Origin of the sequence: Paenibacillus intestini, assembly GCF_030803945.1 — a bacterium.
Classification (GTDB): domain Bacteria; phylum Bacillota; class Bacilli; order Paenibacillales; family Paenibacillaceae; genus Paenibacillus; species Paenibacillus polysaccharolyticus.
The window spans coordinates 115344-173014 of record NZ_JAURUN010000007.1 but is presented as its reverse complement, the minus strand read 5'-3'; the positions used below and the strand labels follow the sequence as shown (position 1 = coordinate 173014).

The following is a 57671-nucleotide window of genomic DNA, read 5'->3' as shown; positions in this document are numbered from 1 at the left end:
ATCTCACGCTGCAACTCTCCTGCCCCGCCCTCATAACCCGGACGAAGCCCGAGAAGCCGCTCCAGCATCTCATGCAGTGCAGGCGTAAGCTGGAGCTCTTCCTGCCAGCTGGCAGGTGCGCTACCCTTCTGAGGCTCATAGGCCGAATACAGCATGAAAAGCAGAAAATGACCGATATCCTGCAAATCCTGATCAGGTATAGCCGGTTCATCTTCAGGCTCAGGCACATCTTTCATTCGGCGTTTTAACTCTGGCAACAACGGCTCCCCCAAGCGTCTCGCCAGGCCAAAATCAATCAAATGTACTCGTCCCTCTCGTACAATGACGTTAGGGATACGCACGTCGCCATGAATGAATCCCTGCTGATGAACATGAGCTACAGGAGACAATAGCTGACAAGCGAGTTCCACGCATTCACGCTCTGTATATTGCTGACCTTCTTCGAAGATCAATTGTTCCAGCGTCTGTCCCCGGACATACTCTGTCACCATATAATTCCGTCTTCGCACGTTAAAGGTATCCAAAAGCTTAGGAATTGCTGGATGATGCAAATGCTGTAACACATCCGCTTCCCTGCTCAGCAGCCGCGCAGCAAGTCTGCCCTTACTCGGCTTCGATTCCTTCAACGCGACTTCCCTTCCCGTCTGCTGATCCACGCACAGATAGGTCAGTCCGTAACTCCCCATGCCTAGAAGCTCCCGTATCACATAACGATCCCCTATGATTATTCCTTGCCGCCCAGGACGGTCTGCAAATAATCCGATCAATCTTTGCCAGCTTCTCTCCAGCTCCACGTTGCCTCCCACGCCAGCTATCTGATGCCTGATCCGGTTTCCTGTCCTGTCATGAGAAACGGCTGATCAGCGGCTGGACTTCATGTTGTATTGGAGCTAATTATAGCAGGCTGTATATGTGAAATCACGATTATCCCTCATGTAGAATCACTTAAGCTTCTTTATGTTTCTTTGGCATCAAACCAAACAACATACGGAGTGAAGTGATTTTGGACTTTCGTTTTCGCCCCTGATAGCTGCGCAAATTGGTCACGAGTTCGCGATCTCGTTCTTCCTCCAGTTTTTCGTTCATCCATTGACGTTGCTTCTCCATCTGTTCCTGGAGCGCAAGATGAGTGTCCGCCAGATGCTGGAGTGTCAGTTCCAGTTCATCCACCCGGTGCTGTAACACCTGCACGCGATCGTCCTCTTCCGGCTTGGGCTCAACTGCACCGTAGGTAACCTCACTTACAAGCTGGCCGAGTCCTTCATAAGATCTCAATTGACCGTACTGATCCACTTCCAGCGGCGGTAATGGATTAGCTCCGGATAAGACCGTACTGGTTGCAGCACACTCCTGCTCTGTATGCTCACGTATGGCTTGGACAGACTGCTGTTCTGTTTTCCCTTCTGCCGGGGATAGCACCGTAACCACTGCATCAGCCAGCGGCAGGTTATGCTCTCTAAGCTCCGTCATCAGACGTTCAATGCACTCGATATCATCGGATTTGAACAATCTGGATTTATTCGCAGAACGTTCGAAACGATATCCCTGCTCCTCAAGTGCTGCTGCATATTTACGAAGAGTACTGGCACCTATACCCAGGCTCTTGGCCGTTTCCGTCGTTGCTCCTACTTCTTCAATCATCATGAATTCCCTCCCGGTATGAAGTCTTTTGGACTTGCAAAATAACGACTTTAGCGCTCCTGCAACGAACTGTCATCGGATCGGGTGACCTTTCTCTTTGCCAACAATGGACTGTGCACATGAAACCTTAAACGACTCCCAAACAACCTTCCTCAATGTAGCCCGCCAGTGCTTCTCTCTTGCATGTCGGTAAGTATTCGTCAATCCGCTTACAGAACCCTTTGACGGTTTAGTTCTGTTTCTGGGGATTCATAAGAACTTTTGTCAGGTATATATTCCGCATAAAAGTCCCTTCATCCGACAAGCTAGAGGAATGCTGTCGTGTCGAAAAAGGTACATGCAAATGCCGTCTAAATTTCGGAGTGCATCGAATTGATGTCAATTTTGTTAACTCCATTACTCCAATACGCTCCCGCGACAGAGGGAATCATTGCTGTATTGCTTTTTCATGTGTTATCTTATGTAACGTAGAATTGAATTCCAGCATAAAATAAAGCACTATACTTAACATAACAATAATCAAGTAATGGATAAATCCAATGTAAACGGAGGCTGAAGGCAGTGTTAGGCAAATCAGGGAAAGTGGCGGTCATCGGGGCGGGTCTTGTAGGTTCAAGTTGTGCATATTCGATGATCAATCAATCGATATGCAGGGAGATTATGATGGTCGATCGGACGTATGACCGTGCGGTAGCACAGGCACTCGATTTTTCCCATTGCATGGACTTTACACACAACCGAACGAAAGTATACGCAGGAACGTATGCCGATTGCGGCAGTATGGATGTCATCATTTTGACCGCTGGAGCCAATCCAAAGCCTGGACAGACAAGACTGGATGTTCTGGAGGAAGCAGAGTCCATTGCCAAAGATATCGTGGTTCCGATCATGAACAGTGGTTTTAACGGAATCTTCGTTGTCGCAGCCAACCCCGTGGACATTGTTACGTATATGGTATGGAAACTGTCCGGGTTGCCGCGTGAGCGTGTCATCGGGACGGGAACTTCGATCGACTCTTCACGACTCAAAACACTGCTCTCCGAGGTATTCTCCATCGACCCGCGCAGCGTACACGGCTACGCGCTCGGTGAGCACGGCGAGTCCCAATTCGTAGCCTGGTCCCATGTTACCATTGGCGGCAAGCCTATTCTGCACATTTTGGATCAACACAAGGAACGGTTCAAACATCTGGATCTGGACGATATCGCCAAAAAAACGAAAGATGCTGGGTGGGAAATTTTCACACGTAAAGGTTCAACCCAGTTTGGCATCGGGAATGCACTTGCCCATATTACTCGCTCCATCCTGAATGACGAGCATAAAATCATTGCTGTATCCGCGATTCTTGATGGCGAATATGGACAGCGGAATGTTTGTGCAGGAGTCCCTGCAATCATTGGGGAGGGCGGCATTCAAGAGATTATCGAATTAAATCTCGATCAAGCGGAGGTTGAGAAATTCGAGCGTTCCTGTGAAATTTTGTCCGGTAATATTAACCGCCTGACTATAGCCTAAGCCTTCGTAAATTCTGAGTAGGAACAGGTCTACACTGCGAGCTTGTTCCAAAATAGAACACAAAAAAACAACCTTCATTTCACCACACCGTGGACATGAAGGTTGTTCTGCTACACTATCTTTTTAATCCGTTGGGCTCAATCCAATGATCCACATATGAATCTCTACTTAACTAGGCCCAATCCGCGGCTCATCAGACGGTCCCCATTGCTGGAGGACCCGCTTCAGTTCACTTAGCATCACCGGCTTGCTGATAAAGTCCCGCATGCCGATCTCCAGACAGGCCTCTTTATCTTCCCGCCTCGAATTGCCCGTAACGGCAATAATCGGGGGAATCCGATCCTCAGGAATTAACCGATGTAACAGATTCGTGGCTTTCAGACCGTCCATTACAGGCATATGGATATCCATCAGAACAATATCATAGGCATTCTGCGAGATGGCATCAATCGCTTCTACACCATTCGTGCACACATCAGCCTCATAGCCCAATTTCTCCAAATATTCCTGTAAAATCTTCCGGTTGACCGGATGATCTTCTGCTACGAGAATACGCATAGCCACCTTGTCACTTTGACGTGTACGGTCATGCTGGAACTCACTTGCTGACTTTTCACCTGATGCTTCAACTCGCGTCGTCGGAATAGCAAACCGGAAAACGGAGCCTTCTCCTTCCGTACTCTCCACACTGATGCTTCCACCCATAATCTCAACAAGTCTCTTGGAGATCACCAGCCCAAGTCCTGTTCCGCCGTATTTGCGGTTAATTACTGGATGTAGTTGAGAGAACGACTGGAACAACTGATCCTGCTTGTCCGCAGGAATACCAATCCCCGTATCTTGCACAGCAAAATCCAGTACACTATCCTCAGGTTTGCTTCCTTTAATGATGTCCACCGTGACATCGATACTTCCCTGATCTGTGAATTTCAGCGCGTTGCCAACGAGGTTCACCAGAATCTGCCTTATTCGCATCGAATCCCCCGCCATATAATCAGGAATATTCGGGTTCAGACGAAAACGAATATCCAGATGTTTCTCGTCTGCTCGTGGCTTGAACAGCTCCGCAACCTGCTCCAGCATCTTGCGGAGCGAGAACGGCTCGTAGGCCAGGGCCATTTTACCAGACTCCAGCTTACTGAAGTCCAGAATATCATTCAGGATGTTCAGCAATGCATCGCCGCTCTCTTGAATAATCTGGGCGTACTCTCGCTGCTCCTCTGACAAGTCTGTACCCACCAATAGCTCAGTCATTCCTACAATGCCGTTCATCGGTGTCCGGATTTCGTGACTAACGCGGGAAAGGAATTCGGACTTGGCCTGTGCAGCCAGTTCGGCTGTCTCCTTGGCACGGACAATTTCACGTTCACCGGTAACGTCATTAAAGACAACGACCGCACCACGAATCTGGCCCTCGTCAATAATCGGAGTTACTTGATACTGTACGAGGAAACTACTGCCGTCTTTTCGCCAGAACACGTCCTCCGTCACTGAACGCGCATGTCCATCGAGCACCGTCATGTGAATCGGACATTCTTCTTTTGGAAAATAACTTCCGTCTGCACGCGTGTGATGGATAATCGGGTGTGAACTTTTACCAATGAATTCATGAGCTTCATAACCGAACATGGATGCCGCAGCCGGATTCATGAACATGGTAATGCCATCCGCATCGAGACCGTAGATTCCTTCGGTAACGGTATTGAGGATCAACTCATGCTGCTTGCTCAGCTCCTGAATACGCTCCGTGTACTCCTTGCGCTCCGTTATATCTGATACTATACCGTAGACACCAACTACTTCGTTATCTATAATAATCGGCACATTCGTTACCGAAACTTCGATCTTCCGGCCACTGGAATTTACAACACGAGTCTCATAGTATTGAGGCTTCCCCTGCTTCACGAGCTCAAATCCAGTTTCCCCCTTCTGCCGTTCTCGTTTATCCAGGTTCGACAGAAAGGACTGTCCGATGAGTTTGCTACGCGGAATATCAAGCATTTGCACCATATTGCTGTTCACAGCACTATAATTCCCTTCCAGATCGAGGGAGTATACCGCAGCTGGATTATATTCAAACAATGACTTGTACCGCTCACGGCTTTCGCGAAGACGTCTGTCAGCATCTTTCTGCTGGGTAATATCCCTGCTAATGCTCACAATTTGCGTTATTTTGCCATGTTCCCCGGTCACGGGCTTCGCCAATGTCTCCATCCAGATGTAATGCCCATCTTTGTGTAACACTCTCATCTTGCAGCCATGACCAATATTAGAAATGAGCAAAGGGTCCGGATAATCTCCCGGGTAACAGTAGGATTTAAATGATTTCCCTGCGACTTCCTCCGGCTCATAACCAAGCAGTGCACGAACAGATGGAGAGACATACAAGAGTTCACCATCTATAGCACAGGTTGTAATCAGATCTTGCGCATGTTCGGCCAATACCTGATATTTCTCTTGAGTCTGTTGCAGTTCCTGTTCGATGATTACTTTATCCGTCACATCCTTGGCAATACCATAGATGCCAACGACATCATCACCTTCTGTAATCGGTATATAGGTCACCTGTGCATGTTTCACAGAGCCATCTTTATGATAAAAAGCCATCGCTTCGCTGACTGAACGTCCAGCCAGAACATCTTCGATGAATTGCACTCTTCTATTTTCACTCTCAGGCGGGCTGATGCGATCCCGACTCACCCCTGCAAGCTCTTCAATCTTGTAGCCAGATAACCGTTCAAACGAAGGGTTAGCATCGATGTGATTCCCTTTAATGTCCATCACATAGATGGCATCCGGGTGATTAAAAAACAATGATCGGTAAGAGCTACCCTCAGAAATAATTCGTTTCAGGGTTTCCGTTTTATTATGATCCAAAGGCCTACCCCTCTTTTCTCAGCCAAAATCTTCTTTCTTCATCACATTACATATGCGCCATTTTCGGCTGTAACAGTCTTACCCTCGAATAACCATGTTCGCCTGACTAGAAACAGCTTTTTTTATTTTACCAGATTCTCGTCTCATTTTGCTTATCAAATAGGATGAAATTCACATCAATAGGCATGAAAAAGATGGGATTTGACCTTTATCGCATAATATAAAAAAAACTGAGACTGTCTGCATACCAACTCTTTGGATGCACAGCCTCAGGAAAGGTTCATTTGTTATTCTCATCGAACGTATACTTTATACTTCCTTCTTCGAAAAATAAATCATGCCCATCGCAATGAATAACACGGCGCTGCCACCAACTACGGATAAAAGTGTACCTAGTGGAACATTGAACGCACCAAACCCTGTTCCCTCAATGGGAAGCATCAGAATCATCGGCTGTGCCCATGGATAATACGGGCCATACGTTGCGGAGTTTGCAACCAGAATGTTAGGTATCGTTAGCGCGAAGTTCAGGGCAAGCGGCGCGGCGAAACTGCTCCAGATCAGAGACACAAACATCTGTAATGCCGCCAATGGGATACAAGCCAGAAGTCCAAGCAACATTTTACTGACAAGGAATCCCCAAGGTACCGGTGATGCCATCCCATGGATTAATCCTGTCAAAACGATACTTCCGAATAGAAGTAACTGTGTACCAGCGAGGAGCAGTAACACCATTGTGAATTTGCCTAAATACACACCTGTACGTGTAAGTGGCAGAACCAAGAGCTGTTTCCATCCACCCCCTGCATGTTCAAAACGGCAGACAAATGAGGTGAACACCCCTGTCAGCATCGGTAACAAAAGCATACCGTGAATCATCACCATGGCTGACATCAATGCAATCCAATCACCCGATGGGGAAGAGAGCAGACCGATGAGCAGTGCGATCAAGGGACTGATTAGAACCAAAAGCGAGATTGGCGATTTGGCCATTTTCAAACGTTCCGCAGATAAGATACGAAAATAGGTTGTAGCAAAATTCATATCAGGCCACATCCTTCCGGCTGAAGTGCATCATGCCTATCAGCAGAATGATGATTCCTAAACCTGCACCCATTGCTGCGTATAAGTAAGCGTTAGGCGCACTCCAAGCCATTTGTGCCCAAGCGAGTGGAAACTGTGGAGAGATGCTGAGAGAGAACATACCGGTAATCGCAAGAATAATGCCGAATGTAACCGGTAGCGCCTGATTTTTGGATACCAGCGTAAACCATAATTCAATGGACAATACAGGCAGTGCGCCAGCTAGCGGCATAAGCCCCAGCTTCAGTGCCTGTGCCCACGGTATATCTTTGGCATCGAAACCAAGCACAAGTCCCAGTCCAACAACCCCCGCGGTTAACAACAAACATGAGATCATTAGTAGCACACAAGCCAGCAGAAACTTCGCAAGATAAACGGCTGGCCTTTTAATTGGCATCGCCAGAAGTTGCTTCCACGACCCCTGCTCATGCTCTATTCCGGCGATCATCGAACTCAAAATGGTTGCGCCCAGCATTAAAGCGAGCGGAACAAAAACAACTACGTTACCGAGCAGACCTCCCCACAAATTATCGGCATACTGCTCTTTCAGATAATCCAGTCGCAATCCGAAATTCAGAGCCTGCATGGCCGTCAAGCCGATTGGGGCCAGAAACACCAGAAACCAGATGCCTTTGCCACGAATTTTAAGCCAGTCGGCTGATAATGCACGTCCTGTCATAGGGAAGCCCCCTCGCCAATGACACGCATGAAGAGATCCTCCAAAGACTGTCTCTGTTCTTCGACCCGGTATACATCATGATCCTGTTCAATCAAACGACGTACCAGCAGTGCAACTGCGCTGTTATCCATGTAGGGGAAGGTAAGCTCAGCACCCTGTCTCTGACCAAATTGCCCCTGCTCACGAGCAAGCTTCATGGCTGCCTCCGGTTCAGACACCGTGAGCCTGATTGAGCTGCCTGTCTGACTATGGAGACTCGCCATCGTGTCCTGCATCACCATTTTGCCATCTCTTATAATACCGACACGACTCGCCATCTGCTCCACTTCACTCAGCAAGTGACTGGATACAAGAACGGTGATGCCATGCTCCAGCGGCATACGTTTGATGAGTTCCCGAATCTCCTGAATCCCCGCGGGGTCAAGTCCGTTCGTTGGCTCATCCAAAATAAGCAGCTCCGGTTCACCGAGTAGTGCGCTGGCAATGCCCAAACGCTGTTTCATGCCGAGGGAATACCCTTTTACATTTCGTTTAGCATCTTTTGTCAGATCAACAATAGATAACACTTCCGCAATCCTTGACTTGGGTACATTGATAATGCGGCGCAGTACCTCAAGATTCTCTACCGCATTCAGATGACCGTAATAGGAGGGGTACTCCACCAGAGAACCTACACGCCGTAAAATGTCCATACGGTCCTTGCGAATATCTTTGTCGAAGACCCGGATGACACCTTTGGTCGGTTTAATCAATCCAAGAAGCATACGGATCGTTGTTGTTTTGCCGGCACCGTTAGGACCAAGGAAGCCGTAGATATCTCCTTTTTTAATATGAAGGTCAAGTTCACGAACCGCTGCACGGTCCTTATATGTTTTCCATAAATTCGCTGTTTGAATAATATTTTCGCTCATTCATTATCACCTCGGAACTATCGTAACCCTCCAAGGTTAAAGCCAGCGTACATCCAAGTTTAAGTTTAGTTTAAAAAGAAACCTCTTCTATCTGCGTTCAAACTTCCCGATCAATCCCTTAGCCGCTGTATAGATAGGTACGGACACCCGCATCTGAGCTATCTACCCGCTTCCGCAAGCCCATCTCACGAATCAGCAGATCGACAATGGATAAGCCAAGTCCTGTGCCCTTCGTACCCGAATCCGGCTGAATTCCCGGTCCGCGATCCTCGATCACTACGGCAGTTCGACCCTGAATCTGCTCCGTGGAAATGCGAATATATTTTCCGCTTGCCGCATGACGAACTACATTTTGAAACAAATTATCCAGCACACGCCGCAGCCCTTGCGCATCTACATCCCAGATTAACGGAGTTTCAGGCAGGTCAATATCGATCTCAAACTCTTCCTTCTCCCACACCGGATACCAGGAAGCAGCAGCTTCCCTTATCATACGCAGTGCATCTTTCTGCTCCAGTTTTAAAGTATATCTTCCACTAGTCAGCAGATTATACGTGAGCAAATTGTCGATCAGTTCACCAAGATCCTGTATCTTGCCTTCCATCCGACTCAGTGCGCGCACGCCTTGATCACTTAGGTTCTCTTTATTCAATGCATGCATATGCCCGCGAATTACCGTAAGCGGTGTTCTCAGGTCATGGGATAACCCTGCCACAAGCCGTTTGCGAAGTTGCTCCTCTTCCCGCTCACGCTGAAGGCTATCCGTTAACTGATGTACCATCTGGTTAAAGGATTCCTCCAAATGTCCAATCTCATCCGATCTCTTAATGTCCACTGGAAGTGGTATACCCTCCTTGCCCGGGGTAACCATAGCAGATTGCAAGTGAATCAGTCGTTTGCGAATTTTGGCGAAGAACAGAACGGACATCACAATAAAGATCACAAACACAATCAGCATCACTGCCCCGAAATAGATGAATTCTAATACCCCGTTATTGGTGATGTTTTGAATGAGCTCACGAGGGACTTCAATCACCATAAACCCTTGTCCCTTATTCACATTTACTCCGCCAATAAAAGAAACCACGGTTAGAGGATCGCGATACAAGGCTTCCTTCATGAACTGAACCGTATCATTTGGTGTCCATCTTGCCGGGATTCGGGTCTCTGCTTTTTCTCCAGTTGCGAGCGACCACTTCAGAATGACGTCTGTATTTAAAGACGCCGGCTCCCCTTCCGAGGTGACTGAAGGATGCAATGATTTAGACTTCAGTACATCCGCCTCTTCACCGCCAAGCACTAACTTCGTTCGGCCTGCCGCATCTACACGATACATAGCCGATTTAGGGTATTTCTCCTGCAGTTCTTTTATCCGTTTATCTATGATTTGGTCAGAAGCCCCGCCCAGCTTTTTGGATTCCATAGCCCACAGTTCGGTAATTTGGTCAGCGTTTCCGTAAGGTGCTTCTTCACCAGAGCTTACGTTATTGATGACTACAATAAAAACCGTTGCTACCATCGGTACCACAACAGGTACAAACAGAAAAGCTGCCAGAATCAGTAGCATGTATCTGGACATCAGTGATCGCCCAACCTTTATTTTGGGACGGATAGACTGTCCTGTTTCACTGCCTCTGTTCTGTTCAGACTTCCTTGCCTTCCGTTCTCTATACCATCTGATCATGGCTTCTTCACACGATAGCCAACACCGCGTACTGTCTGAATAATGACAGGATTGGCCGGATCAATCTCCAGCTTCTCGCGCAGATGCCGGATGTGCACCATCAACGTTTTGTCCCCATCCAGATAAGACTCGTTCCACACCGCTTCATAGATCTGCTCTTTGGTGCGAATCATGCCCATATGCCGAAGCAAATAAGCGAAGATGTGGAACTGTTTACCGGATAAAATAATCTCTTCCCCCGTCTGCTCATTCACGATCCGGTTATCCTGCTCATAAATCGACAGATGATCCAGCTTAAGTACCGCTTCACTTGAAGCTACTTTGCCTGCTTTCCGCAGTTGAACCTCAATCCGCGCTGCAAGCTCGTCCGGATGAAAAGGTTTGGTCACATAATCATCGGCAAAATCAAGTCCATGCAACTTGTCATCAATGGATGTTCTGGCCGAGAGCATAACGATGGGCACAGCAGGATATTCTTTTTTTAATCGCTGACCTACCGTGAATCCGTCGAGCCCTGGCAGCATGACATCCAGAATGACTAGGGAGCAGTCTGCCACAGCCTCGGTGGCCCCTTCACCGCTCCCAAGCCAGACGACCTCATATCCACGCTCCTCCAGATCTTCTCTCACCCATGTTGCAATTTCCGTATCATCCTCAATGTATAACAGTTTGTTTTTCATCTATGTACTCGTTTCCTTTCCGTTCCCTTTGGGTTAATGATATATCTGGGCGGCAATGCTTATCTTTATGACTTTTGGCTTTAAATTTTGAATGGGGCGAACCTCCCCGCGAGTTTAAATGCAAGCCTGGTTGCACAAGCTACAATGTCCGTTGCCTAGGCCTCAGTACATTCCATGTCGCTCGTTTAGAGCCTGCCCTATCTTTTCATACCCTCATTATAACGCAATCTGCAGTCACGTAATATGAAGCTATATCTTTCAGCAATAATGTCTACATATCACCTGTATTACTGTACTACTAGCATATTTAATCGAATTTAAATGAATTGGTCTCTGCTTACTTCATTCATATCTGACAGGAGGAATTACATATGCTGCTTGAAGCCATCTTTCACCAACCAAAACGAAACTGGGCCTATGCCTATGATCAGGATACGATTCGTCTACGTCTGCGTGCCAAAAAGAATGATCTCACCGAGGTGTATGCCCTGACTGGAGATAAATACGCGTGGGAGGAAACAAAAGATATGGTTCCTCTGACCAAATTGACGTCAGACTCTATGTTTGACTACTACGAGGGGGAAGTGAGACCTCCGTATCATCGATTGAAGTATGCTTTTTTGCTCAAAAGTGGAGATGAACACATCTGGATGACCGAGACGGATTTCCAAGAGGAGGAGCCCGATGACCCAGGCCGCATGTTTCAGTTCCCATATCTTCATGCCGGAGCTGTGTTTACACCCCCAGCATGGGTGAAAGATGCTGTGTTTTATCAGATTTTTCCCGAGCGCTTTGCCAATGGCAACCCGGATATCAATCCCAAAGAGGTTGAACCTTGGGGCGGTGAACCTACACCCTTTAATTTCTTTGGCGGTGACCTGCAGGGCGTAATCGACCACCTTGATTACCTCAGTGAACTGGGTATTAATGCGATTTATTTCACTCCGATTTTCGAAGCTACAACCAATCATAAATATGATACCGAAGACTATCTGCGCGTCGACCGCCATTTCGGTGATGCTGACACAGTGAAGCATCTGGTTAAGCTATGTCATGAACGCGGTATTCGTGTGCTGCTGGATGCCGTGTTTAATCATTCAGGCAAAACATTTGCTCCTTTTGTCGATGTACAAAAGCTTGGTGCCAAGTCCAAATACAAGGACTGGTTTCACGTACATGAATTCCCGCTCGACGTAAAGGATGGCATTCCAACCTATGAGACATTTGGCTTTGAGGCTCACATGCCCAAGCTGAATACAGAGAATCCCGATGTGAAGGCCTACTTGCTCGAAGTAGCGGAATATTGGATCAAGGAAGTTGGCACGGACGGCTGGCGTCTTGATGTAGCTGATGAAGTGGACGATGCTTTCTGGAGAGATTTCAGGCGGGTTGTTAAGGAAGCCAACCCGGATGCCTACATTCTGGGTGAGATATGGAACGAATCTTCTTCCTGGCTACAAGGGGACCAGTTCGATGCTGCCATGAACTATCCGTTCACCGCCGCCGTAAATCATTTCTTTGTGGAAGATAAGATGCACGCTGAACAATTCGCGAGTGCCCTTGGCAGGCAGCTATCTCGCTACCCACTTCAAGCGAGCGAGGTGGCATTCAACTTACTCGACAGTCATGATACTCCGCGCCTGCTTACCTTGTGCGAGGGCGATCAACGCAAGATGAAGCTGGCTGCCTTGTTCCAGTTCAGTTATATGGGAGCCCCATGTATCTATTATGGTGACGAGATCGGGCTCGACGGAGAACATGATCCAGGTTGCCGCAAATGCATGGAGTGGGACGAAGCGAAGCAGGATCGGGAGCTACTTCACTTTTATCAAAAGCTGATTGCTCTGCGTCATGCTCATCCTGCACTGCGTGCAGCAGGAACCATTCGTTTCCTGCAAGCTCAGGAAGGCGGTAGCCAGCTTGTGATGGAGCGGCAAAGTGACGAGGAACGCATCCTCATTCTGTTCAACCGTTCTGAGGAAACCGCCATCGTTGAACTGGATGCAGGTGAGCAACCTTGGACGGAGCTGTTTGAGGGTAACCATCGCACCGCTCTGGAAGACGGTGTGCTTGCCATTGAACTGCCTGCTTACGGATATGCCGTGATGCGCACAGAAGTAAAGTAGATGCCTTTTTGAAACAACAATAAATGACTGCCTTCTCCAATTCTGATTGGTTGACTGCTATCTTGGCGGTTTAGGCAAACTGGACAAACAAGCGTCTCGCATAACCTGAGAAAACCAGGTTCGCGGACGCTTGTTTGTTATGAAGTAATAACGACTAACATGCTCTAATTACTACTTGCTACTTGCTAAATCGGAACCTGGTTTTGTACTCCTAAGCTATCTGACCCTGTTCCTGTATATGATCCACTTGCTATTCTGCCTCTGAGCCTGTTGTTGATGTTTCGGATGACTCATCCGGCAACCGCTTGGCCTTTGGTTTCGCCAGCTTCTCCATCATCTTGCGGCCTGTAGGTGTCTGAGCGAGCCCACCTTGCGCTGTCTCGCGGTGACGGCTTGGCATCGCACTGCCTACCTCCAACATCACGTCAATGACTTCGTCAGACGGAATGGCACTGCGTACACCAGCGAGTGCCATATCTGCGGCAGCCAGTGCAGTAACGGCACCGAGTCCGTTGCGCACGATGCATGGAATCTCTACAAGGCCAGCAACCGGATCGCAGATGAGGCCCAGTGTATTTTTCAAAGCCAATCCTACAGCATGCACTACCTGCTCTGGCGTCCCTCCACGAAGCTCCACCATCGCACCGGCAGCCATGCCAATCGCTGAACCTACTTCTGCCTGACAACCGCCCTCGGCCCCTGAAATAAATGAATTGTTGGCGATCACGTATCCAATAGCACCGGCGCAGAACAATCCATTCACCAGATGTTCATCCGTCCAGCCAAAACGTTCCTGCGAGCTTATAAATACGCCAGGAATGATGCCACAAGAGCCCGCTGTTGGCGTAGCCACGATCCGTCCCATGGAGGCATTCACTTCCGATACGCAAAGCGCATAGGCCATGGCAAGGGCAGAAGCATCACCAGAGCATGTTTCGCCTTGGCGAATATATTCGGCCATCTTTTTCCCGTCCCCACCCGTCAGTCCGCTACGTGAGGTTGTATCTTCTGTAAGTCCTTTACGAACCGCTTCTTTCATCACTTGGTAGTACTCCGACATCTGCTTTACGACGTCTGTTTCGGGTGTGTTAGTCTCCTGCACCTGCTCTTCAATCATCAACTGTGCAATTGTTTTGGACTCCGCAGTGCAGATGGTGTTTAATTCATGTAGATGTTTAAACCGCATCCGGATCACCCCCTCTCTTCAGATCAATCACACGAATATCCAGCATATGATCCAATGAACGCAGTTTGTTCAACGCGTCTTCACTCGGCGGTGCATCCATCTCCATTGCTGTAAGTGCCTCACCATCACGAGCCTTTCGATCCACTTGCATATAGCCGATATTCACTCCGGACGAGCTAATGGTTGAGGTCACGGATGCCAGAACTCCCGCTTTATCGGCATGACGCAAAACAAGTGTCGGAAACTCTCCACTGATCTGTACGCGAAAATCATTTAATGCATGCACAGATACACTGCCGCCACCGATGGAAGCACCTATTAAAGAGCATGCCCGTTCGCCGTGCCACAATTCAATCTTGACCGTGTTCGGATGAGGAGCCGGTAGACCGCTGGTGTAAAATTCAACCTCCATGCCTGCTTCATCTGCATATTGCTCTGCATCCGGTATACGCGGATCATCTGTAACGTAACCCAGCAAACCACCGATTAGTGCCAGATCTGTTCCATGTCCCTGATAGGTATCCGCAAATGAGCCATATAACGTAAGCCTTGCACGTTCCGGTGTACATCCCAGCCACTGACGCGCAATTCGTCCCAATCTTGCAGCACCGGCTGTATGTGAACTGGATGGTCCCGTCATCGACGGGCCAATAATTGAAAAAACATCTTTAAATCGCACCTGTTAACCCTCCAATTGGTTTTGTCATCGATATCTGGACAAGACCCACCACAATGTTCCTGATTTACTGATTGATGACATCAAAAAAGGACAGAAGAAGGCCGTTAGCCCTCTCTCTGTCCTTGATACCTGAGAGTTTCATGATTTTAAGCCAGGAAGAACAAGGCCGAGTACACGCAAGCACTCATCTGTTCAGCAATCTGACAATCATATACCCCTTGGGTGGCGCTTCTTCCGCGCACTCTCCAGAGTTGCGTCCAACGACGGTACATTTACCTGAGAGATTAACGGTTATGCCGGGTGCATAACTGCTTGCTCCTTCGGTGCCCAAGCCATCTGTACAGTACAGTTCTACATCTTAAATTGCATTAATCATGCCTACTTGTACTGTATTGCATCATCCTGCTAGGTCTCTCCCGCTCGTTATCATTCGCTATATTCTGTTATTTCCTTAATGAAAGTTCACCATTCTGCCATGCATTCAATCATATACAGCGTAATATGCCATACGCTATATGTCAATAAAAGTGACGTAATCTCGAAGCACATCATTTCTATATACGATATGCTCCTTTCGTTCATATGGTTCAAAGCTTGTTCATTTTTCTCTATCCGCAATATTATTTCGCTTGCTTCGTTATTTGCAACTCATCTACCCACATCTGTAGTTGTTCTTCTGTCCAAAAATCATTTTCGCCCATGACCGAATAACGAAGACCATCCTCGCTCCACGACAAGTTCCGAATGATAGACATATATGAACCTTCTGTATCACGAATGTTAACTTTCTTTTCCTCTGGAAGCAGTTTTTCATTACCGTTTTCCCCTGGTGCTTTAAATACGGTCATGCTGATCTCTGGTTTGTTATCCTTCACATAATACAGTGTCACTTCATCCCGGCCTTGTTCACCCATAGATGAAATGAGCTCAATTCTCGATAATTTCATATCCGCTCCGATATACTGTAGGAAGGGCTGACCAACGGCCTGCACTGCCTCTTCTCGTGTGATTTCTCGGTTATTCATCACGTCATTCATTTTTTTCACTTCAACATCTGCAGGAATATCCAGCGTGAACGTCTGGTCTGTGAACTCAGGATTGTAATTGATCTGGTCATATAGAAACTCTGACTTGGTATCCCCATACGTACTCGTGGCTTTCACAACCATCCATTCTTTCGGGTTTATCCAATACTCCGAAGACATGGAGAGTGAATCCTTATCCTTCGGAGTTAGTTCAATATGAATGACCTCCTGGTCCTGAAGCTTTTCCTGACCCAGCATCTTCACATTATGGTTATCACGCATACGTTCCAGTTGATCCACCAGCATCTGCTTCTGGGTTTGGTTGGGTTCCTGCTGGAGCGCTGATGAATCCATCGCAATAGCGGTCTTCGCCTCTTCTTCATAGAGCAGAATCTCTGAACCGTTATGAACCGCATAACTCACGTTTCCGTTTTCATCGGTCTCGATCCGCTTTTTCCCTGTTTTTCCGTCGACCCATTCCTTCACGTGTATCGTGCTCGTAATCTCACTATCTGTCCACATCTTCATCGTACCTTCGGCATAGTATGACCCTGGCCCAGACTCGGATGCAATTACTTTCTCAATCATATCCGCTCCTGACATCCCAAGCATATCTTTCTCTGCGCATCCAGCAAACAATGAACCTGCAATCAAGGCCGCTCCCATCAGCTTCCATCCCATTTTTATCATCATTCTCACCTTTCCTTAAGTTATATCCTGTGTTTCATCCGGGTTCCTTCGTTCCGGCAATCGACAAACAGCTACAGTCCCATATCGTTCAGAGGACCACATGCGTATATCTCCTCCATGCTTTAATGCGATTCTCTTTGATATGCTTAATCCTAATCCAGAGCCTCCTGCATAACCGCCTAGTTGCTCTTTGTGATATTGAACGTACGGCTCAAAAATCCGCTCCAGCTGTTCTGCCGGAATAGGAGGGCCTTCATTTTGAACGATAAGCAATGTCGCACCATTTCTGTACGCATCCAGTTCTGCCCCCAGTGATGGATCGATCCATTCCGCCAGTTCTGATGCTGAATCCATTACAGCGAGCCCGATTCTACCTTGGGGAGGAGTGTAGCGAAGCGCGTTATGCACTAGATTATCGGTCAGACGCATCAGGGATTCAGGATGAATTCGATAGCAATGATTGGTCCGAACAGACATCTTCATGTCATACTCATCACGTTCCGCAAGACCTCCGTAACTGCCAAGCAGCATCTCAAAAAACTCTTCCCCTTCTACCTCAACCATAGCAAGCTCTGAATCTCTGGAACCCAATGCTGTGTACATCTCCAGCTCACCGATCATCTGTTTCATACGCTCCACATTTCTAGCGATGACATCTCTATACTCTTGTCTCTCTAATTGTCTAGAATCTCTCTCCATACTAAGTGCTTCCGCATAAGCACTGATGGACATGAGAGGTGTCTTTAGGTCGTGTGACAGAGAAGCTACAATCATCTCTTTTTCTTTTTGTTGCCTCTCCACTTCCTTCTGGGTCTGCCTGATGGTTTGTTGCATCGCATCAAACTGCTTTAACAACATACCCATCTCATCACTGTGACCGTTGACCCGGATCTCATCTGGTTCTTCTCCATGGGCAAATCCATGCATCCTGTTTATCAAAACTTTCATAGGGAAGAAAAGCTTGCGGGATAACAACCACAACACTGTTCCGTACAAGAGAACAAAAAATACCACTGATCCACCGATAACCCATGTCGTTCGAAGCGATATTCCTTCAAGCCGATCCTCACGCAACATCGTTATTTCATAAATCCCTACCAGCTCCCCTTGATCCCAAACTGGTTTTTTCAATGAAAATGTGCGGTGTCGAATCTGAAGATGATACAGATTTCGATATAATTCAGAGCTTCTTACCGTATATCCACCTGTTGACCAGGTAATATCCCCGCCAGATGTGTACACCCGAATCCCAGAAGGTAGATAAAGATTGAAACTTAGCTGTTCGCTGGCAAGCGCAGGGAGGGTTTGATCACGCTCAGGCGAATTCAGCTGATACAGCGTTGGATCATTTAAGACCTTTTCTATCGGTGCAATGCGTCCTGTCATTTCAACATACTCCGCTACTGCACGGTGATTTTCATAATAGCTATATAAGGAAAATAAAGCCCACCCTGCCGCCACAGGCAAAAACATCACGATCAGGAACGCAATCATCAGCCAATATTTCAGTTTCATTTAACCCGTTCTCCAATAAAGCGGTATCCACTGCCCCATATGGTTTGAATCCAGCGCGGCTGGTGCGGCTCATCTCCCAGCTTGGCCCGCAAACTTTTCACGTGCACAGTAACTGTAGCGGCGGAGCTTCCTTCTGCCGATTGACCCCACACATGTTCGTAAATCTCTGTTTTCGTAAAGGCTCGGTTGGGGTGCGAAGTCAGCAGCATTAGCAATGCTCCTTCTTTAGCTGTGCACTGCACCTCTATACCATTCAGTCTCACCTGCTGATTCAGTGGGTGAATCGTTAACCCATCGTTGTATTGCTGAAGCGATGCATTGGACTGACCACCTTGATATCTACGATATCTGTTCAGGTGGGCTTTAATTCGAGCCGTAAGCTCCGCCAAACTAAAAGGTTTGGTGATATAATCATCTGCGCCTAAGCCAAGTCCTTCTAGTTTGCTTTCTTCCTGGGTCCGGGCACTCATGATCAATACCGGAACATCGCTGATCAACCTGACATGTTTGCATACTGTAAATCCGTCCATCTCCGGCAACATTAGATCAAGTAGTACAAGATGATATAATCCGTTCTTGAAATCTTCCCAGCTCTCCAGTCCACTTGATGCCCAGGTCACTGCATACCCTTCACGACGAAGATGGTCCATTAAGATCCGGGCAATTTCTGGATCGTCCTCTACTAACAGTATGTTATTCTTGTCTGTCATTGCGCTTTCATCCTCCCTGGATTAAAGTGTAGCGAAAAATACTCGTGATGCTGCAAAGTTTATAGTTTCTTTAGAATTACAAATCGTCTATATCCCAGATCTCTAAACCGCACTCTACAACAAAAAGAGCACCCTGAACTTCAGGACGCTCCGTCTCATAATGAAATTTCAAATAAGTTGCCGCTTAACTCATGTAATGATTTCTCGATATTTATTTATCCTAGCATGGTGCATCCTATCCGGCAAACATTTAGATAGAGCAAAACAAGGCTCCCGGATAGACTAATCCAGAAGCCTTGTTTTTGTTTTCAATTAACCAAAACGCCCCATAATATATTCCTGAGTCAAGCGGTTGTCCGGGTTAGTAAAAATGTGCTCCGTCTCCCCGTGCTCAACCATACTGCCCAGATAAAAATAAGCGGTATAATCCGAGATGCGAGCCGCCTGCTGCATGTTATGGGTAACAATAACGATGCGTAGCTCCTGCTTCAACTCCGAGATCAATTCCTCCACTTTACCCGTAGATACAGGGTCAAGCGCAGATGCAGGCTCGTCAAGTAATAGGATCTGCGGGTCTACAGACAGTGCGCGCGCGATACAGAGACGCTGTTGCTGTCCACCTGAAAGTGCCAAGGCTGACTCATGTAGCCTGTCTTTCACTTCATCCCAGAGAGCAGCACGGCGCAAGCTTTTTTCCACGATTTCATCCAGTGCCTTCTTACTTTTTGTACCGCGGTAGCGGGGGCCAAATGCGATATTGTTGTAAATAGACTTGTGAAAAGGGTTTGGCTTCTGCCACACCATGCCGATTTTCTGACGAAGCTTGATTACATCCGTCCCCGGTTCGTTAAGGTCATTGCCGTCCATCCAGATATGTCCTTCCGTGCGGGACCCGGCAATCTCATCATTCATCCGATTTAACGAACGAAGGAATGTGGATTTCCCGCAACCGGACGGCCCGATCAGGGCCGTTACACTCGCTTCGGGGAAAGTCAGGCTGATCTGCTTCACGGCCTGAAAATGTCCATAATATATGCTTAACTGTTCCGTACCAAAAGGTATGGCCATGTGGATTTCCTCCTTATTTCGAAGCTGTCATACGGCGGTACACAACCCGGCCGATCCAGCGCGCGCTCAGATTGAATGCCAGTACCAGAATGACCAGCACGGCAGAAGCCCCTGCTGCAACTTCTTTTGAATCTGGTCCGATGCCTTCACTGTTGACTTTCCAGATGTGTACAGCTAGTGTTTCCGCAGGACGAAGTGGATTAATTGGTGATCTCGGACTTGTTGGATTCCAGTCCGTAAAGTCCAGCGGTGGACTACTCATACCCGCAGTGAACATCAGGGCCGCTGCTTCACCGAAGATCCTACCGGATGCCAGAATCGTACCAGTGATCAAGCTTGGCAGTGCCACAGGCAACAGGATGGACGTAATGATCTTCCATTTGGACAAACCAAGAGCAAGTCCTGCTTCCTTCTGCTCTTTGGGAACGGCTCGGAAAGCTTGCTCTGTCGTCCGTACCATAAGTGGCAAGTTGAAAATTGCCAGTGCCATCGCACCCGATAAGAGTGAGAAGCCCAGGCCAAACGTATTTACGATCAGCAAAAGTCCGAACAAACCGATCACGATCGATGGGAAAGATGACAATACTTCGACAACCAGTCGAATGAAACTTGTAATCCGACCCGGTTTGGCATATTCCGCCATATAAATACCTCCGCCCCAGCCGAGCGGGATGGTAATAATCAGCGTTAGTACAAGCAAAAAGATAGAGTTAAAGAGTTGCGGACCAATACCACCGCCACCTTTGAGCAATTGCGGCGCACTCGTCAGGAAGTGCCAGTTGATCTGACCGATCCCCCGGAACAGAATAAATCCGAGTAAACCGAGCAAAAGTACAACAATGAATAAAGCCAGAATCACGATGACTACTGTTGCAATTTTATCCGCTGTTTTTGGCTTCATTCTCATACCCGGTTCCTCCTTTCAAGCAGGCGAACCAGAATGACGAAGACAAAGGTCATTACCAGCAGGACAAGCGCCATGCTCCACAATGCATTGTTATGAACAGAACCCATCGTGGTGTTACCCATACTCAGGGTGATTACACTTGTTAATGTTGAAGCGGATTCGAGCAGGGATGTCGGTACATGCGGCGCATTACCGATGACCATCTGTACAGCCAATGCTTCACCAAATGCACGAGCCATACCAAGGACAATACCTGTCAGCAATGCAGGTAGCACCGTCGGAATGATTACCCGATAAATCGTCTGCCAGCGTGTTGCGCCAAGCGCATAAGAAGATTCACGCAAGCCCTTAGGCAAAGCAGACAACGCATCTGCCATGATACTCGTAACTGTAGGCAGAATCATGACGGACAACACCAGACATCCGGCTGCAATCCCAATGCCGGGTCCTCCGAAGATACTGCGTAACATCGGAACAATTACGCTTAGACCGATAAATCCGTATACAACGGATGGAATACCGGAAAGCAATTCAATCGCGGGCTGCAAAATCTTTTTACCTTTACCCGGTACAATCTCGGTCATAAAGAGTGCTGCACATAGACTAAGCGGACTTGCGATCAATGCTGCAAGCAAGGTGGTTGTAAAGGAACCCGTGATAAACGGTAATGCACCATAAACGCCAGGCTCACCTGTAGGATTCCACGTTTTTCCGAAAATGAACTCACGCAGGCTGACGCCATCCTGGAAAAAGGTTGATAACCCTTTGGATGCGACAAAATATACGATGGAAAACATGACAACGATCAGGAAAACGACACATATCGACGTGTAGATCCGTCCCGTCCACTCTTCCCAGTAATGTTTCTCTCTCAAGGGCCGGCGTGGTTTCAGTTTATTGTTCATCACCGTTCCCCCTTCGGTCTGTTCCATAACAACCATCCTTCTATAGTAGAATTAGTGCAAAATATGGGATAATTTCTGAGCAAACCGCGCAAAGAGGCAGGACCTGGGTCCGCCTCTTTCGCTGTATGCGCAAGTTCAAAGAATGTTACTGAGTCACATTACCTGCTGCATCGCGTTTTACTTTCATGCCGGATACCGGAATGTAGCCCAGTTCCTTAACGTCATTTTGTTGAATTTCATCGCTGAGCATGTAGTCGAGGAATGCTTTTGTTGCTGCATCCGGCTCACCTTTTGTATACATGTGCTGGTAAGCCCATACTGGATACGTTCCTGCTTCTACGTTCTCAACTGTAGCTTCAACACCGCCGTATTTCAGAACTTGCAATTTGTCATCCAGGTAAGACAGAGCCAGGTAACCAATTGCTCCTGGAGTCTCAGATACCAGTTTCTTAACTGTACCGGAAGAATCTTCTTGGATTGAACCTTGAATATCTTCTACTTTCGTTCCCAGCGCGAAGTTTTCGAAAGTTGCACGTGTACCGGAGCTACTTGGACGGTTAACGATAACGATCGCTTGATCTTTACCACCAACATCTTTCCAGTTCGTGATTTTACCGGAGAAAATATCTACCAGTTGTTCTTTTGTCAGATCCGTTACACCTGCATCTTTATTGCTTACTGGTGCAATTGCTACAACTGCTACCTGGTGGTCAACCAGTTCTTTAGCTTTTGCTTCGTCTTTCAACTTCTCTTCAGCAAATACGTCAGAGTTACCGATCGTAGCTTGTCCGTCAGATACTTGAGTCAGACCTGTACCACTACCGCCGCCTTGCACTTGTACCGTCACGTTCTTATATTGATCAACTGCCATAAATTTTTGTCCAGCTTGCTCTACCAGAGGCTGCAGTGCTGTTGATCCAACAGCGAGAATGTTACCGCTGAGTTCAGCAGCAGTATTATCTCCTGATCCATTACTTGCGGCACCATTTGTAGTACCTGCGTCGTTTTTCGATCCGCATGCTGCAAGCACCAGTACGAACGTTAAGGTCATCAAAATAAACGGCAACTTTTTAAACATTTTTTGTTTTCCTCCCCCAATGTAGTGATGGCGTTTTGTGAATTTGTGTGATCACCATCAACTCTTTAATCATTGTAGTTTCGTTATGTCATCTGAAAATCAATGTTTTGTAAACGCAATGTTAAAAATATGAGCTAGGGATTAAATAGTTGGAACGTACTTAGGTGCGCTGGGAGCCGCTTCGAGAACGGACGTTGTTTCAATCGCTGTTACCCCTGGATATATTTGATTGTATTTGTAAGAGGAATATATCCGGAGATAAAGGCGAACGCTCCGCTTTTCCACAATCGTTCCGTTCCCTCCGCTGCGTCAGCGCTCATCTGTTTCTAAAACATTTATATTCCTAGCTAAGGCTGAGGGCAGTAAAAGAACCACTCCGTGCTGGGCGTTCCGGTTACGGATCATTCTTCCGATCGCTGTTGTCTCCAAATCGTTATGGATTTCATTTTTCATATGTAAACATTCGGAGACAAAGGCGAGCGCTTCGCTTCTACAGAATCGATTCCGTCTCCTGCACTTGATCACTTCGTTGGAATTCCAAAAGCTTTGATTCCAGCTATGGGTGGTAGCAATGAAAGGCCTGCCTCAGACAAGGCTGGCCTCAAGAATACATGAAGATAAGAATGTTTTTTCTTTCTAACTATAAGAAACGTAGAAGTTGATCAAAAAAGGCGCCTCATATGATATGTATTACACATATCATATGAGGCGCCTTTTCATTTCTATCTCTATTTGTAAGCTCGATGCTTATTGTTATCCCAAGATCCACAGCCATAATGCTAAACCGGCCAATGTAATCAACAACGTTGGAATGGTTAGAATAATGCCTGCCTTGAAATAATATCCCCATGTAATCTTAACGCCCTTGCGAGACAATACATGTAGCCATAACAAGGTTGCAAGCGACCCAATCGGCGTCATCTTTGGACCTAGATCCGAGCCAATGACATTGGCATAGATCATAGCTTCCTTAATGATACCCTCGGTGTGTGCACCTTGAATGGCGAGCAGATTAATTAATACCGTTGGTAAATTGTTCATCACGGATGATAATACCGCAGCGGTCAGGCCCATACCTAGCGATGCTGCGAACAGACCATAATCCGCTATAGCATCAAGCCAGCTGCTCAGATGATCCGTTAATCCAGCATTACGCAAACCATAAACAACAATGTACATCCCTACCGAGAAGACAACAATAGACCAAGGTGCTTCCTTAACCACCCTTTTCAAATCCACCGCTTCGCTCTTGCGTGCAAGCATACCGAAAAGCAGGGCCACCGCACCTACAATAACGGAGACGGGAATCGGCAGAAATTCACTGGAAGCGTAAGCTACGAGCAATAGTCCCAGCATAAACCATGCAATCTTGAACACCCGTGGATCACGGATGGCTTCCTTGGGGTCACGAGCGGCCGTGACATCATACGTCTGCGGGATGCTTTTACGATAAAACAAAAACAACATCGCCGTACTCGCTGCAATAGAGAACAGATTAGGCACAAACATACGTATCGCATACTCTACAAATGTAATGCCAAAGAAATCGGCAGAAACAATATTCACCAGATTGCTGACCACGAGTGGCAATGAGGTCGTATCCGCGATGAAACCACTTGCCATGACAAATGCCAGCACCATGCGCTCATCAAACTTTAAAGCACGAACCATTGCCAGAACAATCGGTGTCAGAATCAACGCAGCGCCATCATTGGCAAACAAGGCAGACACCGCAGCCCCCAGTAAAATAGAATAAAGGAATAATTTACGTCCGTTACCTCCGGCCAGCCGGGCCATATGAAGGGCAGCCCATTCGAAGAATCCAGTCTCGTCCAAAATCAATGAAATCATAATAATGCCAACAAAGGCCAGCGTAGCATTCCACACAATCGAGGCCACATCCGAAGCATCATTGAAACTAACTACTCCTGCTGCCAAGGCAAGGATTGCCCCTCCCGAAGCGCTCCAGCCAATGCCGATGCCACGAGGCTGCCAGATCACCATCGTAATGGTCAAAACAAATATTAATATTGCTACATATACCATAGTTCCTCCTGCTGTCCTGTACAATTGCCCATAAGAACCAGACGATATATTTATACAGGGACGCAAGAGGAATGTCTATATTTATTTTTTTCTATTATTTTGATAATGGTTGGTTGACCCTTTATGGTCAGGATTTGCTATTATCTTTTGCGGGATCATCCATCATTTTGAACATGCCCAGCAATCCTTGTAACTGTTCAGCCATACTATTCAAATGTGCAGAAGACGAAGCAATTTCCTCAACAGAAGCCAGTTGTTCTTGCGATGAAGCCGATACAGATTCGGTACTCGCCGCAGATTCCTGAGTGACGTTCGAGATATCCGTCATCGTCTGAGCCACATGAGAGGCACCATTCTCCAATTGTTTCGTCGTTTCGGATAGTTCATCCAGCGTATGAACAGCATCCTCCACCGCTTCACGAATTTGGGCGAAGGATTTTCCAGAAGTATTTACAGCCTGTATCCCCTCACCAACACGGCTTTGGGCAGCATTCATCGCTGTTAGGGCAGAGTCCATGTCCTGACGAATATTATGCACAAGTTCACCAATCTGAGCCGCGGAACTACCCGATTCTTCAGCCAGCTTGCGTACCTCTCCAGCTACGACTGCAAATCCACGTCCTGCATCCCCTGCTCTTGCTGCTTCAATAGATGCATTCAGTGCGAGAAGGTTGGTCTGTTTGGAGATAGATGCAATGACATCAACCATACTACCAATCTCAACTGAACGGGCATTAAGAGACTGCACAACATCTCCTAACTGTTCCACCGTTTCCTGGATGATATTCATCTGTTCAACAGCTTCTCCCGCTGCTTCATTCCCTGAAGATGCTGCCCCGGATGTATTTCGCATGGCTGTAGTTATGGATTGTACACGCTCTGACATCTGACGGACGTCTTCTGCCATACGGCTCATCTGTCCAGAACCGTCCTTCACACTATTCACTTGTTGCTCTGCACCCTCGGCCAGTTCTTGGATCGCCATCGTTGAATGTTCAATGGCTTTGGTTGTTTGGTCTGCACTCGCAGACAACTCTTGTGAAGAAGCGGATACTTGTTCTGCCGTTTCCTGCACACCCAGAATCATCATGCGTAAGTTATCCACCATGCGTTCAAAGTACTTCGCGAGTTCGCCCATTTCATCTTTACGTTTACTATCCATCTTCACGGTGAGGTCGCCTTTACTTACAGCTCTTGCATTTTCCTGCAACCGTTTAATCGGGCTCACTAACGAACGAGTGAACCAGATAATAAAGATAAGGGCTAGGAATACAGAAGCCAGAAGAACGATAAGCGTAGCAAGTCTTATTTCCTTACTTGCGTCGGTGACTTCACTCTTGAACATCGTACCTGCAATTTTCCAACCCGTTGCTTCATTCGTAGAGAAAATCATGGTTTTGGAACGGCCTTCGTAATCATAGTCAAATTGACCTTCCTTGCCATCATACATTTGATCCAACACGCCGCTCTTTTCCTGTGTACCTACTTCTTGTACAGGAGAAACAACAACATGTTTATCTTTATCCAGAATAATAACGTACCCTTCTTGACCAACCTTAATCGCAGCCTGATCCCGTAGATCGGTCAAATCAAGTGACAAGCCAATTACAGCGGATTGATCCTTAAGCGTTTTGGAGATAAAAACAACCGCTACGCCATCTGTATTTTTGGTGACAGGTGAAATAGCAACCGTACCCGGCTTATCCATCGCGAGCTTATACCACTCACGCTCTCTTGGATCATAAGCTTCTCCTCGCTGGCTACTCTCTGTTGGCTTGCCGCGAACCATGACTCCTTCTGTCGACCCTACAAAAATATTTAAAACATCCGGATGCAGTCCCAGATACTGAGCAAGCTTGGTTTGAAGCTCCGTGCTATCATTTTCTCCTTTGATCAAGGACGGTTCGAGTGAATCCGAGAAGAAATTAATGTCAAAAATTTTGTTATTAACCTGACTTTCGACAATCTTATTAGCCGTACTTACGCTCTGAAGGGCACTGTCGTTCAGTTGTGCTTGTACTGTATCTTCCGCGATATACAAAGACACCAAGCCAATTGCCAAACTTGGTACCAAAAGAACAACCAAAAAAGAAACGAGCATTTTATTGCGGATATTCCAGACAAAAGCTTTCTTTTTACTTTTCTTTTTGTTCTTAGTCTCTTTCAATCGGTTCTCCCCCTTGTATTATGTCACCATGCTCCCAGCTATGTATGAACTTCTATTGGTCTATACTATATATCGGCTAATGACAGAGTTTTTTTGAATAAAAACAAAGTTCACGACAAACAAGTCACTTCAAGGGGAAAGTGACTTGTGCTGTAATGTTAATGTTCAATGTTAATGTTTAATCCAAAGGTGAACGACAGTTATCTCGCTTCTCTGTACGATGGATCTGAATATGGACCATCGGGAGGTCGTGCTGCGGGTTTACCAAAATAATATCCTTGTGCAAGTTCAATTCCAACCGATCGGCAGAAATCAAACTCCTCCATTCGTTCGATCCCCTCGGCAAGCACTTTGCCTCCAAATCGATTGGATAACTGAACAATATTTCTGATCTTCTGTTGCTTCACTTCATCCTGATCACAATAGTCGATCAGGCTGCGATCAATTTTCACAAAATCCGGCTCTAAGCGGTTCATTAGTTCGATCGTCGAAAATCCAGCGCCTACATCATCCAATGCTACGGACATACCGCGAGATCGATAAACTTCAAAAATATGCTGCAATGTAGACAGTTGCTGGATCTGTTCAGTTTCAACGACTTCAAAAACGAAATCTTTCGGATCGAGCGAGAGACGTTCTATCGCCTCAAATGTATGTGTCAGGCAATATTCGGGGTTATAAATAGAGGAAGGCAGGAAATTAACAAAACGTTTCACACCGCGAGGCAGATATTTGGCGCTTGTCTCAATGGCCTTAATACGGGCAGTACGATCCAGAAACGAATGCAGTCCCGTTTCGCGAGCTACTTCAAACAATTCATAGGAACTAAATGCTCTCCCATGTTCAGCCGGACGAAGCAAAAACTCATATCCGATAATGCACTTTGAGGCATCTACAATCGGTTGCATATAACTGGTAAACTGGCGTTCTAAAATAGTAGAAACGATATCAGCATATTTGATTCTGGCATGTTGCATGGATAGACTAATCCACTCACTCTTAAAATCATCGGTGAATGGTTCCGTTACAGACTTTAACAGAACGGCCAGCGAAATCGACAATATCTTCTCCATATCTATAATCTCTTCCATCCGATTCTGTAACTCCTGTACGTCTGAAAAATGGAACCAAAACATCTCTTCTGAATAATCAACATACCTTCCCTTGGTTTGCAGCGCTTCCAGCAAAGCAGGGGAGACGGGACGCAGGTACAAGGTACCTTGGCTCTCTATCGGATAGATCGGACTGCAGCCACTGCAATTCATGTAGAACCCCCTTGCCAGTTTATCAAGCTACATCATTAATGTTACCAAGTTTTATACCCAAAGTTTGTAAATAGTATATCATGGGTCTAGAAATTAATCTCTAATGTTTTAATGACTTCCTATATGATGTATACAGAAACATTTGTATTCTTTCTTGCCACAAAAAAGACCAGCAGTCTGATGACTGCCAGTCTTTTGACTATACCCTTTATTAGAATCTATGAAACAGGAATGACAATTTTTTGTCCAACTTTCAGGTTATACACATTAGTGATTTTGTTTGTTTTGACAAGTACACGCCAGTCCACACCATGTTTTAAACCGATGCGATACAGGTTGTCCCCTTTTTGCACCACATATACGACTTTATGGTTCGTAGCTGGTTTCTCCGGCTGTGGTTTTGGTGTTGGTGTAGGTTTTGGCGTCGGCGCTGGTGTTGGTTCGGGTTTCGGTGTCGGAGCCGGGCTTGGTTCAGGTTTTGGTGTTGCTGCTGCCTCACCTGTCAGTTTCAATCCGTACTCTGCGAACCCATCTTTATTGGTACCAATAAAGGACATAGCCGGATTCGCCTCTACCAGATCCTTCGCATCTGGCGAAGAAGCAAATACCACCTCAAGGTCATTCAGCGCTGCCGCAGTTACACCAGCAGAAGGTTTAATTGGTGCTAGCGACCAGTTGCCATCCGCTGTCGGGTTAATCGTTTTGTTCTCACGGATATAGTCGATAATCACTTGACGGTTCTCATCCGGTGCAGCCAGAACGATACGTTTACCGTCCGGGTTAGCCAATTTGGATGAAGACGCACGATAGTTATTCGTTGCTACGATGAATTTTTGTGCTGGATCTACCGGCTTGCCTTCGAAGCTCAAGTTTTTGATCCGGCTGGCCGATGCATTAACCACTGTCGCTTTACTATCGTACTTAGCTGGTTGTGTAACATCAATCTGGTAGGTTACACCATCGATAACATCAAAGTTATACGTTGGGAAATCCATATTAATTAATTGTTGCTGACCGCCTTTAGCCGGATCAATCTGGTTAAATTGGCCTGCTGACCATTCTAACCACTCTTTCAATTCGGCACCATTCACCATTACAGCGTGTACCGTGTTTGGATATACATAAAGGTCTGCCACGTTTTTGATGGCAATCGTACCTTTAGGAATGTTGGTGTAATACGAAGCACCAGAACGTCCACCTGCTTTGAAAGGTGCACCCGCAGACAGGACTGGGACATTCTCATAGTCAGTGCCTTGCAGTTTCTTTTCCACGTACCACTTCTGTGCATTCGTTACGATCTGAATGGATGGGTCATCCTGCACCAGAGCGAAGAAGCTGTTGATCGGTGCTGTCGTTTCGCCAACCGGACCACGTACATATTCCAGTGTGCCTTCGTGCTCGTCATGGACAGCATCAACGATTGCCTGATCCGCATCTACCAGCGGTTTTTTGTTCGCGGTATCGTAGATTGGACGTGCTTCTGTTTTGGAATCAACCACTTTCCATTTGCCGTCCACTTGCTCCAGGTCCAGATCAATGATTCCGAGGTGATCACCCCAGAAACCAGGCTCTACAGCAGGAACACCATTGATTGTACCCTTTTCCAGATCGACTCCTTTTTTACCTTTAAAGTCTGCACTAGGGAATACTTTGTGGGCATGTCCAAACAGAATGGCATTAATGCCTTCCACCTGGCTCAGGTACAGCACGGAGTTCTCCATCAGGTCGGTTTGCGGAATATCCTCGAATCCCGAGTGAGGGATCGCTACGATAATGTCCGCACCTTCGGCTTTCATCTTTGGAACAAACTTTTTCGCAGTAGCGATGATATCCTTGGCAATCACCTTACCTTCAAGGTTAGCACTGTCCCATTGCATGATTTGCGGCGGCACAAATCCGATCACGCCCACTTTAATGGTATGCTCCTTGCCGTTCTCATCCGTTACTTTTTTGTCCAAAATTTTATAAGGAGTGAAGTAGTTTTTGTCATTTGTTTCATCTTTGTCACCATCGTCTACATAAACATTGGCATTGATGTAAGGGAAGTTTGCTCCCTCCAGCGTCATGTCAAGGAAATCGAGACCATAGTTGAATTCATGGTTACCGATGTTACCTGCATCATAATCGAGCAGATTCATCGCTTTATATACAGGGTGAGTTTCACCCTTTTTCAGAGGATCAATCTTCGCAACATAGTCTCCCATCGGGTTACCCTGGATCAAGTCACCGTTGTCGAACAACAAGCTGTTCTTCGCTTCCTCACGGGCTTTCTTGATCAGCGTAGCCGTTTTGGCCAGTCCATATTGATCCGTCGCTTTGTCTGAATAATAGTCATAGTTGATCAGGTTGTCATGAATGTCCGTTGTTTCCATGATCCGCAATTTGACTTTGGCCGCATCGGCAGCCGATACAGGTACTGGAAATACCGCAAGCACGTTAAATGCAACGAAAGCGGCAGTCAGGCTTGATAACAACTTCTTACTTTTCTTCAAAAATAACCCCTCCCGGTTTATGTACATTAAATCATGCAATACCGCAAATACAGGCACAGAAAATAATAGATTTCATGGGTTGTGCGTACTGATGATCCAATGAGCACTCATCGGCGTCTTCAGGTAAGTTTATCTCACATGAACATCTATTCATATCTGTGCGTGTATTTACATATCAAATCATAACGTAATGTTAAAACAATGAAAAGCATTAATTTTTACGTTATCCGCACATAACTAGTCCATTTTACGTTTTCATGCGTGATTTCGACATATTTTGCAGTGAATAAGGAAAGGGTTAGGGTATAATTACTCAAAATCACGTATGTTACATCAATGTTACATAAAGTGCATATCTTGCTGTTTTGGGATAAAATTAAAAACCGCGAAGCCTTAGAAAAGGCATTCACGGTTGAACATTCTCTATATTTTCGTCGTCTGACAACGAGTATTCGCCAAGATAATTTGGTAATTGGCTTTACCTTGAAGCTACGCCTGAATTTATTGCTCCCACACATGATGCTCATGGTCTTTGCCTGTATATTCTATGCGAGCTGGGGTAATATCCAAGATTACATAGTTGGGATCATTAGGTCCATCGAACCATGCCTTCAACTCATCATTCCACACTTGCTCACGCAAGGATTCATTTTTAGTGACCTCACAAGTACCCTCGATCTCCACCACTTCCTTGGTGCCTCCGGCTTCGTAACCAAGCAGAAGACTAACATTCGGATTGTTCTCCAGTTCCTCTACTTTGTGCGTCTGACGGTTGGTTGCCAGATGAATATTCAGCCCATCATTGAAAATAGCCATATAACGGGATTTCGGCTTGCCATTCTCTACGGTGGAGAAACTGCAATACGGGTTATTTTCCAAAGCCTTCACAATGTTTTGTTCCAATTCGTTCTGGTTCATGGGAGTTGCTCCTTTCGGGATGGGGGAGTGTTTGAAAGCTTGGCTTTGATGCTAGCTACCAACATAGTTATGCAGTGTGACCGTTACAGTGACGAATCGTTCTTTCGATCGCTGTTATCCCCGGATTTATTATTGAATATGGTTTAATGGTAAATAATCCGGTGATAAAGGCGAGCGCTTCGCTTCTTCAGAATCGACTTCGTCCCTTTCACTACTTCTGCAGTTCTTTCATTGGTAGAAGCAGTTTCAAAGCCCAAAAGCTTTGAACTATTCTTTTAAGATTAATTGTATACAATCTATGTCTCTAACAGTCGACACAGATTCCTAATGACACAATGTACAGATGTATATTTAAGCACGATTCCTTTAACATACGCCTGTACTTATAGTGTACCCGCCTCACCTATGATGAATCCCTGAACCAGAACATATGCATGACAATTTTGAGAATGTTAACTTAATTAAGGTCTCCAAGGTAAATGCGTTGCTCTCCCTTTTTCAACAGCAATTCACCGATGGTTTTGGGATACAGGCGGATGTTGGACAGCTCCTCGAGCGCAATCCATTCTACAGCAACCTGATGATCATCCGGGTTAGAGCCTTCAAAGACTGAAGCTTTTGGATCAACCAGACTGCACTCGAAATAAAACTCCACCTGATGGATATCTGCATCCCACTCAGCAAACTCATGATTGGCACCGATGTATTCCCGGATATGTAATAGCTCACCTACCTGCACCGCCTGTCCAATCTCCTCCAGACATTCCCGAGCTACCGCATCTTTCAGTTCTTCACCCTTCTCCTGCCCACCGCCTGGAAAAACATAAGCATCACCATACTGATCTTGTAGACGAATTAGTAACAAACTTCCGTCCTGAACAATGACCGCTTTGGCCGAATTCCGTATCGGTTTCATGGTGTACAACTCCTCCATTCTCCATCTTTATCTCGCTTCATATGCTGTCAGTGCAACACCCTCGGCTTCCAGCATGCGACGAATCTCTTGAGCAAACGTAAGCGCATGTGTGCCGTCACCATGGATGCAAACTGTATCTGCTGTAATGGGAACTAATGTTCCATCCGTAGATACGACCACTCCGTCTTTAACCATGCGAATCACCTGAGCCAGTGCTTCTTCAGATCGTTCTATGAGAGCACCTTCGTGACTGCGAGGCGTTAATCTGCCATCAGAGGTATACGTCCGATCTGCAAATACTTCATTCACGCCGCGTACACCGATTCGCTGAGCTTCCCTGATCAGCTCACTGCCTGCCAAACCATATAAATAAAGCTCAGGTTGCACCCTATAAACCGCTTCGGCAATAGCCTCAGCGAGCTTCGAATTGGTTGCCGCCATATTATAAAGTGCTCCATGTGGTTTTACATGATGCAGATGTCCCCCTCTGGCATAGACAAAAGCCTGCAAAGCCCCAATCTGATATACCACCATGTCGTAGGCTTCCCGTGGTGTAATCTCCATATTTCGTCGTCCGAATCCTTGCAAATCAGGCAACCCGGGATGTGCGCCAATGGCTACCTGATGCACGATTGCCCGTTCTACCGTCAGCCGCATGACGGAGGGATCACCCGCATGGAATCCACAGGCAATATTAGCCGATGTGATCAATGGCATCATGGCTTCATCGGAATTCATCATCGTCTGATAAAAACCATAACTCTCACCAAGATCACAATTGATATCCAGTGTATATGAAACGCTCATGATATCACCTCCATTTCGGCCATTTTCCTGCGAATCAACTGATCCAGCAGTCTTAAGTTCCGCTCACGTTCGATGTAGAGATCACGCGCTTCTTCATGCGTAATCTCTGCAAAAGAAACGCGACTTCCGGGCCTGGCCTGAGCCAGAATGGGCAAATCAACCGCAGCTACCTGTGCAATCACAGGATATCCTCCAATGGTCTGGTGATCCGCCATCAATACGATAGGCTGCCCATCCGCAGGTACCTGCACCGTGCCAAAGGTGACCGCCTCGGATAAACGATGCAATGGCCGATCCAGCTCCAGCCGTAACCCCTGCATCCGGTATCCCATACGATCAGATTGGGGAGAGATGAGGTAATCTTCGGTACCAAATCGATCCAGGCTCTCTGCGCTGAATTCCGCACAGTCTTGACCTTGCATCACTCGAACGACAGCTTTACCGTAATAGTTGGGTCTCTCCCGCTCTGATAATAGCCATGCCGGAGCGACCATGGATTTGTTATCACCTAATTGTTCTTCCATAAAACGCATCCATTGTCGAACCTGATCTTGGATGCTTCCCGTATCTAGGACATCTGCCGCACGCAGAGCTCTCCCATGAAAACCACCAAACCCGGTCTTAACATCCGTACTACGGCTGCCCATTACTTCTGGTACATCGATCCCGCCAGCAAACGCCAAATATGCACGCAGGCCATGCCGGCATGCGCCAAACTTCAATACACTGCCAGCCCGCAACAGCACAGGGCGCCACAAAGGTACAGGCTGCCTATCTACCGTGGCACTGAGATCTGCACCACATAGCGAAAGCAGTTGATTGGTTCGCACTTGCAGTTCCGGCCCAGACATCGTGATTTCAAGTACTGCATCGTGCCGAGAGTTACCGACAAGTATATTGGCTGCTCGCGCCGCGAACATGTCCATTGAACCGCCTACGGGCACACCATAACGGCGATACCCGATTCTACCTTCATCCTGAACGGTTGTTAACAAGCCAGGACGAATGATCTGTATACTCATCACTCCTCCTCCTTCCGCGCCAGTTCCAAGTATTCTTGCATCGTAATGGGCTTGAAGTGAACAAAGTCTCCCGCTTCAAGCAGACTTGGAGGATTCGTTTCCGGACGGAAAAGACGGATAGGTGTCCGTCCAATACACTGCCACCCACCTGGTGTCGTTATCGGATAGATCCCTGTCTGAGAACCACCTATGCCTACCGTCCCCACCTCTACTTGAAGCCTCGGCGTTACCCTCCGTGGCGTGGCTATTTGTTCAGGCAGTCCTCCTAAATATGGGAAGCCGGGGGCAAATCCAATCATATGTACCAGGTAATCAACCGATGAATGGATCGCTATGACTTCCTCTATTGTCAGCCCATGTTCGTTAGCCACATGTTCCAGATCCGGCCCGAACTTTCCGCCGTAACATACCGGAATAGTCACAATCCTAGGAGAATTCCCCATCCCAATGGACTTCAAATCTTTAGATTCGTCATTGAGTTGACGCAAATGTTGTAGCAGAAGCCCACATGTGTCCTCATAAGACGATATCCAAGGATCGTAAAACAATGTGACAGACAAGTAAGAAGGCACCCAATCCACCGCAGCTGTCACAGATCCCTTTTCCAAAAGAGCACATACTGACACCACTCTCTGATGTACCACCTCAGACAGCGACTCGCCGCAGCGAATTACAATTCCACGCTCTCCGAGTGGAGATAACCTGTCCTCTGTCCAGTTATAGGAGATTGTGTCCATGGCTTTACCTCACTCCAGATGCGCACTGCAATTGTACAATTCACACTGCCATGCCTGATCCCGATGGTTCACCCGTGTAATGGAGGTGTTCCCCAGCTTCACGCTGATATCCAGTTCCGGTACCAGTGCCCGCAATGTATTACGAAGCACAGCCCCGTGACTCACCACGATGACTCGTCCATTCGAATGCTGCCGAAGGATATCTTCTAACGCCGCTTTCCCTCGGGAAGCACCTGTGTCCGGTTGCTCTTTTCCTAGATCGAGCAAACTCCAATCTGCTCCCCATTTCGCGACACGTTCCTCTTCTGTTGTGCCCTCCACCTGACCTCCGCCCATTTCACGTAATCTCGGGTCGAGATGAATCTCCTGAATACCAAGCCGATCTGCGATAACACGAGCCGTTTCACTTGCCCGCTCCAAGTCACTGGCGTAGATGGCATCCCAGGATTCCTCCGCCAGCCTCGCCGCTAACAAAGCCGCCTGTTCTCTGCCCTCCTGATCAAGCGGGTTGTCTGTCTGTCCCTGCGAACGTTTTTCTTTATTCCATGCCGTACTGCCGTGACGTATCAACGCAATTTGTGTCATCGTTTGTAATCCCTCTTTTCTCTAAAACTCATTCAAGCTCGTCCTCTGTGAAATGTTTTCTGGTCTTTGGTTTCAAAAACTTGCCTTCGTTATAAGTATTTGACCCGTTTCTGGGGATAGAAAGACTATCCCACGACGTTTCTTTTAACATTTTGGCCGTGTGCACAATCTGCCCCACATGGTACGGATAATGCGCCAACTGCCGCATAATCGCCTCCATAATGGTATGGCCCTCATTCCGAATATATATGATCTGAGACATGTGATCCGGAGTAAACGAACGCAGCGCTCCCAGCAGACAGTCCCAGCCCTCTTCCCACTTGGCAAGCAACTCTTCCCTCGTATGAAAATCACCCACAAATTCGGCATCACGCTCACGCCATGGCTTCTCACCATCCGTTGTCAGCACATCCGTCCAGCGGGATCGCATATTGCCCCACAAATGCTTCACGATGACTGCAATGCTGTTGGTGTCCTCGTTCCACGTTTGAAACAACTGCTCCGTCTCCAATTGCTCCATTGCGCGTTCACCAAGCTGCTTGTAGTAAAGGAACTGTTTCTCCGCTGTTTCCAAAAAAGCCTGATTCATGTCCATCCGTCTTACCCCCATTTCAGAAAGTTATGCCGGGAAAGAAAACGTGCCGTCTGCATTCGGTTCAAATTTCAATACCTTACTTACTGCATCCAGATTCAACTCTCCATAGATGTGTGGAAACAGCTCATTTAATTCATACAAATCTTCATAGACCAGCTCTGCCTTCAACGTTCTCTCTTCAATCCCGAGCAGCAACAGGTCGGTACGTCCCGCATAATACTGTTCAGCTACCCATGGAATCTGCTCTGCGGTGGAACAATGAATAAAGCCGTCCGTTTCTAAACTCTCTGGTGCATATGTGTCTCCTTTGGACACTTCCTCCCATACGGAACGGGAAATAATGCTATAGATCATAAGGTTTCCTCCTTGGTCGCTGTAAGACAGCTCATGTTAATCTAATATTATAGATCATCCCGGATGCGGGCGTACATTTTCTGGTCGGTAAACACACCTTTAATTTTCAACTGCTTGCGTAACACCCCTTCTTGCACCATGCCCAGCTTTTCCATCACACGCGCAGAGCCGATGTTGCCCGCATTGCATTTACCCTCCAGCCGGTTACACCCCAGTTGCTCGAAGCAGTAATCAACGATAGGTTGCATGGCTTCCGCGGCAAGCCCCTTGCCCCAATAGGCGCTACCAATGGCGTACCCCAGTTCCCCGCTCTGCATGAATTCATCCAGATGGAAAATGCCACCTCTTCCAATCAGCGTTCCCGTTTCTTTCAGCACAAAAGCCCAGAGATATACCGTTTTTTGCTCATAGTTTCGCAGCACTCGCTCCAGATAACCGATGGAATCATCCTTGCTTTGATGGCACTGCCACAAGCTTTGCTCACTAACTTTCGGGTCAGATGCAAATGCATAATATTCATCGAGGTCATCCATCGTAAGACGTCTGAGGTACAACCGTTCGGTTTCAAACTCAGGGGATGCTGCAAAAAGTTTATCGATATTCATTCAGCGTACCTCCTATTTATGAATTGACTCTATAAACGTATAAATCTAGTCAAGATAAAACGGTCTATAAAATAAACACATAATATGCCGATTAGGTATCGGATTAAATCATTAACTAGAAATCCACGACCCAATATCAGAGCTCCCAACAACGTCGAACGCAGATCGTTCAGCCAAGGTACCTGAATCATTTGAGAGAATTCAACGACCCAACTGAATATAACACTGATCCAGACTGCTCTCGCACGGCTCAAGTGAATGAATACCATACGTACGCCAAAATAGATCATGCCTGCCCATAGCGCATCTCCAAAATGCTCATACATCCATTTCGGCAAAACCGCTCCATATGTTCTGGAAGCTAGTCCCGCTGCCATCGTGATGATCACGGCGATGAAGTAGACCCATCTATTTTTAATGGACAGCCCGTTCTGATGCTTCACAGCCGTCCATCCAGAACCTTTAAGATGAATTCGGTTTTGGCAGTGGTATACGATTCTCTGTCGTCTTTATTCTCATCTGCAAGCTTGATTTTCAGTTCGGCGTAGGCCTTCACCAAATCCGGCCGAGATCTCAGTGCATCCCGAAACCGGATCTGTCGCTCCCAGCGTTCCTCATCTGGACGCATGAGATGCAGATGCACAGCTCGTTTCCCATCTTTAACTTTGACCCAGAATCGTCTGTATTCCCGGCCATCCAGTTCAGGCGGAACGTAGTTCCAGCCTACAGGGTTCAACTTCTCGGCAATGCGCTCCATGTCATCCCAGGACTGCACCTTCCCCATCAGATCAATAATTGGCTTGGCAGACAAACCAGGTATGGATGTGCTCCCTATATGTTCGAATGTATGTATTTCCAGGTGTTTCAAAAGCTCTCTTAACTGCGCAATTTCTTCCTCAGCCTGCGCACTCCAAGCGGGGTTAGCTTCTACAACTTCTACAGGTTCCGTGGCCCATGCAGGCCAATTCTCCGGGTTCATCTGATCGGTCATTTCCATAATCACTCCTCGAAGCTCGATTCTATGTTCAAAAAAGGAGACGCATAAGTACGCCTCCCTCATAGTATACATGGATTCAATTCGATCTGATCAACACTTATATGGAAAAAGGGAACATTATTTTACCGTCACAGGTATCGTCACTTTTTTATTGCCCCACTTCGCGGTAATGCTTGTTTTACCTTTGGCTACAGCAACGATTCTGCCATTTGTTACGGTGGCGATATTCGGCTTAGAACTGCTCCACACCGCACTTCCTGTCACCATCAACGTTTTCCCTGTATCATACTGAGCCATTACCCCTAGAGCCGAGCTGGACTGCGGAGACAAAACCAAACTCTTCTGACCTATAATCAGCTTCTGGAGGGTAGGTACTACGTTGACTTGTACAGTAACGGTCTGACCCTGATACGTACCAGTCAAGGTGGCTTGTCCTTCGTTCATCCCTCTGACCGTACCATTTTTCACTGCTGCCACGCCAGGATTGGATGACGTCCATATCACAGATCTGGATAGATTGACTGTTTTGCCACTGGAGTACGTCCCCATCACTTTAAGCGGGGTAGATTTTTTGATCGTTAACTGGATTGTTGCAGGCTTAACCTCTATCTTGCTAATGGTGTCTGTCACCGTTATCGGTACTTTAACGAGAGTCGACCCGTACTTCCCTTGCAGCATCACTTTACCAGGAGTGACGCCTTTGATCTTTCCGTTCTCAATCACAGCCAGGTTACTGGACACCGTCCATACAATATCAGATGTGACTTCCTCTTCCTTGCCATTAGCACGCGTAATGCTGACTTTCGGAAGCGTGCCTTCGTTTCCTTTTACAAACGTATACGCATTAGGTGAAGCCTTGATGCTTTTGATTTTATCCTGCACCTGAACAACCACCTGTGCTTTAACCCCGCTCACTTGAGCAACAATCGTAGCTTCGCCTGCAGCGATCGCTTTGACTTTACCTTTTGTGATTGTCACCACAGCAGTATTGCTAGTGGACCAGTTTACTCCCCCGGTAACATCCTGTTTATGGTCCGCGCCTTCCACCGTCGCCAGCACCTGATAGGATGTAGTCTCCCCCACATTCATCTTCTGCGGACTGCTACCTGAAATCTCAATTGAAATGACATCACCTGACGCTGCCCAAACTGACGTAGGCAATACAACCGTAAGTGCGATAATTAGAGCAAGCATACCTCGTAACGACCATTTGATTCGACTCTTGTCCATGTCCAGTCTCATTCTCCCATCATCCAACCGTTTAATTTATTTTTCGCCTAATATTTTACTATCTACTATACTTTATATCGGACATGGGATGGTTAAAGTTAAATGACAAAGTGCAATGAGAGCCATTTCCACTTCACCATCCACGAAGGTGCGCTCAGAAGATGAGATAGTCTTACTGATGAAAACTGCCCGCAATCGTTCTGAAAAGGCACTCAAATCCGGAAAGATCGAAATTATTAACGAGCGTGAATGGAAGCTGCGTTAAAAATACAGGTGAACTATGGAGCGTATACAAACACCAGAAATACAGAAAAAAAATTCAATGGGCTATTGATCATATGTTTGAATAAAGAGGAACCCGATAAGGGCTCCTCTTTATTTGCTTCTTTCATTTCATTAAGTTGAAACCACTGTATTTCTTCTATTCACCCTGCTCATGCTCTGGCAAAATCAGGCGTTCGGCCCCGCCCATATATGGACGCAAAGCTTCCGGAATATAAATGCTGCCATCTGCCTGCTGATGGTTTTCCAGCAGTGGGATCAAAATGCGCGGTGAAGCTACGGCAGTATTGTTGAGCGTATGGCAGTAGACCAACTTGCCCTCCTCATCACGGCAGCGAATGTTCGAACGCCGAGCCTGAAAATCATGCAAATTCGACGACGAATGAGTTTCCCCATATGCTTCGCGGCTTGGCATCCATGTTTCGATGTCATACTGTTTGTACGTTTTCTGAGACATATCTCCCGTACATACCGCCACTACACGATAGGGCAATTCAAGCCGTTGCAGCAATTCCTCTGCATGTCCCGTAATCTCCTGTAACATCCGTTCCGATTCCGCCGCATCCGGCGCACACAGGATGACCTGTTCTACTTTGGCAAATTGGTGTACACGGTACAAGCCCCGTACATCCCGTCCTCCCGAGCCTACTTCACTACGGAAACATGTCGATATTGCGGCCAGCTTTACGGGCTCTTTCACATCAATCACTTCATCCGCATAATAAGAAACCAGCGGTACTTCCGATGTGCCGACCAGCCATTTGTTCTCTCCTTGCAATTCATATACCTGATCCCTACCTGTCGGGAAAAATCCGGTGTTTACCAGTGTATCCTCCCTGACCATGAGTGGAACCTCCAGCGGGGTGAATCCCTGCTTCAGCAACAGGTCCAGTGCAAGTTGCTGTACCGCCCGGTGTAACAACAGACCTGCCCCCTTCAATACATAGCTTCGCGTTCCACCGATCTTCACGCCGCGCGGAATGTCGATCAGTTCGTGCATCTCTCCCAGCTCGACATGATCTCTGGCCTCGTAGTCAAACACAGGTAGCTCTCCCACTCGCCGTAGCTCTACATTATCTTCATCCGACAAGCCCACAGGCGTATCTGGCGACACGATATTAGGCAACAGCCATTGCAGTCTGGTCACTTCCTCCTGGATTACCGCCAGCTTGGCTTCCTCTTGCTCCAGCTGTTCATTCAATTGTTTAACCTGTGCCCGCATCTTCTCCGCTTGCTCACGCTCACCCGACTGCATGAGCTTCCCGATCTCAGCCGATAGTGTATTACGCTGACGACGCGATTCTTCTGTTTGCTGCAAAAGTACCTTGCGCTCGTCATCCCGCTGTAGTAACACAGCAATATCCACCTTGATCTTTTTCCCGTCTGCCGCCGCCTGAACCTCTTCTGCATGTGCACGAACCCACTTCATGTCTAACATGATCACCGTCTCCTTTGGCTAAAAAAATACAAAGAGCGCCCTCATCCCTTGGGACGAGGAGCGCTCTGCTCGCGGTGCCACCCAACTTGCCAAATCAGTTCAAATCTCCTGATCAGCCTCTTGGTCCGCGATAACGGGCGGTTCCGGTTAACTTGGGATAATTTCAATTCGCTCCCTGGCGAAAACGCCTCTGAGTTGGATTCTCTTCAACGGCATGATCCGATCTGTAATTGTGTTTCTCAGTATATACGAAGACAGAACAACATTGCAACTCATATATGCCCGTTTACGTATCTTTCCAAAGCTGGATCAAGTACAATTGAAATAACTTCTAAAACAACAAGGGGTGAATTTATGTTTTTCTTCATCATCTTTCTGTTGATTAGTTTATTCGGACTCGTCTTTGGAATCAGAGCCCTGCTCATACCGAATTCCTGGCCTTTCAACCGGAATAAAGACGAGTTAATACTTTCCGACATCATACGTATTAAATTCAGAGGTATTTTCCTTCTTGCAATTAGTATCGTCATGGCTTTAGCTTCCATTAAACAATTAGTCGAGTAACCGTTTTTCAAATATATATGAGTTGTCCTATATAACAGTTCAGACTATGGTAAATTAAGCTGTCGAGGGGAGAAGATATTGCATGAATATGGACCCAAACCATCTGAATTCATCCGAGGGCGAAGCCGCCAAACAAAGAGCAGATGAACTTGCCCGCCAAGCCCAGCGAGGTTCATGGTTGAGCGGAGTTTTCACTACCATCATTATTGCCGCTGTGGTTATTGGTATTTTGTTTTGGATCGCTTACGCTAGAACTTCTTAAACCACAGGATTGCCCAGGAAATACTTTTGTTATGATGGATAACGATACGATGATTTAAACCGACGCAACGGCTGCTGGTTCCTTGAACAACTTGCCAAATACATAACGCACTAGCGGCCCGAGTACAATCAACTGATAAGGCAATGCCAGACCGAAGTTACGTACAATCGTATGAAGATACGCATTGATTACGGAATCTCCTTCTAGCTGACCTGCAGTATAGGCTGTAATGATGCCATATAAAGACATGAGCAAAACCATGCCGATTACCATGAAAAAGGACATCGTAACTACACCTTTAATTTTACTCGACCTCGCAAATGAGAAGGAAAATGTGATTTTTCTCGCTATCGGTCCCACGATGAACGACTCCACCAAAAAGGCGATGGCAAAACAGATTACAAATTGGAGCAATAGCTGCGGCACGGACATCTGACTTAACATCCCCGTATGCCATAGATTGAAGGTCATCATCACTACGACCATTCCTGTACACATCATAAGTCCAAAAATCACTTGTTGTTTCTTGCTTACTGGCAATACACTCATCCTTTCTGTAACTTGGATCATTATAGACAATCGGGCTACACTCACATAAGTGAACATTCTGTGAACGATTTACCGACTAGACACACTCCCGTCACTGGCCTATAATTACACCTAGTAATGCCCGTAACTTCATAGTTTCCCAGGGGAGTCGGAATTGGCCGGCTGAGAGTGTATCCCATCAAGATACTAACCCTTAGACCTGATCTGGATCATGCCAGCGTAGGAATCGGAGTATATTGCAACGGCACAGCTATAAGCTGAACGCCACTCTCTCACGCCTGCACGCGTCCCAGATTACGGGGCGCTTTTTTTGTTTTCTTTTGACAAGCAGAAACAGAAAAATGACGTTATTCGGATAACCCGCACGTATAAATCCGTCGATTTATGCAAAGGGATTGGATATGAAGCCAAGGAGTACCCCCGTGCCATCCGGCCGGACATACCGAAGGAGAGAAACACGATGAAATGGCGTAAAACGATGGGAATGTTACTCATGTGTGTGCTACTCGTTACCGTAGCTGCATGTGGTGGCAAAGAAGCCGCTCCAACAGAGCAGCAAGGTGCGACAGGTTCGGACCAAACCAACCAGGGGAGCGGTACTGCACGGAAAGATGTAAAGGTCGTGCTCGACTGGACTCCAAATACGAATCATACCGGTCTGTATGCAGCGGTGGACCAAGGTTTTTATAAAGCAGCAGGTTTAAATGTGGAGATTGTACAGCCAGGAGCCGGCGGTGCGGATACGATGGTTGCCTCGGGTGAGGTACCGTTTGGCGTCAGTTATCAGGAAAGTGTAACTCAGGCGCGTACGCAGGACGTTCCCCTTGTGTCGATTGCCGCAGTTATTCAGCATAATACATCCGGTTTTGCCGCTCCAGTGGATCGTAAGATCAAATCACCCAAAGACTTTGAAGGTAAAACTTACGGCGGCTGGGGTTCCCCGGTGGAAGAAGCGGTGATGCAATCCATTATGGAGGGCGAAGGTGCTGACGTATCCAAAGTCAAAAAGATTAACATGGGCGATGCCGACTTCTTCACAGCTGTGAAACGGGACATCGACTTTGCGTGGATTTTCTATGCCTGGACAGGAATTGAGGCTGAATTACGCGGGGAACCGATTGACATGTTATATGTGAAGGATTATGCCAAAGCGCTGGACTATTACACCCCTGTACTCGTGACCAATGAACAGACGATTCAGAAAGACCCTGAACTGGTGAGAGCTTTCCTGAAGGCCACTTCTGAAGGATATCAATATGCGATTGATCACCCTGAAGAAGCAGCGAACATTTTGATCAAAGCTGTTCCCGACCTGGACAAAGAATTAGTACTCGCAAGTCAAAAGTGGCTCAGCCCGAAATACAAAGATGATGCCCCTCGCTGGGGTGAACAAAAGGAAGAGGTGTGGAAGAACTACACCGACTGGATGTTCAGCAAGAAACTGCTGGATAAAGAGATTGATGTAACGAAAGCATACACCAACGAATTTTTACCACAGTAATATTAAATCTAAATGTAACCATGAACTTTGATATTTACACGTTTTGAACGAAGAGGACAGGAAAAACTTGAAGAAGCGAAGCGATCACTTATAGGGCTTTCTATGGAAAGCTACCTCAGAAGTACGCTTTCTCTTGAATTTTTTCCACAGCTTAATGGATAAGTTGAATTTTTTGTACACAAGAAACGGAGAGGACAGAACCCTTCTAAAGAAGCGAAGCAGTCACCCGCATCCCCGAATTTACTCGTCTTGATAATTTAAACTATTTATTTACACCATAACGGAGAGGACAGAAAAAACCTGAAAAAGCGGAGCGGTCGCCTTTATCACCGGATTTTCCCCTTTGGAAAAGGGAATCAAAAAAATCTGGGGATAACAGGGATTGGAAGGTTATTCTGTCATTGAAGTGTCCGTGTAGACATTGAAATATTTTTATAAGATGAATTTAAAAATTCGGGGATAACAGCGATCTAGGGAGGGAACTGCAATCGGAGTGGTATAGAGTACAACGACCATATCTACTTATCCACCCACACCCGAAAGGAGCATTAATCTCTCATGGCAAGTACATTACTCAGTATTCAGGTTATTCCCAAAACACCGAACGGCGAGAACTCCTATCCATACGTAGACCGTGCCATCGAAGTGATTCAGCAATCCGGCCTGAAATATCAGGTCAATGCGCTAGATACCACCATGGAAGGCGAACTGGATGAACTGCTGGAGGTTGTTCGCAAAATGCACGAGGTGCTTGTGGAAGCCGGTAGTCCAAGTATCATCTCCCAGATCAAAATCGCACATAGCCCGGACGGATTCAGCATGGATACACTGACGGAGAAATATCGCTAATGTTTACCTATTTCAGAAGTGTATGGCCGCCCCTTGTGGCGGTTATTCTCTTTATTGCGATATGGCAAGGGGCCGTCTCCCTATTCCACATTGAGAAATGGATGTTGCCCGCCCCGTCCGATATCGCTCGCGAAGCAGCGTCTCAGGCTGACCGATTGGGTATGCACGCCTCTGCAACGATTCAGCTAACCCTTATCGGATTTGTCGCCGGGACAGCGGTCGGTCTGTTCATTGCGATGGTGCTGCATCTGATCCCTTTTCTGAAGTCAGCTTTGTATCCACTACTTATTCTTAGTCAAAATATCCCGACCATCGCACTCGCACCGCTCCTGCTGATCTGGTTCGGCTTTGGCCTGCTACCCAAATTGATTACTATCATTCTGGTCTGCTTCTTCCCGGTAGCAGTCGCTGCCATGGACGGTCTAACACGCACGGATGCGGCGATGATGAACTATATGCGCATGGCAGGTGCGAATCGCCGTCATATTTTTTGGAAACTGGAGCTTCCGCATGCCCTTCCATCGATATTTTCCGGTGTCAAAATCGCCGCCACATACAGTGTCATGGGTGCCATCATCGCGGAATGGATTGGTGCCGACAAAGGCATCGGTTATTATATGATGTTGCAGAAATCGGCTTACCGCACGGATCGCCTTTTTGTTGCCATCATGATTATCGTGGCACTCAGCCTGCTTCTTTTCCTGCTCATTGCGCTGTTAGAGAAGCTGCTCGTTCGCTGGCGCCCACAGAAGCGCTAGTTTTGCATAGCAGAGGTTAACGTATTATGTACTTAGGAAGTGATTCCCTATGAAAAGATACCCGAAGGATAAAACGAATGGTCCGGGTTCCATTTCGGTTCCTCCCGCGCTAGACATTGTTAACTTGCATGTGTCCTTCAAGGAACGGCGGCGGAAACTGTCTGTGTTGAATGGCTTGTCCCTTACGGTACAAAAAGGGGAGTTTGTCGCCATCGTTGGCCCTTCCGGATGCGGGAAAAGTACCCTGTTCCACATCATCGGCGGCCTGCTCAAGCCACAGGACGGCGAAGTGCTCATGAATGGCAAGCAGGTTACGGGACAACGCGGACATATCAGCTATATGCCGCAGCAACCTGCCCTTTTCCCATGGCGAACCATTGAAGACAATGTGTTGCTGGCAGGTGAGATCGCTTCTGCTACAACGTTCACTGCCCCCGTTGCTCCGCGTGCCGAAGCGCTCGCAGAGGCAAGACAGTGGCTGGGCAGCGTTGGCCTTGCAGGCTTCGAGCGGGCATATCCTCATCAACTGTCAGGCGGAATGCAACAGCGTGTTGCTTTCCTTCGTGCACTGCTCAGCCCGCAGGAACTGATGCTGCTTGATGAGCCATTTAGCGCGCTCGATGCTCTGACGCGGAGCGACATGCAACGCTGGTTGCTAGATATCTGGGAACAGAATCGTCGCTCGGTGCTATTCATCACCCATAATATCGAGGAAGCACTACTACTGGCGGATCGGGTCTATGTATTATCCAATCGACCGGCGGCTGTGCTACACGAGGTACATGTTCCTTTTGACCGTCCAAGACGAGATGAAATAACAGAAGAGCCTGCCTTTCTCGAACGCAAACGGCAGATTGCCCAGTGGATGAAAGAAGAACAGCAGAAAGCCCGCCTATCTTGATAGCGCGGGTTTTTAGTTATATTTTTCCTAATATGGGTGATCCGACACCATGAAATCGGCGTTATATATATATATACCTACGATATAAGGAGGCACTCCCCCATGCATTCTCCAACGTTTGCACCATTAATCGATGCCCACATTCATTTTGATAAATACACTCCCGAGGAACAGGAGAAGATGTTGCTAAGCTTACCATCGCATCAGGTCGAAGCCGTCATTGCGGTTTCCATGAATCTGGCTTCTGCTCAGGCCAATCTGGAACTTGCTAAACAGCATCCGCGTTACATCTACCCGGCGTTTGGCTATCATCCCGAACAGCAACTTCCCTCCCTCAACGAGCAAGAAAAGTTCTTTCTTTGGATTGAAGAAAACATTGGACATGCTATTGCCATCGGTGAGGTAGGCTTGCCCTATTACAACCGTGAAGAAGCACAGCGAGCAGGCCTTAGCTTTGACCAAAACGGATATATTGATCTGCTGGAGCAGTTCATCATACTCGCCAAAAAACACCATAAACCCATCATCCTGCATGCCGTGTATGAGGATGCCGATATAGCCTGCGAACTGCTGGAGAAACATCAATTTACACGCGCCCACTTTCACTGGTTCAAAGGATCAAAACAGACCATTCGGCGTATGGCAAACAACGGGTATTATATCTCCTTTACACCCGATATTCTATACGACACGGAGATCCGCGAACTCGCAAGGCAATATCCAGCAGAGCAAGTGATGGCCGAGACCGATGGGCCTTGGCCTTTTGAAGGGCCGTTTCAAGACAAGATGACACACCCGGCTATGACACGTCAGGTGATTCAGGCCTGGAGTGAGGTTACAGGTATGGGAATCGAGCGAGCCACACGTCTTTTTTACCGGAACACCAAGCGTTTTTATCGCCTGCCAGAATAAGAGAACGCAGCAATAAAGCAACACTGAACGAGGGCATAAGCACGAAAAAGCCAGTCGGATTCTTGTTGAGCGGCTCTCCACTAAGCATACGTTGGCATATCCAACTAACCTTGGAGTAGCTGTTCAATTCTGTCCTACTGGCTTTTGAAACTAATTTTGAATTTACTATTAATCTATCTATTTCATTACCGCTTCAAGAACCCTCTGCGTTCAAGGAATGCTCTCACCTGCATACGAGCAGGCTCGGTAAGACGCTTCGCCATGAGTTCAGACCACGGGGTTGCGCGTTCACCGTGGGTACGTTCTTTCAAGTATTCCGTCGTGGTCACATCATACTCCTGAACACCTTCCAGGGTCTGAGCAGGCTGGTAGTGATTATGATGTAATACCGCCTTCACTGGAAGACGTGGCCGGATACCGGTTTCCTGATCCGCAACCCCGATACACATCCCGTATACTGGATAAACGCCATCCGGTAATTGGAGCAATGTAGCTACTTCTTCAATACGAGTGCGGATTCCGCCGATATATACAATGCCGAAACCGAGCGATTCGGCTGCAAGAGCAGCATTCTGAGAAGCAAGGGCAGCATCAATCGTAGCTACCATAAAGTTTTCGGTGGAGTCCGCATAAGACTCCTTCTCCGGAAGATGACGCGCCGCTGCATCCTTCAATCGATATAGGTCAGCACACCATACGAGAAAGACCGGACATTCATTGACATAAGCCTGGCCCCCGGCAAGCTCAGCCAGTTTGGCTTTCTGCTCTTGATCTGTCACAGCGATCACCGAGTAAGCCTGTACATTGCTTGAAGAGGATGCCATCTGTCCCGCCGCAACAATAGCTGCGAGTTGCTCCTCACTGACCGGGTCTGGTTTGAATTTACGTACAGAGCGATGTCTCATCATCAGTTCAATCGTTTCATTCATGGCTGTTCACTCCTAATCCTCGAAGTACGAACTCTACCGTCTCTTCGGCAAGTTCCTCTGTATTCATATCCTGATAATCAAAACCAAAACGCGAGTGCTTGGCCCGCTTATGCGCAAGTGCTACGCCCATAACCTGAAGCATGGCATAGGATGAAGATTCAATCTTGAACAGTCCCTCATCTTTACCTTGCTGTAGATACTCTCTTACTTTATTCCAGACCGGATCCAGATATTGAAACACCGTTGCAGTCCGATGAGTACGCAGGGTAATCTCCAACTGTACAATGTCACTCATCTCGCGATCCGTCATCGTAAACCTCACGACTTCACCAACAATTCGGCGGATACCTTCTACAGGGGACATCGATTCTGCAGCTAACTTACTCAGAATATGTTCGGGGAAAAAATGCTCAAATAGTGCATCGAACACTTTCTCTTTACCGCCAAAATGATAAGACACCAGCGACACATTTGCCCCCGCCTCATCACAGATTTGACGAACACTCGTCCCGTCATACCCTTGTAATGCAAAAAGTTTCTTCGCTGCAAGCAATATCCTCGTTTTGATATCCAATTCCGGTTCCGTCATTTGTTTCTCTCCTCTTATCCGTTCATGTCAGTTGCTACAGTATTTTACGCAGACTGTAGCCCTCACTTCATCCCATCTATTATATTACACCAAGCACCCCGATGAAAATCACCGGGGTGCTTGGTACAAACGACGCAGCTTCATAATGCGTACGTATATTAGCTATTTGCTGGAGCCGGGCTTGGCATGCCAGCCGGTTTGCGCCCTTTTTTGAGCAACGTCACAACGAGGGACAGTGCAACAGCAATCAGCAGTACAACCACGATGGAGCCTGCGGCAGACTGCACGCCCGGGCCACCTAGTTGCACGCTTAGAATACCCTGAACCGCATAGGTTGCAGGCAAGTAGTGACCGATTCCGCTGTAGAAGCTGTTCAACAATTCACGCGGCACCATCGCACCGGATGACACCAGTTGCAGGGATAGCGAGATGATGTTAAACACACTTCCTGCTGGTCCAAAGCAAATCAGGAAGAACTGGGAGAAAAACATGAACGTACACAGGAACAGCGCCTGGAACAACCAGAAGGCTACAAACCCTTGTGCAATCTGTCCTCCCAATGCCACGATCAGAGAGGAACCAAGCAAAGAAACAACCAATGCGGAACCTACATTAATGACAACTCGGGCACCGAACAATGTCATGCGGGAATACATTGAAGATAACATACCCATAGCTACTTGAAGATTCATGCCCATAATCATGGCGCCTACATAAGAGGCAAGCACCATCATCATCGGTACCATCTGATTGTTCATGCCGTTCACCGGATTAATCGATGTCGTCTTGCCTTCCACCCGGTTGGTCAGGTTCTTAGCGGCCTGAGCAGCTTGATCGGCAGAAGCACCCGAAGCGGTAAGTACAGTTTGCACACCTTGTGCGGAAGCTTGTTTGTTAATGGTGTTGGTCACGCTCTGTGACACACCTTGCATCATACTTTTAATCGTTACCGGATTGGCTTCATTGATCGTATATTTGATCTCGGCAGTGGCGCCAGCTGTTTGAAGGGATTCATTAAATCCTGCCGGAATGTCCAGCACCATGTGCACTTGATGATGGTTCAATTGATCCAGTGCTTCAGAGGCACTCAGGTTAGCCACGGTATGGAAAGGCAATGTTTCTGCCAATCGATCCGCAATCCCTTTGGACAGTTCACCATCCTCATTCACAATAGCTACCGTTAATTCTTTCGTCCGATCGTTCACACCGGAATATGCGGTCATCCAGATCACACTAAAAATAACCTGAAACATCAGTGCAGTAACAATGCCTATGATCACTGGTGGTTTTTTAAACAATGTACGTAGAGCTTGCAACATATAATTAGGTTCCTCCATCTTCAAAATAGTTCAAATTTGATTTAAACATCCGTTTGAATCAAACGATCGTTTAAATTTTAAAGGTATATGTCTATATTGTCAATAATCTTTCGTAATATTCAGAAAAGTTGACCTTATTTTCATGAATGAAGCTGGGTTTATTTTCATGAGTGTTAATCTTGGTTAGCTTATGACCGCTTTTGCGTAAAAAAATACGCAGTTCGCCTTAAAGCGAGCCGCGCATTTTAAAGGATCATCATTGATCTGTTACATAGCTCTTATTACCCAAGTGTTAATCTCTTATCTTATGACTTCGTTCGAGCAAGCTTCATCCGCTGCAACCGCAGGGCGTTCAGCACAACCGACACCGAGCTGAATGCCATTGCAGCCCCTGCCAGCCACGGAGCCAGAAATCCCGCGGCCGCGATCGGTATGCCAATCACATTGTAGCCAAGTGCCCAAAATAGATTCTGCTTGATATTGCCCATCGTGCGGCGGCTCATCTCGATGGCATCTGCAATGCTGTTTAAGTCACCACGCATCAACGTAATATCTGCGGCTTCCATCGCTACGTCGGTTCCGGTTCCAATCGCCATTCCGATATCGGCTGTAGCCAGTGCGGGGGCATCGTTGATGCCATCTCCAACCATGGCAACCTTTCGGCCACTCTCTTGCAATTTTTTCACTTCCGCCGCCTTGCCTTCCGGGAGAACTTCTGCCAAAACGTTCTGGATGCCCGCTTGCTCTGCTACCGCACGAGCTGTTCGTTCATTGTCTCCCGTAATCATAATGACATCGATTCCCATAGATTGAAGCCGTCCAATGGCCTCCCGAGAAGTATCCTTGATCGTATCCGCCACCGCAATGATGCCCGCCCACTGGCCTTGAGAAGCAACCAGCATAGCCGTACGGCCCTGTTCCTCCAAAGCGCTCATCTGCTGTATGCCTTCCTCCGGTACCTCTACGTTCGCATCTGCCAGCAAGCGGCGTGTTCCCACGAGAATCTCTTCAGCAGATACCTTTGCACGGACACCATAACCAGGGATGTTCTCAAACGATGCGGCCGATTCCAAAAGCAGACCTTTCTCCCGAATACCGTTCACAATCGCCTCGGCTAACGGGTGCTCCGAGCTTTGCTCTGCCGCTCCAACACGTTTAAGCAACTCTGATTCCGTCCAGCCGGGTGCAGCAATAACATCAGTTAATACAGGCTTGCCTTGGGTAACGGTTCCTGTTTTGTCGAGCACAACCGTCTGAATCTGCTGGGCTGACTCCAGATGTTCACCGCCTTTAAACAGAATGCCATATTCCGCCGCACGACCTGAACCAGCCATGACAGAGGTCGGTGTCGCCAGCCCGAGCGCACATGGACAGGCGATAACGAGCACAGCTATCGCTTTTTCCAACGATCCGGCGAAGTCCCCCGGACTTGCAAACAGATACCAGATCAAAAAGGTCAGTACGGCAATCCCCACCACAATAGGCACAAATATTCCTGAGATCACATCGGCAATCCGCTGAATAGGTGCTTTTGATCCCTGTGCCTGTTCGACCACTTTAATAATTTGAGATAGAGCCGTATCTGAGCCAACTCGGGTCGCCTGAATACGAAGAACACCGTTTTTGTTCAGCGTTGCACCCGTGACGGGATCGCCAGGCTTTTTATCGACAGGTAGACTCTCTCCACTCAGCATGGATTCATCGACAGAGGATTGACCCTCTTCTACGATACCGTCCACCGGAATGCTGTCTCCAGGCTTTACCAGAACCAGATCACTAACGGCTACATAGGAAGCCGGAATCAAAACTTCCTGTCCGTCACGGATAACACGTGCTTCACGAGGAGCGAGTTCGATCAAGCTTTTAATCGCCTGTGAAGAGCGCCCTTTCGCCACAGCCTCGAACCATTTTCCAAGTAAAATCAACGTAATCAAAATCGCACTTGTCTCATAGTACAGCTCCACCATCGGCATAGCGGTAGCGCCTGCAGCAGTTCCTATACCCGTTCCCATTGCACCATGATCCATACTCTGACCCACACTGGCATCAGGTAAGTACCCGCTCGTGAGCGTCAGATACAGGCTATAAAAAAAGGCGGCGCTTGTTCCGAGTGCCACAAGCACGTCCATGTTAGCACTACCATTGCGAAGTGCTTTATATGCACCTACATAGAACTGCCATCCAATCACAAATTGCACGGGTGTCGCCAGTAACAGCTGGAACCATGGGTTCAAAAACAGCTCAGGTACATAAATGCCCGATGTAAAGGAGAAATGGGCAACCATTGCCCACAATAACGGAATGGACAAGAGTGCGGAGATCATCCATTTCCATTTCTTACGCTGTAGCTCCCGTTCCCGAACAGAGGTCGATTCCTCCTGTGTTAATTGCAATGCAGCGCCATAGCCTAGCTGTTTGATTTTGGCTGTAATATCGGACGGTTTGAGGGTACCCGCTGCATATTCAATATGCCCTGTCTCCAGCGCCAGATTAACGTTAGCTTGGGTGACACCCGGCAACCGCGACAGCCCTTTCTCAATACGTGCAGAACAGGCTGCGCAGGTCATTCCCGTAATATCCAGATCGACGGATTCTGTCACCGTACCGTAGCCAAGTGCCGCGACTTTGTCCCGTAATGCGTTCACACTGGTCGTTTTGGGATCATACGAGATGGTTGCCTGTTCAATGGCAAGGTTCACATTAGCTTCATGTACGCCTTCCATGCGGGACAACCCCTTCTCCACACGTGTAGAACATGCTGCACAGGTCATTCCCGTAATGTGTAGGGTTGTCTTGAGACCTGAATTCTCCACAGGTACAGGAGTTGGTACAGGTTCTATATTTTCAGATGCGCCCGTTGTCATCATGTCAGCTCCTTTCGAACGATTTGTATACCCCATAGGGGTATATTCAGGACGGAAAATCAGGCTTAAACCCTCCCTTGTATAATCAAGTTCAACTGAGAATCAAGAGGTCTAAGCCTGTACTGCCATCTTTCGTTAATGAACTTCTCTCGAATCAATTAAACGACGTCGTATCCTTGATCTTCAATTGCGGCTTTGATCTGATCTACGGTAACCGCCTGCTCATTATATTCTACAGCTACTGTTCCGGCTGCCAGATCCACCTGACCATTTGCACCCGCATTTTTCACCGCTTCTTCAACGGACTTTACACAGTGATTACAAGACATCCCTTTGACATTCAACGTAACATTAGACATGTTTCATTCCTCCTCGATTGAGTATGTTCGTATCTACTATATAAATTGAACTAAAGAATATTTACATGGGCACTCCGTTTCTGTGTAAACGATTAGTTCAAAATATATAGTTTAGCATCTGCACATTACTTCATCAGTTTTCTAACGGTAACCAGTAATTCATCCACGACTTCGTGTTCGCCGGCCTGAATACGTTCCACAATACAGCTCTTCATATGCCCTTCCAGCAAAAGCTTGCCTACCGAATTGAGCGCTGACTGTGCTGCTGCGATCTGGGTTAACACATCATCACAGTATGTGTCCTTATCAATCAGCCCTTTGATGCCGCGAATCTGACCCTCGACCCGGTTCAAACGAGAGATCAGGTTGCCCTTCATCTCCTGCGAATGGTGGCTTTTACGAATGGGCTTGCCGTCTTTATCGAGGTTCACGGCGTGGCATGAATCCGCTTGTTGCTCGGACTGATGTTCCGCAGTGTATACCAGCTCTTCGGGATGGCTTTGATGTTCCATCATAACACCCCTTTTCTTTCGTTCTTCATTCAGATTAACATACCCCCACGGGGTATTCAAGGACTTATTTTATTTTATTATCGAACATTTTGTGTATGTAGTCTTCATGCTCATACTTATTCCACTACTCGAATTACACTTACAATGGAAACTCCATTCTGCTGCTACGCACCCTTAGCCCCATCTGTTCATAAAAAGCCTGTGCATGCGAGTTGAATGTAGAAACCGTTAATTCTAAGTGGTCTGCCTGAAGCTCTCTTCCCAGATCCAACATGGTCTGCATTAATCGTTTGCCTGTTCCATGTCCTTGGTGACTTGAATCCACCACGAGTTCGTGGAGATATAACATCCTGCGATCCGCAAAAAGCGAATGATCCTGAATGATGCTCAGCTGTGCGCTACTGAAGCCGACAATTTTACCAGCCTCTACTTGTTCCGCTACATAGAGGTAACGATCATCCTTCGCAAGCCAATCGGTATACTCCTTTTCCCCAAGCCTGGGGTGCAAAGGTTTGTAAATGTCCGGTCTTGCCTGTACATGTAACTCGTGTAATTGATCCAACAACGTAGATACACCAAGATAGTCAGCAAGCTGTGCATTTCGGATCCGTATGGTATTCTTCATATTTGTTCCCTCCACCTTTCCTTATTATGTATTTATAATATTATACTAGGACGAAAAAGCAGATACCCTAAGGTACCTGCTCTGTCGATTAATACTATTTTTTGGAGGTTGTATTGATTTCTTCGTTATAAGCAACCGGTGATGGTTTAGCTGCCCAATCATCCGCCTGTGGCTCAATGTCCACGCCATTCAAGATCTTCTTTTTCTCCATCAAGGAGTCGCCATCTTCATCCAGTTTATTGCGAAGTTTTGCTTCATCCTGAGGTTGATTGTTCTGTGTCATCGTGTAAATCCTCCTTTTGCAATCTCATGTTGGATTCTGTTCCTGTATATAATTACCCAATGATTTCAAAATCATTCTGAGCTACATCAGCTGAACAAAAGTTCTTACACACTGCACTCCGATGATAGAATAACTTTCCTCGATGTAAAAAAAGACGCCCCCCGGCCATATTCATGACCGTAGAAGGACGTCTGACAAAATGTCCACTCTCAGTGGACGTTCACATTATGTTTAAGCTATCTTGTCGCCTGATCTTGGCGAGCAAGTGTAGCAAGTGCGCTTAGCGCTACATTGATCTCGTGCTCCACAGCCTTAGCGACCGCATCGGTATGCGGATCATACTCGGCAGCAAGATCACTGTCTGCGAAGCCGTCAATCGCTACAATGGCTCCAGCCCGTGCACCACGCAAGGTGCTTACGATATAGAGTGCAGCGATCTCCATCTCGGCGGCAAGTGCTCCAGCCTGCTTGTATTTACGGTGTGGAATCTCCTCTACCCCTGTAAAGAATGCATCCAGTGTTACTGTGATTCCCACGCCAACTTTGGTAGCCCCCACACCTGTGAATGATGCTGCTCCAGCTTCTGTTCCTGCCTCACCACTCACAGCCTCACCTTTACCACTGCCTGTCTCACGTGCAGCAGCAACCAATGCGCTGGTCACATCAATATCCGCCACCGCCGGGAAGCCATCTGGTACTAGCTGACGTGTCAGCCCATCGGAGCGTACAGCTGCAGTGCTCACAATAACGCTACCTGCTGGATAATCGGCTGTATATGAGCCTGCTGTGCCTACACGAATCAGGGTTTTCACTCCTGCGCGAATCAATTCCTCGAAGCACACAGCTGCACCCGGTGAACCTACCCCATGACTAACCACGGCCATCTGAATGCCTTCATACTCACCTACAAATGTGCGATATTCGCGGCTGAACGCGAGCTCTCTGGCATTCTCCAACTTTCGGGAAATTTTCTCCGCACGAGCCGGATCACCGCACACGACAGCATACGCTGGCATATCTTCCGAATGAATCTGCAAAATCGGCATCAACATCTTAATCAAACTCCTTCTTCGTCCACTCATCCTCAGGAATCGGCAGATCCTCACCCGAGAAACGCTGTTCCTTGAACGGATCGGCAAAATGGTGGAAACCATTGCTTTCCCAGAAGCCGTTGCGATCCTCGGTCATAAACTCCAGTCCACGCACCCACTTTGCACTTTTCCAGAAATACAGCTGTGGCACAACCAGTCGCAGTGGGAATCCATGCTTCGGTGTGAGTGGCTCGCCGTTGTATTTGAACGCAAGCAATACATCATCATGCATCAGTTCTTCGAGTGGCACATTGGTCTCATAATCATGGTCCGCATGAATCATGACGTACTTCGCTTCTGCTTTAACCCCCAGCAGCTTCATGAATTCCGAGAAGCGGATACCCTCCCACGGTGTATCAAATTTTGACCAGCGGGTAACGCAGTGAATATCACTCACCATGTTCACCTGCGGCATCGCTTGAAGCTCAGCCAGAGAGAACACCTTCTCTTCTTCGACTTCACCAAAAACCTTCAAATCCCAAGTGGAAAGGTCATACTCCGGCACTTCCCCTTCATGCAAAATCGGGAATTTCTCCGTCAGCACCTGACCTGGCGGCAACCGATCTCCGTAATCGGCGCCAGCTTTCGGTGGTGGTGTTTTGGTTTTTTTCAAACGCTCAGCTTTGTTATGCACGTCCCTGATTCCTCCTTTGCTACAATTAACGTGAGCTTCCGCCTGCTTTCAATGCATCCTGCGCATACGTCCGGTCTTTGAAAAAGAACATCGCCACCAGTGTTACAATATACGGCAACATCATGGTGAAATGGGTCGGCAGAGAGAAGCCTTGCAGACGAATACTGAGTGCTTCCATGAATCCAAAGAGTACACTAGACCCCATCACCCCAAGCGGGTTGGCTTGTCCCAGCATCGTAGCAACCAAAGCGATGAAGCCGCGACCTGCAGTCATGCCTTCGGTGAACATCGTCACCTGACCAAGGGACAGCTGCGCTCCAGCCAGTGCACACAGTACACCACACATCAGTACAGCACCATACTGAATGCCGCGTACCTTGATGCCAATGCTCTGTGCTGCAATCGGATTCTCGCCCACGGAACGCAGACGGAAGCCGGATACACTTTTAAATAGATAGAACTGTAAAGCAATAACAATCATAATGCCTAGATATACGAGTGGGCTATGACCAGATAACACCGTGCCCACCCAAGGAATATCCTTAATCAGCGGAATGTCCAATTTCGGGAGGCCCACCATATTTTTATCATAGTATGCACCTTTTACGTCGAAGATCGCCCGCAGGGCAAAGGTCGTGAGTCCCGCTGCGAGAAAGTTCAACGATATGCCGACGACGATGGCATTAGCCTTGAGATTAATACTTATAAATGCAAAAAGCGCCGAGAACAGCATCACGATAATAATCGAAAACAAT

55 protein-coding genes and 3 riboswitches (2 of these 58 cut by a window edge) are annotated in these 57671 nt (G+C 47.2%); of the genes, 8 read left to right on the top strand and 47 right to left on the bottom strand.

Annotated features, from left to right (window positions below; translation table 11 throughout):
* Window positions 1–806, bottom strand: the 5' portion of a protein-coding gene (locus J2T16_RS19040) for a serine/threonine protein kinase (RefSeq protein WP_336121268.1). It extends 25 nt beyond the left edge of the window; 806 of the gene's 831 nt are visible here — the first part of the coding sequence; it begins with the start codon at window positions 804–806; its stop codon lies off the left edge, out of view.
* Window positions 807–945: 139 nt separating this feature from the next.
* Window positions 946–1641: a hypothetical protein gene (locus tag J2T16_RS19035; protein ID WP_499019028.1), complete on the bottom strand. Its 696-nt coding sequence runs from the start codon at window positions 1639–1641 to the stop codon at window positions 946–948.
* A 561-nt stretch (window positions 1642–2202) separates the two neighbouring features.
* Here J2T16_RS19035 and J2T16_RS19030 point away from each other — a divergent pair.
* On the top strand, window positions 2203–3156 hold the full coding sequence (locus tag J2T16_RS19030; protein ID WP_145334020.1) for an L-lactate dehydrogenase: 954 nt from the start codon (window positions 2203–2205) through the stop codon (window positions 3154–3156).
* A 168-nt stretch (window positions 3157–3324) separates the two neighbouring features.
* Here J2T16_RS19030 and J2T16_RS19025 read toward each other — a convergent pair whose 3' ends face one another.
* The 6 genes from J2T16_RS19025 to J2T16_RS19000 all read right to left on the bottom strand — a co-directional run bounded on the left by J2T16_RS19025 (window position 3325) and on the right by J2T16_RS19000 (window position 11070).
* Window positions 3325–6033, bottom strand: coding sequence for a PAS domain-containing hybrid sensor histidine kinase/response regulator (locus J2T16_RS19025; protein ID WP_221790959.1), 2709 nt, complete (start codon window positions 6031–6033; stop codon window positions 3325–3327).
* 309 nt (window positions 6034–6342) lie between these two features.
* Window positions 6343–7077 carry an ABC transporter permease gene (locus J2T16_RS19020; protein WP_154891413.1) on the bottom strand — a complete coding sequence of 245 codons (735 nt, stop codon included), beginning with the start codon at window positions 7075–7077 and terminating at the stop codon, window positions 6343–6345.
* A 1-nt stretch (window position 7078) separates the two neighbouring features.
* Window positions 7079–7795 carry an ABC transporter permease gene (locus J2T16_RS19015; RefSeq protein ID WP_154891414.1) on the bottom strand — a complete coding sequence of 239 codons (717 nt, stop codon included), beginning with the start codon at window positions 7793–7795 and terminating at the stop codon, window positions 7079–7081.
* On the bottom strand, window positions 7792–8706 hold the full coding sequence (locus J2T16_RS19010) for an ABC transporter ATP-binding protein (protein WP_090918727.1): 915 nt from the start codon (window positions 8704–8706) through the stop codon (window positions 7792–7794). Before J2T16_RS19010 ends, J2T16_RS19015 begins: the two co-directional genes overlap by 4 nt.
* Before the next feature lie 118 nt (window positions 8707–8824).
* Window positions 8825–10390, bottom strand: a complete 1566-nt coding sequence (locus tag J2T16_RS19005; protein ID WP_221790958.1) for a sensor histidine kinase — start codon at window positions 10388–10390, stop codon at window positions 8825–8827.
* On the bottom strand, window positions 10387–11070 hold the full coding sequence (locus J2T16_RS19000) for a response regulator transcription factor (protein ID WP_154960032.1): 684 nt from the start codon (window positions 11068–11070) through the stop codon (window positions 10387–10389). Before J2T16_RS19000 ends, J2T16_RS19005 begins: the two co-directional genes overlap by 4 nt.
* A gap of 371 nt (window positions 11071–11441) precedes the next feature.
* Between J2T16_RS19000 and J2T16_RS18995 the strand changes: the two genes are divergently transcribed.
* Window positions 11442–13196 (top strand): alpha-glycosidase, encoded by a 1755-nt coding sequence (locus tag J2T16_RS18995; RefSeq protein WP_154891417.1) that lies wholly within the window; start codon window positions 11442–11444, stop codon window positions 13194–13196.
* Between the two features lie 250 nt (window positions 13197–13446).
* On the opposite strand, the gene sdaAA is transcribed toward J2T16_RS18995, so the two are convergent.
* The 27 genes from sdaAA to serS all read right to left on the bottom strand — a co-directional run bounded on the left by sdaAA (window position 13447) and on the right by serS (window position 41415).
* Window positions 13447–14382 carry an L-serine ammonia-lyase, iron-sulfur-dependent, subunit alpha gene (sdaAA, locus tag J2T16_RS18990; RefSeq protein WP_154891418.1) on the bottom strand — a complete coding sequence of 312 codons (936 nt, stop codon included), beginning with the start codon at window positions 14380–14382 and terminating at the stop codon, window positions 13447–13449.
* Window positions 14372–15061 carry an L-serine ammonia-lyase, iron-sulfur-dependent subunit beta gene (gene sdaAB, locus J2T16_RS18985; protein WP_221790956.1) on the bottom strand — a complete coding sequence of 230 codons (690 nt, stop codon included), beginning with the start codon at window positions 15059–15061 and terminating at the stop codon, window positions 14372–14374. The genes sdaAA and sdaAB overlap by 11 nt, the downstream gene beginning before the upstream one ends.
* A 114-nt stretch (window positions 15062–15175) precedes the next feature.
* Window positions 15176–15312, bottom strand: a riboswitch (glycine riboswitch).
* Window positions 15313–15316: 4 nt separating this feature from the next.
* A riboswitch (glycine riboswitch) is annotated at window positions 15317–15490 on the bottom strand.
* A gap of 191 nt (window positions 15491–15681) precedes the next feature.
* Window positions 15682–16779 carry a LolA family protein gene (locus J2T16_RS18980; protein WP_341181524.1) on the bottom strand — a complete coding sequence of 366 codons (1098 nt, stop codon included), beginning with the start codon at window positions 16777–16779 and terminating at the stop codon, window positions 15682–15684.
* A gap of 12 nt (window positions 16780–16791) precedes the next feature.
* The gene (locus tag J2T16_RS18975) at window positions 16792–18291 is read right to left on the bottom strand and encodes a HAMP domain-containing sensor histidine kinase (RefSeq protein WP_336121270.1); all 1500 of its coding nucleotides are present in this window, start codon (window positions 18289–18291) and stop codon (window positions 16792–16794) included.
* Window positions 18288–19001 (bottom strand): response regulator transcription factor, encoded by a 714-nt coding sequence (locus J2T16_RS18970; RefSeq protein ID WP_154891422.1) that lies wholly within the window; start codon window positions 18999–19001, stop codon window positions 18288–18290. Before J2T16_RS18970 ends, J2T16_RS18975 begins: the two co-directional genes overlap by 4 nt.
* A 312-nt stretch (window positions 19002–19313) precedes the next feature.
* On the bottom strand, window positions 19314–20069 hold the full coding sequence (gene pstB / locus J2T16_RS18965; protein ID WP_090918740.1) for a phosphate ABC transporter ATP-binding protein PstB: 756 nt from the start codon (window positions 20067–20069) through the stop codon (window positions 19314–19316).
* Window positions 20070–20082: 13 nt separating this feature from the next.
* Window positions 20083–20970: a phosphate ABC transporter permease PstA gene (gene pstA / locus J2T16_RS18960; RefSeq protein WP_090919024.1), complete on the bottom strand. Its 888-nt coding sequence runs from the start codon at window positions 20968–20970 to the stop codon at window positions 20083–20085.
* A gap of 2 nt (window positions 20971–20972) precedes the next feature.
* Window positions 20973–21908: a phosphate ABC transporter permease subunit PstC gene (pstC, locus tag J2T16_RS18955; protein ID WP_373323268.1), complete on the bottom strand. Its 936-nt coding sequence runs from the start codon at window positions 21906–21908 to the stop codon at window positions 20973–20975.
* A gap of 118 nt (window positions 21909–22026) precedes the next feature.
* The gene (locus J2T16_RS18950; protein WP_154891424.1) at window positions 22027–22959 is read right to left on the bottom strand and encodes a phosphate ABC transporter substrate-binding protein; all 933 of its coding nucleotides are present in this window, start codon (window positions 22957–22959) and stop codon (window positions 22027–22029) included.
* Window positions 22960–23268: 309 nt separating this feature from the next.
* The gene (locus tag J2T16_RS18945; protein WP_499019027.1) at window positions 23269–23412 is read right to left on the bottom strand and encodes a hypothetical protein; all 144 of its coding nucleotides are present in this window, start codon (window positions 23410–23412) and stop codon (window positions 23269–23271) included.
* A gap of 300 nt (window positions 23413–23712) precedes the next feature.
* Window positions 23713–25005: an arsenite/antimonite efflux transporter gene (locus tag J2T16_RS18940; RefSeq protein WP_154891425.1), complete on the bottom strand. Its 1293-nt coding sequence runs from the start codon at window positions 25003–25005 to the stop codon at window positions 23713–23715.
* 127 nt (window positions 25006–25132) lie between these two features.
* Entirely contained in the window at window positions 25133–27172 is a 2040-nt protein-coding gene (locus tag J2T16_RS18935; RefSeq protein ID WP_154891426.1) for a methyl-accepting chemotaxis protein, read from the bottom strand.
* 200 nt (window positions 27173–27372) lie between these two features.
* The gene (locus tag J2T16_RS18930; RefSeq protein ID WP_154891427.1) at window positions 27373–28437 is read right to left on the bottom strand and encodes an EAL domain-containing protein; all 1065 of its coding nucleotides are present in this window, start codon (window positions 28435–28437) and stop codon (window positions 27373–27375) included.
* 218 nt (window positions 28438–28655) lie between these two features.
* Window positions 28656–30956: a bifunctional 2',3'-cyclic-nucleotide 2'-phosphodiesterase/3'-nucleotidase gene (locus tag J2T16_RS18925; protein ID WP_434349236.1), complete on the bottom strand. Its 2301-nt coding sequence runs from the start codon at window positions 30954–30956 to the stop codon at window positions 28656–28658.
* A gap of 474 nt (window positions 30957–31430) precedes the next feature.
* The gene (locus tag J2T16_RS18920) at window positions 31431–31847 is read right to left on the bottom strand and encodes a pyridoxamine 5'-phosphate oxidase family protein (protein ID WP_090918752.1); all 417 of its coding nucleotides are present in this window, start codon (window positions 31845–31847) and stop codon (window positions 31431–31433) included.
* Window positions 31848–32304: 457 nt separating this feature from the next.
* The gene (locus J2T16_RS18915; protein ID WP_154891429.1) at window positions 32305–32763 is read right to left on the bottom strand and encodes an NUDIX domain-containing protein; all 459 of its coding nucleotides are present in this window, start codon (window positions 32761–32763) and stop codon (window positions 32305–32307) included.
* 27 nt (window positions 32764–32790) lie between these two features.
* Window positions 32791–33570 carry a LamB/YcsF family protein gene (locus tag J2T16_RS18910; RefSeq protein ID WP_308722985.1) on the bottom strand — a complete coding sequence of 260 codons (780 nt, stop codon included), beginning with the start codon at window positions 33568–33570 and terminating at the stop codon, window positions 32791–32793.
* Window positions 33567–34592 (bottom strand): 5-oxoprolinase subunit C family protein, encoded by a 1026-nt coding sequence (locus tag J2T16_RS18905; RefSeq protein ID WP_308722986.1) that lies wholly within the window; start codon window positions 34590–34592, stop codon window positions 33567–33569. Before J2T16_RS18905 ends, J2T16_RS18910 begins: the two co-directional genes overlap by 4 nt.
* The gene (pxpB, locus tag J2T16_RS18900) at window positions 34592–35329 is read right to left on the bottom strand and encodes a 5-oxoprolinase subunit PxpB (protein ID WP_308722987.1); all 738 of its coding nucleotides are present in this window, start codon (window positions 35327–35329) and stop codon (window positions 34592–34594) included. The genes J2T16_RS18905 and pxpB overlap by 1 nt, the downstream gene beginning before the upstream one ends.
* Window positions 35330–35338: 9 nt before the next feature.
* Window positions 35339–35914: a histidine phosphatase family protein gene (locus J2T16_RS18895; RefSeq protein ID WP_499019026.1), complete on the bottom strand. Its 576-nt coding sequence runs from the start codon at window positions 35912–35914 to the stop codon at window positions 35339–35341.
* Window positions 35915–35942: 28 nt separating this feature from the next.
* Window positions 35943–36509, bottom strand: a complete 567-nt coding sequence (locus J2T16_RS18890; RefSeq protein ID WP_253498272.1) for a DUF1572 family protein — start codon at window positions 36507–36509, stop codon at window positions 35943–35945.
* 24 nt (window positions 36510–36533) lie between these two features.
* Entirely contained in the window at window positions 36534–36863 is a 330-nt protein-coding gene (locus J2T16_RS18885) for a DUF952 domain-containing protein (protein ID WP_154891434.1), read from the bottom strand.
* Window positions 36864–36910: 47 nt separating this feature from the next.
* The gene (locus J2T16_RS18880; protein WP_221790950.1) at window positions 36911–37468 is read right to left on the bottom strand and encodes a GNAT family N-acetyltransferase; all 558 of its coding nucleotides are present in this window, start codon (window positions 37466–37468) and stop codon (window positions 36911–36913) included.
* Window positions 37469–37497: 29 nt separating this feature from the next.
* Window positions 37498–37911 (bottom strand): ribosomal maturation YjgA family protein, encoded by a 414-nt coding sequence (locus J2T16_RS18875; protein WP_312027655.1) that lies wholly within the window; start codon window positions 37909–37911, stop codon window positions 37498–37500.
* Entirely contained in the window at window positions 37908–38459 is a 552-nt protein-coding gene (locus J2T16_RS18870) for a GrpB family protein (RefSeq protein WP_154891436.1), read from the bottom strand. The genes J2T16_RS18875 and J2T16_RS18870 overlap by 4 nt, the downstream gene beginning before the upstream one ends.
* 123 nt (window positions 38460–38582) lie before the next feature.
* Window positions 38583–39695, bottom strand: coding sequence for an Ig-like domain-containing protein (locus J2T16_RS18865; RefSeq protein ID WP_221790946.1), 1113 nt, complete (start codon window positions 39693–39695; stop codon window positions 38583–38585).
* A 421-nt stretch (window positions 39696–40116) separates the two neighbouring features.
* Window positions 40117–41415, bottom strand: a complete 1299-nt coding sequence (gene serS / locus J2T16_RS18860; RefSeq protein ID WP_221790944.1) for a serine--tRNA ligase — start codon at window positions 41413–41415, stop codon at window positions 40117–40119.
* Between the two features lie 646 nt (window positions 41416–42061).
* Between serS and J2T16_RS18855 the strand changes: the two genes are divergently transcribed.
* Complete coding sequence (locus tag J2T16_RS18855) at window positions 42062–42241, top strand: hypothetical protein (RefSeq protein ID WP_090918782.1); 180 nt, start codon at window positions 42062–42064, stop codon at window positions 42239–42241.
* A gap of 54 nt (window positions 42242–42295) precedes the next feature.
* Here the strand turns inward: J2T16_RS18855 and J2T16_RS18850 are convergent, their stop codons facing one another.
* Window positions 42296–42781 carry a DUF2798 domain-containing protein gene (locus tag J2T16_RS18850; RefSeq protein ID WP_434349121.1) on the bottom strand — a complete coding sequence of 162 codons (486 nt, stop codon included), beginning with the start codon at window positions 42779–42781 and terminating at the stop codon, window positions 42296–42298.
* Between the two features lie 140 nt (window positions 42782–42921).
* Window positions 42922–43034: riboswitch (TPP riboswitch) on the top strand.
* Window positions 43035–43250: 216 nt separating this feature from the next.
* On the opposite strand from J2T16_RS18850, the gene J2T16_RS18845 reads away from it, so the two are divergent.
* From J2T16_RS18845 to J2T16_RS18825, 5 genes are all read left to right on the top strand, one after another.
* A complete protein-coding gene (locus tag J2T16_RS18845) occupies window positions 43251–44291 on the top strand; it encodes an ABC transporter substrate-binding protein (protein ID WP_221790940.1) in 1041 nt (346 codons plus the stop codon).
* Between the two features lie 558 nt (window positions 44292–44849).
* On the top strand, window positions 44850–45140 hold the full coding sequence (locus J2T16_RS18840; protein ID WP_090918785.1) for an MTH1187 family thiamine-binding protein: 291 nt from the start codon (window positions 44850–44852) through the stop codon (window positions 45138–45140).
* Window positions 45140–45898 carry an ABC transporter permease gene (locus J2T16_RS18835; RefSeq protein WP_221790938.1) on the top strand — a complete coding sequence of 253 codons (759 nt, stop codon included), beginning with the start codon at window positions 45140–45142 and terminating at the stop codon, window positions 45896–45898. Before J2T16_RS18840 ends, J2T16_RS18835 begins: the two co-directional genes overlap by 1 nt.
* Before the next feature lie 49 nt (window positions 45899–45947).
* Window positions 45948–46799, top strand: a complete 852-nt coding sequence (locus tag J2T16_RS18830; protein ID WP_221790936.1) for an ABC transporter ATP-binding protein — start codon at window positions 45948–45950, stop codon at window positions 46797–46799.
* Window positions 46800–46901: 102 nt separating this feature from the next.
* On the top strand, window positions 46902–47711 hold the full coding sequence (locus J2T16_RS18825) for a TatD family hydrolase (RefSeq protein ID WP_221790934.1): 810 nt from the start codon (window positions 46902–46904) through the stop codon (window positions 47709–47711).
* Between the two features lie 185 nt (window positions 47712–47896).
* Here the strand turns inward: J2T16_RS18825 and nfsA are convergent, their stop codons facing one another.
* The 11 genes from nfsA to J2T16_RS18770 form a co-directional block, all read right to left on the bottom strand.
* Window positions 47897–48640 carry an oxygen-insensitive NADPH nitroreductase gene (gene nfsA / locus J2T16_RS18820; protein WP_221790932.1) on the bottom strand — a complete coding sequence of 248 codons (744 nt, stop codon included), beginning with the start codon at window positions 48638–48640 and terminating at the stop codon, window positions 47897–47899.
* Window positions 48633–49229, bottom strand: a complete 597-nt coding sequence (locus tag J2T16_RS18815; protein ID WP_145334097.1) for a TetR family transcriptional regulator — start codon at window positions 49227–49229, stop codon at window positions 48633–48635. Before J2T16_RS18815 ends, nfsA begins: the two co-directional genes overlap by 8 nt.
* Window positions 49230–49387: 158 nt before the next feature.
* The gene (locus J2T16_RS18810) at window positions 49388–50566 is read right to left on the bottom strand and encodes a YhgE/Pip domain-containing protein (protein ID WP_308722994.1); all 1179 of its coding nucleotides are present in this window, start codon (window positions 50564–50566) and stop codon (window positions 49388–49390) included.
* 287 nt (window positions 50567–50853) lie between these two features.
* On the bottom strand, window positions 50854–53412 hold the full coding sequence (locus tag J2T16_RS18805; protein ID WP_499019022.1) for a heavy metal translocating P-type ATPase: 2559 nt from the start codon (window positions 53410–53412) through the stop codon (window positions 50854–50856).
* A 158-nt stretch (window positions 53413–53570) separates the two neighbouring features.
* A complete protein-coding gene (locus J2T16_RS18800) occupies window positions 53571–53771 on the bottom strand; it encodes a copper ion binding protein (RefSeq protein WP_090918799.1) in 201 nt (66 codons plus the stop codon).
* Between the two features lie 125 nt (window positions 53772–53896).
* Window positions 53897–54283 carry a metal-sensitive transcriptional regulator gene (locus J2T16_RS18795; RefSeq protein WP_464681247.1) on the bottom strand — a complete coding sequence of 129 codons (387 nt, stop codon included), beginning with the start codon at window positions 54281–54283 and terminating at the stop codon, window positions 53897–53899.
* A 139-nt stretch (window positions 54284–54422) separates the two neighbouring features.
* Window positions 54423–54908 (bottom strand): GNAT family N-acetyltransferase, encoded by a 486-nt coding sequence (locus J2T16_RS18790; RefSeq protein ID WP_499019021.1) that lies wholly within the window; start codon window positions 54906–54908, stop codon window positions 54423–54425.
* 94 nt (window positions 54909–55002) lie between these two features.
* Window positions 55003–55191 carry a hypothetical protein gene (locus J2T16_RS18785; protein ID WP_090918807.1) on the bottom strand — a complete coding sequence of 63 codons (189 nt, stop codon included), beginning with the start codon at window positions 55189–55191 and terminating at the stop codon, window positions 55003–55005.
* 236 nt (window positions 55192–55427) lie between these two features.
* A complete protein-coding gene (locus J2T16_RS18780; RefSeq protein ID WP_499019020.1) occupies window positions 55428–56243 on the bottom strand; it encodes a nucleoside phosphorylase in 816 nt (271 codons plus the stop codon).
* Window position 56244: 1 nt separating this feature from the next.
* Window positions 56245–56916 carry a sulfite oxidase-like oxidoreductase gene (locus J2T16_RS18775; RefSeq protein WP_499019019.1) on the bottom strand — a complete coding sequence of 224 codons (672 nt, stop codon included), beginning with the start codon at window positions 56914–56916 and terminating at the stop codon, window positions 56245–56247.
* Window positions 56917–56941: 25 nt separating this feature from the next.
* On the bottom strand, window positions 56942–57671 hold the 3' portion of the coding sequence (locus J2T16_RS18770; protein WP_154891447.1) for an ABC transporter permease. 194 nt of this gene lie beyond the right edge of the window; only the last 730 of its 924 coding nucleotides appear in the window; the start codon falls outside the window, past its right edge; it ends in the stop codon at window positions 56942–56944.

Bases quoted from the DNA above. Each gene is read 5' to 3' on its own strand.
- J2T16_RS18920 (WP_090918752.1), bottom strand. From the start codon at position 31,847: ATGAACCAGAACGAATTGGAACAAAACATTGTGAAGGCTTTGGAAAAT.
- J2T16_RS18865 (WP_221790946.1), bottom strand. From the start codon at position 39,695: ATGGACAAGAGTCGAATCAAATGGTCGTTACGAGGTATGCTTGCTCTA.
- J2T16_RS18910 (WP_308722985.1), bottom strand. From the start codon at position 33,570: ATGAGCGTTTCATATACACTGGATATCAATTGTGATCTTGGTGAGAGT.
- J2T16_RS18885 (WP_154891434.1), bottom strand. From the start codon at position 36,863: ATGATCTATAGCATTATTTCCCGTTCCGTATGGGAGGAAGTGTCCAAA.
- J2T16_RS18840 (WP_090918785.1), top strand. From the start codon at position 44,850: ATGGCAAGTACATTACTCAGTATTCAGGTTATTCCCAAAACACCGAAC.
- J2T16_RS18795 (WP_464681247.1), bottom strand. From the start codon at position 54,283: ATGGAACATCAAAGCCATCCCGAAGAGCTGGTATACACTGCGGAACAT.
- J2T16_RS19035 (WP_499019028.1), bottom strand. From the start codon at position 1,641: ATGATTGAAGAAGTAGGAGCAACGACGGAAACGGCCAAGAGCCTGGGT.
- J2T16_RS18940 (WP_154891425.1), bottom strand. From the start codon at position 25,005: ATGGTATATGTAGCAATATTAATATTTGTTTTGACCATTACGATGGTG.
- J2T16_RS18925 (WP_434349236.1), bottom strand. From the start codon at position 30,956: ATGTACATAAACCGGGAGGGGTTATTTTTGAAGAAAAGTAAGAAGTTG.
- J2T16_RS18945 (WP_499019027.1), bottom strand. From the start codon at position 23,412: ATGAAAAATGAAATCCATAACGATTTGGAGACAACAGCGATCGGAAGA.
- J2T16_RS18905 (WP_308722986.1), bottom strand. From the start codon at position 34,592: ATGAGTATACAGATCATTCGTCCTGGCTTGTTAACAACCGTTCAGGAT.
- J2T16_RS18825 (WP_221790934.1), top strand. From the start codon at position 46,902: ATGCATTCTCCAACGTTTGCACCATTAATCGATGCCCACATTCATTTT.
- J2T16_RS19010 (WP_090918727.1), bottom strand. From the start codon at position 8,706: ATGAGCGAAAATATTATTCAAACAGCGAATTTATGGAAAACATATAAG.
- J2T16_RS19005 (WP_221790958.1), bottom strand. From the start codon at position 10,390: ATGATCAGATGGTATAGAGAACGGAAGGCAAGGAAGTCTGAACAGAAC.
- J2T16_RS18915 (WP_154891429.1), bottom strand. From the start codon at position 32,763: ATGAAACCGATACGGAATTCGGCCAAAGCGGTCATTGTTCAGGACGGA.
- J2T16_RS18785 (WP_090918807.1), bottom strand. From the start codon at position 55,191: ATGACACAGAACAATCAACCTCAGGATGAAGCAAAACTTCGCAATAAA.
- J2T16_RS18870 (WP_154891436.1), bottom strand. From the start codon at position 38,459: ATGACCGATCAGATGAACCCGGAGAATTGGCCTGCATGGGCCACGGAA.
- pxpB (WP_308722987.1), bottom strand. From the start codon at position 35,329: ATGGACACAATCTCCTATAACTGGACAGAGGACAGGTTATCTCCACTC.
- J2T16_RS18810 (WP_308722994.1), bottom strand. From the start codon at position 50,566: ATGGAGGAACCTAATTATATGTTGCAAGCTCTACGTACATTGTTTAAA.
- J2T16_RS18835 (WP_221790938.1), top strand. From the start codon at position 45,140: ATGTTTACCTATTTCAGAAGTGTATGGCCGCCCCTTGTGGCGGTTATT.
- J2T16_RS18995 (WP_154891417.1), top strand. From the start codon at position 11,442: ATGCTGCTTGAAGCCATCTTTCACCAACCAAAACGAAACTGGGCCTAT.
- J2T16_RS18895 (WP_499019026.1), bottom strand. From the start codon at position 35,914: ATGACACAAATTGCGTTGATACGTCACGGCAGTACGGCATGGAATAAA.
- pstA (WP_090919024.1), bottom strand. From the start codon at position 20,970: ATGAAGCCAAAAACAGCGGATAAAATTGCAACAGTAGTCATCGTGATT.
- J2T16_RS18830 (WP_221790936.1), top strand. From the start codon at position 45,948: ATGAAAAGATACCCGAAGGATAAAACGAATGGTCCGGGTTCCATTTCG.
- sdaAA (WP_154891418.1), bottom strand. From the start codon at position 14,382: ATGCGGTTTAAACATCTACATGAATTAAACACCATCTGCACTGCGGAG.
- J2T16_RS18975 (WP_336121270.1), bottom strand. From the start codon at position 18,291: ATGAAACTGAAATATTGGCTGATGATTGCGTTCCTGATCGTGATGTTT.
- J2T16_RS18970 (WP_154891422.1), bottom strand. From the start codon at position 19,001: ATGACAGACAAGAATAACATACTGTTAGTAGAGGACGATCCAGAAATT.
- J2T16_RS18780 (WP_499019020.1), bottom strand. From the start codon at position 56,243: ATGTTGATGCCGATTTTGCAGATTCATTCGGAAGATATGCCAGCGTAT.
- J2T16_RS18845 (WP_221790940.1), top strand. From the start codon at position 43,251: ATGAAATGGCGTAAAACGATGGGAATGTTACTCATGTGTGTGCTACTC.
- J2T16_RS18800 (WP_090918799.1), bottom strand. From the start codon at position 53,771: ATGTCTAATGTTACGTTGAATGTCAAAGGGATGTCTTGTAATCACTGT.
- J2T16_RS18980 (WP_341181524.1), bottom strand. From the start codon at position 16,779: ATGATGATAAAAATGGGATGGAAGCTGATGGGAGCGGCCTTGATTGCA.
- serS (WP_221790944.1), bottom strand. From the start codon at position 41,415: ATGTTAGACATGAAGTGGGTTCGTGCACATGCAGAAGAGGTTCAGGCG.
- J2T16_RS18890 (WP_253498272.1), bottom strand. From the start codon at position 36,509: ATGGACATGAATCAGGCTTTTTTGGAAACAGCGGAGAAACAGTTCCTT.
- J2T16_RS19000 (WP_154960032.1), bottom strand. From the start codon at position 11,070: ATGAAAAACAAACTGTTATACATTGAGGATGATACGGAAATTGCAACA.
- J2T16_RS18950 (WP_154891424.1), bottom strand. From the start codon at position 22,959: ATGTTTAAAAAGTTGCCGTTTATTTTGATGACCTTAACGTTCGTACTG.
- J2T16_RS19015 (WP_154891414.1), bottom strand. From the start codon at position 7,795: ATGACAGGACGTGCATTATCAGCCGACTGGCTTAAAATTCGTGGCAAA.
- J2T16_RS18815 (WP_145334097.1), bottom strand. From the start codon at position 49,229: ATGACGGAACCGGAATTGGATATCAAAACGAGGATATTGCTTGCAGCG.
- J2T16_RS18805 (WP_499019022.1), bottom strand. From the start codon at position 53,412: ATGACAACGGGCGCATCTGAAAATATAGAACCTGTACCAACTCCTGTA.
- nfsA (WP_221790932.1), bottom strand. From the start codon at position 48,640: ATGAATGAAACGATTGAACTGATGATGAGACATCGCTCTGTACGTAAA.
- pstB (WP_090918740.1), bottom strand. From the start codon at position 20,069: ATGGCCATACCTTTTGGTACGGAACAGTTAAGCATATATTATGGACAT.
- J2T16_RS18855 (WP_090918782.1), top strand. From the start codon at position 42,062: ATGAATATGGACCCAAACCATCTGAATTCATCCGAGGGCGAAGCCGCC.
- J2T16_RS18880 (WP_221790950.1), bottom strand. From the start codon at position 37,468: ATGAATATCGATAAACTTTTTGCAGCATCCCCTGAGTTTGAAACCGAA.
- pstC (WP_373323268.1), bottom strand. From the start codon at position 21,908: ATGGAACAGACCGAAGGGGGAACGGTGATGAACAATAAACTGAAACCA.
- J2T16_RS19020 (WP_154891413.1), bottom strand. From the start codon at position 7,077: ATGAATTTTGCTACAACCTATTTTCGTATCTTATCTGCGGAACGTTTG.
- J2T16_RS18790 (WP_499019021.1), bottom strand. From the start codon at position 54,908: ATGAAGAATACCATACGGATCCGAAATGCACAGCTTGCTGACTATCTT.
- J2T16_RS18930 (WP_154891427.1), bottom strand. From the start codon at position 28,437: ATGAATTGCAGTGGCTGCAGTCCGATCTATCCGATAGAGAGCCAAGGT.